Annotated in this window: 56 protein-coding genes and 2 tRNA genes (2 of these 58 cut by a window edge); 30 read left to right on the forward strand and 28 right to left on the reverse strand. The window is 69.2% G+C overall.

Annotated elements, in window-relative coordinates; all coding sequences use genetic code 11:
* The 3 genes from ACW7G5_RS05395 to ACW7G5_RS05405 all read right to left on the reverse strand — a co-directional run.
* A protein-coding gene (locus ACW7G5_RS05395; RefSeq protein WP_457002455.1) for a fimbria/pilus outer membrane usher protein crosses the window boundary here: on the reverse strand, positions 1-766 show its 5' portion. The gene continues 1,622 nt to the left of window position 1, outside the view; the window shows 766 of its 2,388 coding nt (coding positions 1-766); it begins with the start codon at positions 764-766; the stop codon falls past the left edge of the window.
* On the reverse strand, positions 726-1,409 hold the full coding sequence (locus ACW7G5_RS05400) for a fimbrial biogenesis chaperone (RefSeq protein ID WP_457002457.1): 684 nt from the start codon (positions 1,407-1,409) through the stop codon (positions 726-728). Before ACW7G5_RS05400 ends, ACW7G5_RS05395 begins: the two co-directional genes overlap by 41 nt.
* Before the next feature lie 65 nt (positions 1,410-1,474).
* Positions 1,475-1,975, reverse strand: coding sequence for a Csu type fimbrial protein (locus ACW7G5_RS05405; RefSeq protein ID WP_457002459.1), 501 nt, complete (start codon positions 1,973-1,975; stop codon positions 1,475-1,477).
* A gap of 216 nt (positions 1,976-2,191) precedes the next feature.
* Between ACW7G5_RS05405 and map the strand changes: the two genes are divergently transcribed.
* From map to dapE, 5 genes are read left to right on the forward strand one after another with little or no spacing between them, the layout of a single operon-like run.
* On the forward strand, positions 2,192-2,968 hold the full coding sequence (gene map / locus ACW7G5_RS05410; protein ID WP_457002461.1) for a type I methionyl aminopeptidase: 777 nt from the start codon (positions 2,192-2,194) through the stop codon (positions 2,966-2,968).
* Position 2,969: 1 nt separating this feature from the next.
* The gene (glnD, locus tag ACW7G5_RS05415; protein ID WP_457002463.1) at positions 2,970-5,633 is read left to right on the forward strand and encodes a [protein-PII] uridylyltransferase; all 2,664 of its coding nucleotides are present in this window, start codon (positions 2,970-2,972) and stop codon (positions 5,631-5,633) included.
* Complete coding sequence (dapD, locus tag ACW7G5_RS05420) at positions 5,630-6,712, forward strand: 2,3,4,5-tetrahydropyridine-2,6-dicarboxylate N-succinyltransferase (RefSeq protein ID WP_457002465.1); 1,083 nt, start codon at positions 5,630-5,632, stop codon at positions 6,710-6,712. Before glnD ends, dapD begins: the two co-directional genes overlap by 4 nt.
* Positions 6,713-6,727: 15 nt before the next feature.
* Positions 6,728-7,087: an arsenate reductase gene (locus ACW7G5_RS05425; RefSeq protein ID WP_457002467.1), complete on the forward strand. Its 360-nt coding sequence runs from the start codon at positions 6,728-6,730 to the stop codon at positions 7,085-7,087.
* Complete coding sequence (gene dapE / locus ACW7G5_RS05430) at positions 7,084-8,214, forward strand: succinyl-diaminopimelate desuccinylase (protein ID WP_457002468.1); 1,131 nt, start codon at positions 7,084-7,086, stop codon at positions 8,212-8,214. Before ACW7G5_RS05425 ends, dapE begins: the two co-directional genes overlap by 4 nt.
* A 78-nt stretch (positions 8,215-8,292) precedes the next feature.
* Here dapE and ACW7G5_RS05435 read toward each other — a convergent pair whose 3' ends face one another.
* The 6 genes from ACW7G5_RS05435 to ACW7G5_RS05460 form a co-directional block, all read right to left on the reverse strand.
* Positions 8,293-8,961: a hypothetical protein gene (locus tag ACW7G5_RS05435; protein WP_457002470.1), complete on the reverse strand. Its 669-nt coding sequence runs from the start codon at positions 8,959-8,961 to the stop codon at positions 8,293-8,295.
* Between the two features lie 72 nt (positions 8,962-9,033).
* Complete coding sequence (locus ACW7G5_RS05440; protein WP_457002472.1) at positions 9,034-11,409, reverse strand: penicillin acylase family protein; 2,376 nt, start codon at positions 11,407-11,409, stop codon at positions 9,034-9,036.
* 112 nt (positions 11,410-11,521) lie between these two features.
* On the reverse strand, positions 11,522-13,765 hold the full coding sequence (gene parC / locus ACW7G5_RS05445) for a DNA topoisomerase IV subunit A (protein WP_457002474.1): 2,244 nt from the start codon (positions 13,763-13,765) through the stop codon (positions 11,522-11,524).
* Positions 13,762-14,133, reverse strand: a complete 372-nt coding sequence (locus ACW7G5_RS05450) for a hypothetical protein (RefSeq protein ID WP_457002476.1) — start codon at positions 14,131-14,133, stop codon at positions 13,762-13,764. The genes parC and ACW7G5_RS05450 overlap by 4 nt, the downstream gene beginning before the upstream one ends.
* A 2-nt stretch (positions 14,134-14,135) precedes the next feature.
* Positions 14,136-14,312 (reverse strand): hypothetical protein, encoded by a 177-nt coding sequence (locus ACW7G5_RS05455; RefSeq protein ID WP_457002478.1) that lies wholly within the window; start codon positions 14,310-14,312, stop codon positions 14,136-14,138.
* A 34-nt stretch (positions 14,313-14,346) separates the two neighbouring features.
* Positions 14,347-15,429 carry a DNA topoisomerase IB gene (locus ACW7G5_RS05460; protein ID WP_457002480.1) on the reverse strand — a complete coding sequence of 361 codons (1,083 nt, stop codon included), beginning with the start codon at positions 15,427-15,429 and terminating at the stop codon, positions 14,347-14,349.
* Positions 15,430-15,588: 159 nt separating this feature from the next.
* On the opposite strand from ACW7G5_RS05460, the gene ACW7G5_RS05465 reads away from it, so the two are divergent.
* Both ACW7G5_RS05465 and ACW7G5_RS05470 read left to right on the forward strand, forming a co-directional pair.
* The gene (locus tag ACW7G5_RS05465) at positions 15,589-15,786 is read left to right on the forward strand and encodes a hypothetical protein (protein ID WP_457002482.1); all 198 of its coding nucleotides are present in this window, start codon (positions 15,589-15,591) and stop codon (positions 15,784-15,786) included.
* A gap of 62 nt (positions 15,787-15,848) precedes the next feature.
* The gene (locus tag ACW7G5_RS05470) at positions 15,849-16,778 is read left to right on the forward strand and encodes an NAD(P)/FAD-dependent oxidoreductase (RefSeq protein WP_457002484.1); all 930 of its coding nucleotides are present in this window, start codon (positions 15,849-15,851) and stop codon (positions 16,776-16,778) included.
* A 3-nt stretch (positions 16,779-16,781) separates the two neighbouring features.
* Here the strand turns inward: ACW7G5_RS05470 and ACW7G5_RS05475 are convergent.
* A tRNA-Leu gene (locus ACW7G5_RS05475) sits at positions 16,782-16,868 on the reverse strand.
* Between the two features lie 120 nt (positions 16,869-16,988).
* On the opposite strand from ACW7G5_RS05475, the gene rnr reads away from it, so the two are divergent.
* Both rnr and rlmB read left to right on the forward strand, forming a co-directional pair.
* On the forward strand, positions 16,989-19,526 hold the full coding sequence (gene rnr / locus ACW7G5_RS05480; protein ID WP_457002485.1) for a ribonuclease R: 2,538 nt from the start codon (positions 16,989-16,991) through the stop codon (positions 19,524-19,526).
* Between the two features lie 13 nt (positions 19,527-19,539).
* Positions 19,540-20,298 (forward strand): 23S rRNA (guanosine(2251)-2'-O)-methyltransferase RlmB, encoded by a 759-nt coding sequence (gene rlmB, locus ACW7G5_RS05485; protein ID WP_457002487.1) that lies wholly within the window; start codon positions 19,540-19,542, stop codon positions 20,296-20,298.
* 245 nt (positions 20,299-20,543) lie between these two features.
* Here rlmB and rnt read toward each other — a convergent pair whose 3' ends face one another.
* From rnt to ACW7G5_RS05540, 11 genes are all read right to left on the reverse strand, one after another.
* Complete coding sequence (gene rnt, locus ACW7G5_RS05490; RefSeq protein ID WP_457002890.1) at positions 20,544-21,170, reverse strand: ribonuclease T; 627 nt, start codon at positions 21,168-21,170, stop codon at positions 20,544-20,546.
* A gap of 105 nt (positions 21,171-21,275) precedes the next feature.
* Positions 21,276-22,118 (reverse strand): HvfC family RiPP maturation protein, encoded by an 843-nt coding sequence (locus ACW7G5_RS05495; RefSeq protein ID WP_457002489.1) that lies wholly within the window; start codon positions 22,116-22,118, stop codon positions 21,276-21,278.
* Positions 22,108-23,013: an HvfB family MNIO-type RiPP peptide maturase gene (locus ACW7G5_RS05500; RefSeq protein WP_457002491.1), complete on the reverse strand. Its 906-nt coding sequence runs from the start codon at positions 23,011-23,013 to the stop codon at positions 22,108-22,110. The genes ACW7G5_RS05495 and ACW7G5_RS05500 overlap by 11 nt, the downstream gene beginning before the upstream one ends.
* A gap of 3 nt (positions 23,014-23,016) precedes the next feature.
* Complete coding sequence (locus ACW7G5_RS05505) at positions 23,017-23,481, reverse strand: HvfA family oxazolone/thioamide-modified RiPP metallophore (RefSeq protein WP_457002493.1); 465 nt, start codon at positions 23,479-23,481, stop codon at positions 23,017-23,019.
* 95 nt (positions 23,482-23,576) lie between these two features.
* Complete coding sequence (gene phoU, locus ACW7G5_RS05510; RefSeq protein ID WP_457002494.1) at positions 23,577-24,281, reverse strand: phosphate signaling complex protein PhoU; 705 nt, start codon at positions 24,279-24,281, stop codon at positions 23,577-23,579.
* Positions 24,278-25,114 (reverse strand): phosphate ABC transporter ATP-binding protein PstB, encoded by an 837-nt coding sequence (pstB, locus tag ACW7G5_RS05515; RefSeq protein WP_457002496.1) that lies wholly within the window; start codon positions 25,112-25,114, stop codon positions 24,278-24,280. The genes phoU and pstB overlap by 4 nt, the downstream gene beginning before the upstream one ends.
* A gap of 33 nt (positions 25,115-25,147) precedes the next feature.
* Positions 25,148-26,029 carry a phosphate ABC transporter permease PstA gene (gene pstA, locus ACW7G5_RS05520; RefSeq protein WP_457002497.1) on the reverse strand — a complete coding sequence of 294 codons (882 nt, stop codon included), beginning with the start codon at positions 26,027-26,029 and terminating at the stop codon, positions 25,148-25,150.
* Positions 26,029-26,997 carry a phosphate ABC transporter permease subunit PstC gene (gene pstC, locus ACW7G5_RS05525; RefSeq protein WP_457002499.1) on the reverse strand — a complete coding sequence of 323 codons (969 nt, stop codon included), beginning with the start codon at positions 26,995-26,997 and terminating at the stop codon, positions 26,029-26,031. Before pstC ends, pstA begins: the two co-directional genes overlap by 1 nt.
* 53 nt (positions 26,998-27,050) lie before the next feature.
* Positions 27,051-28,106 carry a phosphate ABC transporter substrate-binding protein PstS gene (gene pstS, locus ACW7G5_RS05530; protein ID WP_457002501.1) on the reverse strand — a complete coding sequence of 352 codons (1,056 nt, stop codon included), beginning with the start codon at positions 28,104-28,106 and terminating at the stop codon, positions 27,051-27,053.
* A 306-nt stretch (positions 28,107-28,412) separates the two neighbouring features.
* On the reverse strand, positions 28,413-29,345 hold the full coding sequence (locus ACW7G5_RS05535) for a restriction endonuclease (protein ID WP_457002503.1): 933 nt from the start codon (positions 29,343-29,345) through the stop codon (positions 28,413-28,415).
* Positions 29,346-29,417: 72 nt separating this feature from the next.
* Entirely contained in the window at positions 29,418-29,693 is a 276-nt protein-coding gene (locus tag ACW7G5_RS05540) for a polyhydroxyalkanoic acid system family protein (protein ID WP_457002505.1), read from the reverse strand.
* A gap of 83 nt (positions 29,694-29,776) precedes the next feature.
* Between ACW7G5_RS05540 and ACW7G5_RS05545 the strand changes: the two genes are divergently transcribed.
* Positions 29,777-30,556 carry an FHA domain-containing protein gene (locus tag ACW7G5_RS05545; protein ID WP_457002506.1) on the forward strand — a complete coding sequence of 260 codons (780 nt, stop codon included), beginning with the start codon at positions 29,777-29,779 and terminating at the stop codon, positions 30,554-30,556.
* On the opposite strand, the gene ACW7G5_RS05550 is transcribed toward ACW7G5_RS05545, so the two are convergent.
* Positions 30,530-31,171, reverse strand: a complete 642-nt coding sequence (locus tag ACW7G5_RS05550; protein ID WP_457002892.1) for a protein-methionine-sulfoxide reductase heme-binding subunit MsrQ — start codon at positions 31,169-31,171, stop codon at positions 30,530-30,532. The genes ACW7G5_RS05545 and ACW7G5_RS05550 overlap by 27 nt on opposite strands.
* 44 nt (positions 31,172-31,215) lie before the next feature.
* A complete protein-coding gene (gene msrP / locus ACW7G5_RS05555) occupies positions 31,216-32,181 on the reverse strand; it encodes a protein-methionine-sulfoxide reductase catalytic subunit MsrP (protein WP_457002508.1) in 966 nt (321 codons plus the stop codon).
* Between the two features lie 106 nt (positions 32,182-32,287).
* Between msrP and serC the strand changes: the two genes are divergently transcribed.
* From serC to aroA, 3 genes are read left to right on the forward strand one after another with little or no spacing between them, the layout of a single operon-like run.
* Positions 32,288-33,394, forward strand: coding sequence for a 3-phosphoserine/phosphohydroxythreonine transaminase (gene serC / locus ACW7G5_RS05560; RefSeq protein ID WP_457002510.1), 1,107 nt, complete (start codon positions 32,288-32,290; stop codon positions 33,392-33,394).
* A complete protein-coding gene (gene pheA, locus ACW7G5_RS05565) occupies positions 33,387-34,508 on the forward strand; it encodes a prephenate dehydratase (RefSeq protein WP_457002511.1) in 1,122 nt (373 codons plus the stop codon). The genes serC and pheA overlap by 8 nt, the downstream gene beginning before the upstream one ends.
* 17 nt (positions 34,509-34,525) lie before the next feature.
* Complete coding sequence (aroA, locus tag ACW7G5_RS05570) at positions 34,526-35,839, forward strand: 3-phosphoshikimate 1-carboxyvinyltransferase (protein WP_457002513.1); 1,314 nt, start codon at positions 34,526-34,528, stop codon at positions 35,837-35,839.
* A gap of 6 nt (positions 35,840-35,845) precedes the next feature.
* On the opposite strand, the gene ACW7G5_RS05575 is transcribed toward aroA, so the two are convergent.
* Complete coding sequence (locus ACW7G5_RS05575; protein WP_457002515.1) at positions 35,846-36,439, reverse strand: energy transducer TonB; 594 nt, start codon at positions 36,437-36,439, stop codon at positions 35,846-35,848.
* Between the two features lie 91 nt (positions 36,440-36,530).
* On the reverse strand, positions 36,531-37,154 hold the full coding sequence (locus ACW7G5_RS05580; RefSeq protein WP_457002517.1) for an energy transducer TonB: 624 nt from the start codon (positions 37,152-37,154) through the stop codon (positions 36,531-36,533).
* Between the two features lie 105 nt (positions 37,155-37,259).
* Between ACW7G5_RS05580 and serS the strand changes: the two genes are divergently transcribed.
* The 14 genes from serS to ACW7G5_RS05650 all read left to right on the forward strand — a co-directional run bounded on the left by serS (position 37,260) and on the right by ACW7G5_RS05650 (position 47,811).
* On the forward strand, positions 37,260-38,600 hold the full coding sequence (gene serS / locus ACW7G5_RS05585) for a serine--tRNA ligase (protein WP_457002519.1): 1,341 nt from the start codon (positions 37,260-37,262) through the stop codon (positions 38,598-38,600).
* Positions 38,601-38,758: 158 nt separating this feature from the next.
* On the forward strand, positions 38,759-39,730 hold the full coding sequence (locus ACW7G5_RS05590) for a LysR substrate-binding domain-containing protein (RefSeq protein ID WP_457002521.1): 972 nt from the start codon (positions 38,759-38,761) through the stop codon (positions 39,728-39,730).
* 119 nt (positions 39,731-39,849) lie between these two features.
* Positions 39,850-39,937 (forward strand) — tRNA-Ser (locus ACW7G5_RS05595).
* 92 nt (positions 39,938-40,029) lie between these two features.
* A complete protein-coding gene (locus tag ACW7G5_RS05600; RefSeq protein WP_457002522.1) occupies positions 40,030-41,079 on the forward strand; it encodes a tyrosine-type recombinase/integrase in 1,050 nt (349 codons plus the stop codon).
* A 136-nt stretch (positions 41,080-41,215) separates the two neighbouring features.
* Positions 41,216-41,782, forward strand: a complete 567-nt coding sequence (locus tag ACW7G5_RS05605) for a hypothetical protein (protein WP_457002524.1) — start codon at positions 41,216-41,218, stop codon at positions 41,780-41,782.
* 119 nt (positions 41,783-41,901) lie between these two features.
* The gene (locus ACW7G5_RS05610) at positions 41,902-42,102 is read left to right on the forward strand and encodes a DNA-binding protein (protein WP_457002526.1); all 201 of its coding nucleotides are present in this window, start codon (positions 41,902-41,904) and stop codon (positions 42,100-42,102) included.
* Entirely contained in the window at positions 42,099-42,335 is a 237-nt protein-coding gene (locus ACW7G5_RS05615) for a hypothetical protein (RefSeq protein WP_457002528.1), read from the forward strand. Before ACW7G5_RS05610 ends, ACW7G5_RS05615 begins: the two co-directional genes overlap by 4 nt.
* 43 nt (positions 42,336-42,378) lie before the next feature.
* Positions 42,379-42,846 (forward strand): hypothetical protein, encoded by a 468-nt coding sequence (locus ACW7G5_RS05620; protein ID WP_457002530.1) that lies wholly within the window; start codon positions 42,379-42,381, stop codon positions 42,844-42,846.
* Complete coding sequence (locus ACW7G5_RS05625; RefSeq protein ID WP_457002532.1) at positions 42,843-44,384, forward strand: DNA primase family protein; 1,542 nt, start codon at positions 42,843-42,845, stop codon at positions 44,382-44,384. Before ACW7G5_RS05620 ends, ACW7G5_RS05625 begins: the two co-directional genes overlap by 4 nt.
* A gap of 261 nt (positions 44,385-44,645) precedes the next feature.
* Positions 44,646-45,074, forward strand: coding sequence for a hypothetical protein (locus tag ACW7G5_RS05630; RefSeq protein WP_457002534.1), 429 nt, complete (start codon positions 44,646-44,648; stop codon positions 45,072-45,074).
* A gap of 60 nt (positions 45,075-45,134) precedes the next feature.
* Complete coding sequence (locus ACW7G5_RS05635) at positions 45,135-46,136, forward strand: hypothetical protein (RefSeq protein ID WP_457002536.1); 1,002 nt, start codon at positions 45,135-45,137, stop codon at positions 46,134-46,136.
* A gap of 3 nt (positions 46,137-46,139) precedes the next feature.
* Positions 46,140-47,225: an HK97 family phage prohead protease gene (locus ACW7G5_RS05640; RefSeq protein WP_457002538.1), complete on the forward strand. Its 1,086-nt coding sequence runs from the start codon at positions 46,140-46,142 to the stop codon at positions 47,223-47,225.
* A complete protein-coding gene (locus tag ACW7G5_RS05645) occupies positions 47,222-47,602 on the forward strand; it encodes a hypothetical protein (RefSeq protein ID WP_457002540.1) in 381 nt (126 codons plus the stop codon). The genes ACW7G5_RS05640 and ACW7G5_RS05645 overlap by 4 nt, the downstream gene beginning before the upstream one ends.
* Positions 47,602-47,811: a hypothetical protein gene (locus ACW7G5_RS05650; protein WP_457002541.1), complete on the forward strand. Its 210-nt coding sequence runs from the start codon at positions 47,602-47,604 to the stop codon at positions 47,809-47,811. The genes ACW7G5_RS05645 and ACW7G5_RS05650 overlap by 1 nt, the downstream gene beginning before the upstream one ends.
* A gap of 194 nt (positions 47,812-48,005) precedes the next feature.
* On the opposite strand, the gene ACW7G5_RS05655 is transcribed toward ACW7G5_RS05650, so the two are convergent.
* On the reverse strand, positions 48,006-48,506 hold the full coding sequence (locus ACW7G5_RS05655) for a hypothetical protein (protein ID WP_457002543.1): 501 nt from the start codon (positions 48,504-48,506) through the stop codon (positions 48,006-48,008).
* 348 nt (positions 48,507-48,854) lie between these two features.
* Here ACW7G5_RS05655 and ACW7G5_RS05660 point away from each other — a divergent pair, with 348 nt between their 5' ends.
* Complete coding sequence (locus ACW7G5_RS05660; protein ID WP_457002545.1) at positions 48,855-49,505, forward strand: response regulator; 651 nt, start codon at positions 48,855-48,857, stop codon at positions 49,503-49,505.
* A 21-nt stretch (positions 49,506-49,526) separates the two neighbouring features.
* Here ACW7G5_RS05660 and rne read toward each other — a convergent pair whose 3' ends face one another.
* Positions 49,527-52,664, reverse strand: coding sequence for a ribonuclease E (gene rne, locus ACW7G5_RS05665; RefSeq protein WP_457002546.1), 3,138 nt, complete (start codon positions 52,662-52,664; stop codon positions 49,527-49,529).
* Positions 52,665-53,112: 448 nt separating this feature from the next.
* Between rne and ACW7G5_RS05670 the strand changes: the two genes are divergently transcribed.
* Positions 53,113-54,078 (forward strand): RluA family pseudouridine synthase, encoded by a 966-nt coding sequence (locus ACW7G5_RS05670; RefSeq protein WP_457002548.1) that lies wholly within the window; start codon positions 53,113-53,115, stop codon positions 54,076-54,078.
* A gap of 21 nt (positions 54,079-54,099) precedes the next feature.
* Here ACW7G5_RS05670 and ACW7G5_RS05675 read toward each other — a convergent pair whose 3' ends face one another.
* Positions 54,100-54,441, reverse strand: a complete 342-nt coding sequence (locus tag ACW7G5_RS05675; RefSeq protein WP_457002550.1) for a 4a-hydroxytetrahydrobiopterin dehydratase — start codon at positions 54,439-54,441, stop codon at positions 54,100-54,102.
* A gap of 107 nt (positions 54,442-54,548) precedes the next feature.
* Between ACW7G5_RS05675 and ACW7G5_RS05680 the strand changes: the two genes are divergently transcribed.
* Positions 54,549-54,935, forward strand: partial view of an NfuA family Fe-S biogenesis protein gene (locus ACW7G5_RS05680; RefSeq protein WP_457002552.1) — the 5' portion only. The gene runs 207 nt beyond the window's last position; the window shows 387 of its 594 coding nt (coding positions 1-387); it begins with the start codon at positions 54,549-54,551; the stop codon falls past the right edge of the window.

Raw genomic sequence — 54,935 nt, forward strand, 5'->3', positions numbered from 1 at the left:
TGACGCGGTAAGGCTGCAGGCCGTAGTTGCGGCCCACCTGGATACCGCCGATCCGCACCGGGCGCGTCCAGTCGAGGAAGCCTGTAAAGGTGTCGCCGAACGTCGCAGTGACGGCAGGTCCAGGGAACGAGAGCTCCCAGCTGGTGTCCAGTCGGATCGAATCGGTGTGCCACCCACGCCCGGGCTCGCTGTACCGGCGCGTGACCGCAGTATTGCTGAACACGCCACGACCCAGGCCGAACGCGCGCAGTTCGGTGGTGGCAGTTGCGTTGCTGCCGTAACTGCCGTCGCTGGCGTACAGGTCATAGTTGAGCAGCAGTCCCGGTGCCGATTCGGCTGCCATCGGCACCGGATCCGGATCGCGCCCCAAGCGTGTGACATCCAATGCCAGGAGGGGCAGCGGAACCTGGATGTCGACCTGCTGGCGAGCGGCATCGTAGGACACCTCCACGCCGGGCATGGCATCAAGCGGCGTCGGGAGGCGATCCGCCGGGCCGGGGTCGCGGAATCCCAGCTGTCGCAGCGTATCGGCTCCCGCATGGAGCCGCCCTCCACGAAGTTCAAACACCACCAGCTGCGGCAGGCGTGCGTGGTTCAGCCGGACCTCCAGGTGGACCTGCATTGGCGCCGGCGACCACATGCCCGCGCTCCCGGCGGGTGTGAGGGATGGAATCGCGGCGGCATTCTGGGCGTGGGCCAGCGGTGCGACCGCCAGCAGCAGGACGCTACCGGTCCAACGCCAGCGGGCGTCCAGCCGCTTCACCATTGATCCTTGCTTCAAACGCAACCGCAGGGTCTGCTGCGAGACCGTCAGGCAGCAGCCAGCGGCGCCATTGCCCAGGCAGCACATACCCCGACAGGCCGGGTGCGATCACGCGCCGGCTGCCGTCGGGCGCGACAAGCGCCAGGTCGGACACCTGTGCATGCCCGTTACCCGGATTGCGCAGTTCGATGTGCCGCCGGCCGTCCACGCTCGCCAGGCTTGCCTGCAGCATCGGGGCCGGGGCGACCGGCTCCTCGGGGGCGAGGAAGACCGGCATGGAATAGCGCAGCACGAAACGCAGCTCGGGACGCCCCTCGGTGGCCTCGTCGCGAGGCAGTGGAAGTTCGTCCACGACGACCCGGTAGCTGGTTTCGCGCGCGGGAGGCGGTCCGGTGCGGATCACGCGCACCAGCTGGTCACCGCCGGGCGGGAGCGTCAGCATCGGCGGGCTGATGGTCAGGTCGGCCGTTGGTTCCAGGATGTCCTCACCATCGGCCTGCGTCCAGCGAAAGACCCGGACCTGTGCGTGCAGGACTTCCGTACCCGTGTTTTCGAGCACGATGCCATCGGCACTGTGGCCTGCGGCGATCCTCACCGTCGTGGGGGACACCTGGAGGCCACTCGCGGCGACGACGCCTGGCACCATCAAGACAAATGCCAAGCAGACCGCCCCCCACGCCGGGCGGGACAGCGCGCTGTTTGGCACGATGATCAGTAGGTGATCGTCGCGGTCACGGTGTCGATGTAGCTGGCCGCCGGAAAGTTGGCGGACGGCGTCAGCCCGTAGACCTGGATGGGCTGCACCGCACCGGTCCCCGTGCCTGCCAAGGTGTCGGTACCGATGGTCTCGCCCCACACGGCGGTGCGCGCAGGATCCTGGTAGAGCTGGTAGGGCACGAGGTCGGCGCCGCTGCTCATGGCGCGCGCGCCAATGCCGGCACCACCGTCGTTCAGGCCCGCATCGAGCGCGATGTCGTAATCCGTGCCGGGAGTGCAGTTGACGTTCAGCTGGCCGGTGGCTTCGATGGCGGTGGCTGTCGAAGGCTGGGTGCCGAAGGCCACGTCGGTGGCCGCCGGCGTGTCGATGCTGCAGGTGCTGGTGATCGTGATCGTCACGTCGAACGTCGTGGACGCGCTCTGGGCATGCGCATTGGAGGCATGGGCTGCGCTGGCGATGACGGCGAGGCCCACGGCGAATTTCATCAGGTTCATTGCGTGTGTATCTCCGTAAAAAACAAGGTCATTCCATCGTGATGACCGCGGCGCATGGGTAGCGCGGCGGTCACATGTCAACAGGATGACCGTTAACGGGAGGCCGCATATGAATAGGTGGCCGGATCACGCTTTCGTGGGGGGGCGGGGGCTGAGAGGCGTCCTTGCTTGCGCGACCGGAGCCAGATCTGCGCCGAAATCGAAGATAATGTCAGGATGACCATCAAGCCCAAGACCCCAGACCAGATCGAGAAGATGCGCATCGCCGGCCACCTGGCCGCCGAGGTCCTGCAGATGATCGCCCCGCACGTGAAGCCGGGCGTCAGCACCGAGGAACTCGACCGCATCTGCCACGAGCACATCGTCAACGTGCAGCAGGGCACGCCGGCCAACGTCGGCTACCGCGGCTATCCCAAGGCCACCTGCATCTCCGTCAACAACGTCATCTGCCACGGCATCCCGAACGAAGCCAAGGTGCTGAAGGACGGCGACATCGTCAATATCGACGTCACCGTCATCAAGGACGGCTGGCACGGCGACACCAGCCGCATGTACTTCGCCGGCACGCCGTCGGTGATGGCCAAGCGCCTGGTCGAGGTGACTCGCGAGGCCATGTTCCGCGGCATCCGCGCGGTGAGGCCGGGCGCGACGCTCGGCGATGTCGGGCATGCGATCCAGACCTACGCCGAGGCCGAGCGCTTCAGCGTGGTGCGTGAATACTGCGGCCACGGCATCGGCCGCGTGTACCACGAGGAACCGCAGGTGCTGCACTACGGCCGCCCCGGCGAGGGTCTCGTGCTGGAGGAAGGCATGACCTTCACCATCGAGCCGATGATCAACGAGGGCGCGCGCCACACCCGCCTGCTGCCCGACGGCTGGACCGTGGTCACCAAGGACCGCAAGCTCTCGGCGCAGTGGGAGCACATGGTCGCGGTGACCGCCGATGGCGTCGACATCCTCACGCGCCTGCCCGGCGACGACAACGACTTCTGACATGGATACGGCCGCGCCAGCTGACGCCCCCGGGCGCATGGGCGGCGCCGGCGACGCGGGTTGGGCGCATGAGCGCCGCGACGCGCTGCTCGTGATCGACGACGCGCTGGCAGGGCGGTTCGATCGTGGTGCCGACGCCGTGCGCCTGGCCGCCGAGCGGGCGCGCACGGTCGACCTGATCGTCGCCGAAGCCTGGCGGCGCTGCGTGCCGGACGCGGTGGACGCCACCGACGCGCCCGGCATGGCGCTGTTCGCGGTCGGCGGCTACGGCCGCGGCGAGCTTTTCCCGCATTCCGACATCGACCTGCTGGTGCTGGTGGACGTGGAGCCCGACACCGACGCGGCCGGCGGCGCCGCGTTGTCGCGCTTCTTTGCGCTGCTCTGGGACTGCGGCCTCCCGGCGAGCCATTCGGTACGCACGCCCGAGCAGTGCACCGCGGCGGCGGCCGACATTTCCGTGATGACCGCACTGCTCGAGGCGCGGCCGGTCGTGGCCGGCGACGAAGCGCGTCTGGCGCTGGCGCGGGCGATCGCGCCCGACAGGGCCTGGCCCGCACGCGACTTCTTCGTGGCCAAGTCGGAGGAGAAGGACCGCCGGCACGCGCGCTTCGGCGACACCTCCGACAACCTCGAGCCGAACCTGAAGGAAGGCCCGGGCGGCTTGCGCGACCTGCAGACCCTGGGCTGGATGGCGCGCCGCGCCTTCGGCACCCACGAGCTCGAGCCGCTGGTGGCGCTGGGCCACGTCGGTGCCGACGAGGCCGCCGCGCTCGACCGCGAGCACCGCGCGCTGGCCCGGCTGCGCTACGGCCTGCACCTGGTCGCCGGCCGCGGCGAGGACCGCCTGCGGTTCGACCACCAGAAGCCGCTGGCCGCGCGCCTGGGCTTCGCCGACGACGCCCGCAACCTTGGCGTCGAGCAGATGATGCAGGGCTTCTACCGCAGCGCCGCGGTGGTGCGCCGCATCGGCGACCGGCTGCAGCAGCGCTTCGAGGAGCACTTCGACGGCGCCGCCGTGCCGGAGCCGGTCGACGCGGACTTCGAGCTGCGCCGCGGCTATCTCGCCGCGCGCGACCACGACTGGCCGCATGGCGACGTCGGCGAAGTGTTCGCGCTGTTTGCGGCCTGGGCGCGGCTGGGCGAACTGCGCGGGTTGCACACGCACACCGCGCGCGCCCTGGCCGAAGCGCTCGACGGGCTGCCCGCGCATACCGCCGCCGCGCCGGCGCATCGCGACGCGTTCATGGAGCTGCTGCGCGGGCCGTCGCCGGTGCGCACGCTCGAGCGCATGGCGCGCCTCGGGGTGCTGGGGCGCTGGATCCCGGCCTTCGCGCAGGTGTCGGGGCGGATGCAGTTCGATCTCTTCCACGTCTATACCGTCGACCAGCACACGCTGGCGGTGCTGCGCAACCTGGCCGCGTTCGCGACCGGCGTGCCCGACGAGCGCTTTTCGCAGGCGCACGCGGTGTATCCGACGCTGCACAAGCCCGAGCTGCTGCTCTTGGCCGGCCTGTTCCACGACATCGCCAAGGGTCGCGGCGGCGACCATTCCGAACTGGGCGCGGTGGATGCGCGCGCCTTCTGCCAGGCCCATGGCCTGGACGAGCCCGACACCGCCCTGGTGGAGTGGCTGGTGCTGCGCCACCTGCTGATGTCGGTGACTGCGCAGAAGCAGGACATCGCCGATCCGGCGGTGATCCATCGCTTCGCCGGCGAGGTCGCCGATCGCGAGCGCCTCGACTACCTGTACCTGCTGACCTGTGCCGACATCGCCGGCACCTCGCCCAAGCTGTGGAATGCGTGGAAGGACCGGCTGCTGGCCGACCTGCGCAACGCCACCCGTCTTGCCCTGCGCCGGGGCCTGGAGCATCCGGTCGCGGCCGCCGAGCGCATCGCAGGGACCCGTGCCGCGGCGGCGTCGCTGCTGGCCGAAAAGGGCATCGACCCGATGGATGCGGACGCGCTGCTCGGGCGCTTCCCGGCCAACAGCTTCCTGCGCGCGCGGGCCGAGCAGATCGCGTGGCAGGCGCTGGCCCTGCACGGGTCCGCGGTGGACGGCGAGGTGGCTGGACGGCCGGTGGTGAAGGCAAGGCGGGTGGCCGCCGGCAGCCCGGCGATGGAGGTCTTCGTGCACGACGCGGACCGCGATGGCCTGTTCGCGGCGATCGTGGTCACGCTCGACCGGCTGGGCCTGGCGATCCAGCAGGCGCGAGCGATCGACGGGCCGGGCGGCGGGGTGTTCGACAGTTTCCAGGTGCTGCCGGAAGACGCGCGCGCCGACTGCGAGCCGAGGATGGTCGCGCGCAAGCTGGCCGCGGTGCTGGCGGGGCCGCTCGACCGGGTGCGTCCGGCGCAGCGCACGCTGCCGCGGCACCTGCGCCACTTCCGCATCGTGCCGCAGGTTGAATTCGCGCCCAGCGCCGACGGCTCGGCCACCGTGCTGAGCCTGGTGTGCACCGACCGGCCGGGGCTGCTGGCCGACGTCGCGCACGTGCTGCGCAGCCAGGACCTGCGCGTGCACGACGCGCGCATCGCGACCTTCGGTGCCCGCGCCGAGGACGTGTTCCGGGTGACCGGCGAAGACAAGCAACCGCTGGACGAGGCGGCGTGCGCGCGACTGCGCAGCGCCCTGCTGGCAAGGATCGACGGAGAAGCAGGTAGATGAGCACGAAGAAGAAGCCCGCGGTGAAGAAGCCCGTGGCGAGTAAGGCGGCATCGACCGATGCAGGAAAGAAGGCTGCGGTGAAGAAGGCTGCAGCCAGGAAGGTTGCATCGACGAAGGTCGCACCGGAGAAGGCGGCGAAGAAGGTTTCCGTGAAGAAGGTCGCGGCGAAGAAGGTGCCGTCACGAAAGTCGGCTGCAGGCAAGGTCCCCGCGGCGGGTGCTCCGGCCGTCGCGCCGGGCAACGGGCCCGACCAGGAGCTCGCCTTCATGATCGACAGCGCCTGGCACCGGCGGTCGACCCTGACGCCCGAAGAGATCGAAGGCTCCACGCGACCGCTGATCGAGCGTGCGATCGAAGGGCTGGAGGAAGGCCGCCTGCGCGTGGCCGAGCCCGACGGCGCCGGCGGATGGACGGTCAACGAATGGCTGAAGAAGGCGGTCCTGCTGTACTTCCGCGTGCAGGACATGGAGGCCGGCGAACAGTACCCGGCGCCTTACTGGGACAAGATCCCGATGCGCTTCGAGGACTTCGACGAGGCAGCCTTCCGCAAGCTCGGTGCGCGCGTGCTGCCCGGCGCGATCGCGCGCCGCGGCACGTACATCGGTCGCGACGTGGTGCTGATGCCCTCGTTCGTCAACATCGGCGCGCACATCGGCACCGGCACCATGGTCGATACCTGGGCGACCGTGGGTTCCTGCGCCCAGGTGGGCAAGCATTGCCACATTTCCGGCGGCGCCGGCATCGGCGGCGTGCTGGAGCCGCTGCAGGCCTCGCCGACGATCATCGAGGACCATTGCTTCATCGGCGCGCGCTCGGAGGTGGTGGAGGGCGTGATCGTCGGCCACCACAGCGTGATCGGGATGGGCGTGTTCCTCGGCCAGTCCACGCGCATCTACAACCGCATGACCGGCGAGACCAGCTACGGCGTGGTGCCGCCGGGCAGCGTGGTGGTGGCGGGTTCGCTGCCGGCCGCCGACGGCACGCACTCGCTGTACTGCGCGGTGATCGTGAAGCAGGTGGACGCGAAGACCCGCGCCAAGACCTCGGTCAACGAACTGCTGCGCGGCCACGCGCTCTGAGCCGGGAGGGCGATGATGACGACGCTGTATGGACTGAAGAACTGCGACACCTGCAGGAAGGCGCGGAAGTGGCTGGACCGCTTCGGTGTCGCGCATCGGTTCGTCGACTACCGCGACGAGAAGCCCGAGCCGGAGACCCTGGTCGAGTGGGCCGGCAAGCTGGGCGGTTTCGAGGCCATGGTCAACAAGTCCTCGACGACCTGGCGCCAGCTGCCGGACAACCGCAAGGCGGCCGGCTCGGACGCCGAGTGGAAGCTGCTCCTGCGCGAGTATCCGCAGCTGGTCCGTCGGCCGGTGGTGGTCACCGATGATGGCGTCGCAAGCCAGGGCTTCAGCGACAACGGCTTCAAGAAGCGCTTCGGTACCGGCGAATGAGCGAGGTGCTGGCGCTGGCCCGCGAGCTGATGGCGCGGCCTTCTGTGACGCCCGACGATGCCGGCTGCCAGCCATTGGTCGCGGGGCGCCTGGAGCGCGCCGGCTTCACCTGCGAGTCGCTTCGCTACGGTGAGGTCGACAACCTCTGGGCCAGCCACGGCAGTGGCGATCCGGTGCTGGTGCTGCTGGGCCACACCGACGTGGTGCCGCCGGGCCCGCGCGAGGCCTGGGACAGCGATCCCTTCGTTCCCGAAGTCCGCGACGGCGTGCTTTACGGGCGCGGTGCCGCCGACATGAAGGGCAGCGTGGCCGCGTTCGTGATCGCCCTGGAGCAGTACGTGGCCGCGAACCCGGACCACGCGGGCACGGTCGCATTGCTGCTGACCTCGGACGAGGAAGGCGATGCCATCGACGGCGTGCGCCGCGTGGCCGACGAGTTCCGAAGGCGCGGCCAGCGCATCGACTGGTGCATCACCGGCGAACCTTCATCGACGCATCGCCTGGGCGACCTGCTGCGCGTCGGCCGCCGCGGCTCGCTGTCGGCCGCGCTCACCGTGCACGGGGTGCAAGGGCATGTCGCCTATCCGGACAAGGCGCGCAATCCCGTGCACGACGCCCTGCCGGCGCTGGCCGAGCTGGTGGCCCGGCGCTGGGACGATGGCCACGGGACTTTCCCGCCGACCAGCCTGCAGGTCAGCAACATCGCCGCGGGCACGGGAGCGACCAACGTCATCCCCGGCAGCCTGCACGTGGACTTCAACCTCCGCTACAACCCGAATTGGGACGCGCCGCGGCTGGAGTCGGAAATCGAGTCGATGCTCGCGCGCCACGGCCTGGACTTCGGGATTCGCTGGCACCGCAGCGGCGAGCCCTTCTTCACGCCGGAGGGGCCGCTGCGCGCCGCCGCCCGCGACGTGCTCGGCCGCGTGGCCGGGGCGCCACCGGAAGAGAGCACCGGCGGCGGTACGTCCGACGCGCGCTTCATCGCGCCGCTGGGCGCGCAGTGCATCGAGGTGGGGCCGGTGAACGCCAGCATCCACAAGGTCGACGAGAACGTCTCCGTCGCCGACCTGGAGGCGCTGCCGGAGCTCTACCTGGCACTGATCGAGCGGCTCCTCCCGCGCTGACCCGCGCGCCGGCCTGCCGCAGCTGCGGTGGCCGGCGCCGTGGGGCGCGTGGACCCGCGCCGTGGTAAACGGGATGGGCTAGCGCTGGCCGTTGCCGTTGTTGCCCTGGCCCTGGCCGTTGCCGTTGCCTTTGTTCCCGTTGTTCCCGTTGTTGCCGCCGTTGCCCCTGCCGGGCTTGGGCCCATTCCCGGGATTGCCGCGGCCGTGCTCGTTGCGCTGGCCATTGCCGCGCACGTCCTTTCCGTCGCGGGCGTGGCCCGGTCCGGAGCGTGACCAGTCGACGCGGACCGGGCGGTCGACCACGATCGACTGCCCCCACCGGCCGTAGGTGTCGACCTGTCCGCGCTTGAGCGCGTGGAAGGCCGCGGAACCGGGCTTGATGCCCATGCGCTTGGCGACGGCGCCCCAGCCCTGGCCGGGGTTGCGCTCGTATTCGCGGACCACGTTGCCGCAGGGCACGCCCAGGGCGTGCGCGATGGCGCATGCGTAGTAGACATCGCCGGGCGCCCAGCCGCGGGCCTCGAGCAGGTCGACCAGCAGCGGGCGCGGCGCGCCGTAATGGCCGGTCATCTCGTCGAGGAAGGGGTCGCGGTGGTGGCGGCCGTACTCGTTGATCTCGCCCAGGCGCGAATCGACCCAGACATCACCGGTCCGGGTGTTGTAGCCGATGGTCTGTGCGGACGCACTCGCGGCCAGGCCAAGGCCGAGGGTGAGGGCGAGGATGCGGAGTCCGTTGTGCGTGGCCATGGATGCTGCTCCTGTATGGGGACCTGGCCGGATTGTGGGCGTTCGCTATGAACCTGCGGTGATGTCGCGGCGTCAGCGCGCCTCCAGGACCAGCGTGTGGGCGGCGGGGCCCGGAAGGAATGGCGAGGGGCGGCCCTGCACCCAGTCGTCATGGCCGGCGCCCCAGAACGGCGACAGCGGGTGGCCACTCTGGCCGCCCGGCATGTGCACGATGCCGTCGGCTTCGCGTCCCGGCGACACCACCATGCGCTGGGACGCACCGAACGCCGGGCCCTGCACCAGCGGCATGCCGGTGTCGCCGCGGAGCTTGTCGGGCGGCATGCAGAGCATGCGCTTGCCCAGCAGCGGGATGGCGCCGGCCAGCGGATGGCAGATCGCCGCGGTGTTGCGCTCGCCCCAGGTGCGCTCCGCAAGCGGCCCCCGGGCTTCGAGCTGGTCGCGGACGTCGCGCGCGGCATCCTCGAACAGCGCCTGCCAGCTGTCGTAGCGGCGGGGCAACAGGTGCGCCGGCCGGGTGGACACCAGGGGCCATGCGACGCCTTCCAGCTGCGGCAGCGCGGGCATCGCGAAATCCTCGCCCAGGGCCGCGCGTGCGGGCGCCATCAGGCCATCGGCGATCCGGTCGTGCACCGCGTTGCGCCAGGCGCGGACCAGGCGGTAGCCCGTGGAGTCCGGAGTGGCGCGACCCTGCCAGTCGCCGGCGGCGTCGGCGAGCGCACGCAGCGCGGGCGCGTCCGCATCCGCGCTGCCGGCGCTCGACTGCAGCAGGTCGCGCCAGCGCTGCAGGAACAGCGCGCGGTCATCGAGCTGGATCGCGAGCAGGGCGCGTTCGTCGAAGCGTTCGCTGGCGAACAGGGCGTCGCGGATCTGCCTGGCGCGCGCGCCGTTCACGTAGCCGCCGTCGCCGAAGGCCGTGATCCAGGGCGCGCCCACGACCCGGTTGTTCGCCGTCCAGACGCGGTCGACGGTGGGCGTGGCGACGTGGGGCGCGCGCCTGCCGCCGATGCTCCACGGTGCGCATGCGCCGCCATCCGCCACCAGGTCGGTGGCCGGGCAGGCCGCGTCGCGCTGCGGCAGCGGCCCGAGCAGCCGCCAGGCGATCCGGCCGCGGTGGTCGCCGATCACCAGGTTCTGCGCCGGCAAGGCGATGTCGCGTGCCAGCAACAGCGCGCGGTCCAGGTCCCCGGCCCAGGCCAGCGAGGTCAGCCCGAGGTTGAGCGCGCCCGGCTGGTGCGCCACCCAGCGCAGGGCCAGGGCGTCGCCGCCCTCGAGGCGGTGCAGCAGGGGGCCCCAGGGGACCTCGTCGATCCCGAGGTCGACCGCGTCGCCGCCGGCGATCTCGATGCGTTCCACGAAGTGCTCGACGGGCGCGCAGTCGTCGCCGCTGGCGCCACTGCCGTCGCGCTCGCCGCAGGGCGTCACCCGCGCCCAGTCCAGGGTGTCGGCATAACTGTTGGTGAAGCCCCAGGCGACGCGGCCGTTGCTGCCCACCACCACCGCCGGCAAGCCTGGCAGGGTGAAGCCGGAGACGTCCACCCGGCCATCGGGAGCGCGCGCATCGGGCCAGCGCAGGCGCGCGCGGAACCAGATCCCGGGCGCGCGCAGGCCCAGGTGCATGTCGTCGGCGACGATGGCGCGGCCGTCGGCGGTGAAGCGTCCCGATACGGCGAAGTTGTTGCTGCCGGGCGCGGGCGGACGCGGAGAGTCCAGCGGCCCGGCGGCATCGGGCAGGGGCAGCCGACGCAGGTCGACGGCATCGGACGTGGGCAGCACGGCATCGCCGGTGGCCGGGCCCAGGAGCGGCGCATCCCAGCTCGAGCCCGCGTGGGTGAGCAGCGTGAACAGCGCCGGTGGCAGGTGTGGCCGCAGCGTCCAGAGCGCGAACTCCCGCTGGTTGGCGGCGTCCTGCAGGTCGAAGTACATCGCGTAGCCGGCCAGGGCCGTGTCGGCGGGCGTCCAGGGCTCGGGCTGCCGGCGCAGCAGCAGGTAGGGCCAGGGCCGCGCGCGGAGATCGGCAAGGCCGGCGTTGACGCCGGCGGCGTAGGCGTCCAGCAGCGGCCGCTGGCTGCCGGCGATCGCGTCGAGGTCGGCGTCCACGCGCGCGCGCATCCGGTGCACGCGATGCCGGCGGTCGGCGTCCAGCGCGACCGCGCCGAACAGCGCGGACAGCTCGCCGGCGGCGGTGCGCCGCATCAGGTCCATCTCGAAGTAGCGCTCCTGCGCGTGCAGGTAGCCGAGCGCCCGGACGGCGTCGGCCTCGCTCGTGGCATCGATGGTGGCGACGCCGATGGCATCGCGGCTGATCGTCACTGGCGCCGACAGGCCGGGGAGGGCCACGGTGCCGTCGAGCGCCGGCAGGCTGGCGCGCAGCGCCCACCAGCCGGCCAGCGCCGCGAGCGCGGCCAGCAGGACGAACACCAGCACGATGCGCAATGACCAGCGAAGCATGGCGTTTCCCCCTGGGGCCTGCCGCATTGTAGAGCGGTCCATGCCACCGCCAACGTGGCCGCCGCAGGCCAGTGGCGGTGCGCTGTGCGCGCCGCTGGAGCCGCCGGGTCTATCAGTCGACCGCCAGCCCGTCGACCTTCTGCCAGCCGCGGGGCAGCAGCCCGCCGCGGCTGCCGCGGGCGCCCAGATAGGTCTCCAGGTCGCGGTACGACAGCGACATCGTGCGCGCGCCGGACCTGACCGAAAGCGTGCCGCCCTGCGGCACCGCGGCGATCGCCACCACGCGCTCGGTGCCGCGCTTGGCCTTGGGGATCTCGATGATCTTGTTGCCCTTGCCGCGTTCGAGCTCGGGCAGCTCCGAGACCGGGAACGCCAGCAGGTGCCCGGCGCTGGTGACCGCCACGATGCGGTCGGTCTCGATGCCGGCGACCGGCGACGGCGGCAGCACGTGCGCGCCCTCGGGCACGCTGAGCATGGCCTTGCCCGCCTTCTGCCGGCCCACCAGGTTCTCGAAGCGGGTGACGAAGCCGTAGCCGGCCGAGGAGGCAAGCGCCAGGCGGGCGCCGGCGTCGCCAGTGGCCATGGCCACGAACGTGGCGCCGGCCGCGGGCGAGAAGCGCCCGGTGAGTGGCTCGCCGTTGCCGCGTGCCGACGGAAGGCCGTGGGCCAGGGTGGAATAGGCGCGGCCGGTGGAATCCAGGAATGCGACCTGCTGCGTGCTGCGCCCGCGCAGCGCGGCCAGCAGCGCGTCGCCTTCGCGGTACGACATCGTGGACGCGTCCACGTCATGGCCCTTGGCGGCGCGCACCCAGCCCTTCTGGCTGACCACCACCGTCACCGGCTCGCTGGCCACCAGGTCGGTCTCGGCCAGGGCCTGCGCCGCGCCACGCGCGACCAGCGGCGAACGGCGCTCATCGCCGAACTTCTTCGCGTCGGCCAGCAGCTCGTCCTTGACCAGCTTGCGCAGCTTCGACTTGCTGCCCAGGGTCGCCATCAGCCGGTCGCGCTCGGCGTCGAGCTCGTCCTGCTCGCCGCGGATCTTCATTTCCTCGAGGCGCGCCAACTGCCGCAGGCGGGTCTCGAGGATGTAGTCGACCTGGTCGTCGCTGAGCTCGAAGCGCGCCTGCAGCACTGCGCGCGGTTCGTCCTCGGTGCGGATGATGCGGATCACCTCGTCGAGGTTGAGGAAGGCCACCAGCAGGCCCTCCAGCAGGTGCAGGCGGCGCTCGACCTTGTCCAGGCGGTGCTGCAGGCGGCGGGTGACCGTGTCGCTGCGGAACGACAGCCACTCCAGCAGCAGCATGCGCAGGTCCTTGACCTGCGGCCGACCGTCCAGGCCGATGATGTTGAGGTTGACCCGGTAGCTCTTCTCGAGGTCCGTGGTCACGAACAGGTGGCCCATCAGCTGGTCCACGTCGATCCGGTTGGAGCGCGGGATCAGCACCACGCGCACCGGGTTGGCGTGGTCGGACTCGTCGCGGATGTCCTCAAGCCAGGGCAGCTTCTTGGCGCGCATCTGCGCTGCGATCTGCTCGATCACCTTGCCCGGGCTGACCTGGTAGGGCAGCGCGGTGATCACGATGTTCTGGCCTTCCTTCATGAAGGTGGCGCGGGCGCGGACGCTGCCGTGGCCGGTCTCGTACATCGCGCGCAGGTCGGCGGCGGGGGTGATGATCTCGGCGGCGGTGGGATAGTCCGGGCCGCGCACGTGCTCGCAGAGATCGGCGACGGTGGCCTCGGGGTCGTCAAGCAGGCGCACGCAGGCGCTGACCACCTCGTTCAAGTTGTGCGGCGGCACGTCGGTGGCCATGCCCACGGCGATGCCGGTGGTGCCGTTCAGCAGCAGGTTCGGCAGCCGGGCCGGCAGCCAGCTCGGCTCGTCCAGCGTGCCGTCGAAGTTCGGCACCCAGTCGACGGTGCCGTGCGCGAGCTCGCCAAGCAGGGCTTCCGCGATCGGAGTGAGCTTTGATTCCGTGTAGCGCATCGCCGCGAACGACTTCGGGTCGTCGGTGGAGCCGAAGTTGCCCTGGCCCTCGATCAGCGGATAGCGATAGCTGAAGGGCTGGGCCATCAGCACCAGGGCTTCGTAGCAGGCGCTGTCGCCGTGCGGGTGGAACTTGCCGATCACGTCGCCGACCGTGCGCGCGGACTTCTTCGGCTTCGAGGTCGCGCTGAGCCCGAGCTCGCTCATCGCGTAGACGATCCGCCGCTGCACCGGCTTCAGCCCGTCGCCGATGAAGGGCAGGGCGCGGTCGAGCACCACGTACATCGAATAGTCGAGGTAGGCGCGCTCGGCGTACTCGCGCAAGGGGATCTGTTCGAAACCGTGGAAGACGGGGCGGACCGGGTCGTTCATCTGGACTGCTGTGGCGATCGGGGACCCGCAATTCTACAAGGACGGCGCGATGCTCCCGCCCGGCGGCAGTGCTCAGTGCGTCCTGCGTGATGGTCCTCGGGCAGCGACTGCAGCAGGGCAGCGATCCGGCCCGCGGGGCCGGGCGTGGCCGAGGCCATCGCCACCAGCTCGCGGAAATCGGACTGCCAGCGGGCGAAGTTGTCATTGGCGAACACCACCGGCCAGCCGCGGTCGTTGAAGCGTTCGCGCAGCTTATGGATGTTGCGGGCGGCGCGCAGCGCGGCGGGGGCGATGACGTCCGCTTCCGGGAAGTCGAACAGCCCGACCATGTCCACGACCAGGAGGGCGGGCGGTACCGGCGTGGCCATCCTCAGTCGCGGGCTTTGGCCGGCACGAAGGGCGAGGTCGGGTCGCTGGCGGGGAAGGTTTCTTCCAACGCCTCGTCCTGGTTTTCGCTCTCCCTGTCCTTGCGGCGCGCGCGGTCCTGCGGCGTCTCGGGTTCGTGCCGGTCATGGTCCTGGGGCAGGTCTTTGCGGTCGCGGCTCATGGTTGCCTCGTGGTGATGGGTGATAGCCGCTTCTTTAGCCTTGGCGACGTTGTTTCCGCGTGACTGGTTGCCGGGCCTGCGCCCGGTGGGCTCGGGCCAGGAATCGCAGCGCGGCGGTTTCCCACTGGCGCGCCCCGCGTGCACGCAATGCGGCGCGCGCCAGGCTGCCGTCCTGCCAGCCGTCGAATACGCAGGGGTCGATATAGGAGCTGCGGCAGACCGCCGGCGTGTTGCCCAGCGTCTGCGCGACCTCGACCACCACCTGCTGCTGCAGCCGCGCCAGGGCGGCTTCGCTGGCGTCGTCGGGCGGGGGCGTGGCCGCGAGCAGCCGGAACGCGGCCAGGGTCGCGCCCCAGGTGCGGAAATCCTTGGCGGTGAACGGTGCGCCCATTTTTTCGCGCAGATAGGCGTTGACCATGCTGGAGTCCACCGGCTGCGAACCGCCGTCGTCGCCGCTGTACTGGAACAGGTGCTGGCCCGGCAGCTGGTGCAGGGTGCGCACCATGCGCGCAAGCCGCCGGTCGTCCAGCTCGACCTCGAGTTGTTTGCCGCCCTTGCCCTTGAACTGCAGCCGCAGCGCACCCCGCTGGAAGCGGGCGTGGCGGCTGCGCAACGTGGTGAGGCCAAAGGACCCGTTGTCGCGCGCGTAGCCGGCGTTGCCTACGCGCAGCAGTGTTTCGGAAAGAATCCGCACCACGACCGCCAGCACTTTTTCGCGCGGGAATCCTGGCAGCGCCAGGTCGCTGCGCAGTGATCGCCGCAAGCGCGGCAGCGCCTTGGCGAAGTCGGGCAACCGCTCGAACTTGCCGGTATCGCGGAAGCTTCGCCAGTGGGCGTGGTAGCGGTACTGCTTCCTGCCGCGAGCGTCGCGCCCGGTGGCCTGGAGGTGCCCGCGCGGGGAAGCGCAGATCCAGACATCCTGGTAGGCGGGCGGGATCGCCAGCGCGCGGATGCGGTCGAGGGTCGCGGCGTCCCTGATCGCGCGTCCATCCGGATCGAGGTAGCGGAAGCCGCGCCCGCAGCGCAAGCGGCGGATGCCGGGTGCGCAGTCGCTGACATGGCGCAGCCCGGCTTCCGCGGCTTCGGCTGCGTCCGCTGCTGCGGACAGTGGCTGCATGTCGGCGGGGTCCGTGGTGCGTGTCGTGGCCATGCGTGAAAACTACGGTCAGCCGGTGATTGGGCGATGAACCTGCCCGGGGCCGTGCGGCCTCACGCCTCCTTCCCGCGTCGGCGCGCACCGTCTGCCAACCCATCCTGCAGAACGACGGAGACCGACATGACCCGCGACAGCACCCCCGAGGACAAGCGCCACGACACCGGTAAGCCCGAGCGGGAGGAGCGCTCCTACGCGCACGGAAGCGGCGATCGCAACGCCTGGTCGCCCACCGGTGACAAGGGCCGCATGCCCCGCCATGAAGGCGGCACCCAGCGCGACGCGCCACCCGAGCCATCGGGCGGCGCTGGCGATGATTGAGTGCCGCTGCGTGCGGCAGGGAACGTACGGACTGCGCCTGGCATGAACGCCGGAAAGCAGGCGTGATCGACGTGATCGTGGTGGGTGGTGGGCCCGCGGGGCTGACCGCGGCCACCTACCTGCACCGCTTCCACCGCTCCTGCCTGGTGCTGGATGCCGGCGAGAGCCGTGCGCGCTGGATCCCGGAGAGCAACAACTGCCCGGGCTTCCCGCATGGAGTGTCAGGGAACGAGCTGCTGCGGCGCATGCGTGAACAGGCGGGCGAAGTCGGCCTGCTGACCGAACAGGCCATGGTGGACGGCATCGCGCCGCTGGATGCCGGCTTCCAGGTCACCGCCGACCGGCGCCGCTGGCGTGCGCGCAAGGTGATTCTCGCCACCGGCGTGACCGACCGTCTGCCCGACGGCTCTTGGGTGGCAGCAGCGATCGCTTCCGGCGCGCTGCGCCTGTGTTCGGTCTGCGATGCCTACGAGGCCAGCGACCTGGTGATCGGGGTCCATGGTCCGGCCGACGCGGTTGGCAGCCACGCGCTGTTCCTGCTGGGGTATTCGGACTCGGTCCGCGTGCTGCCAACCGACGGCGGCGATGGCGGCGACGCCGGACGCAAATCGCGCGAGGCCGGCGCCGAGTGGCTCCCGGGCGGCGGGCGCCTGGCCTTCGATGGCGAAAAATGCAGCTACGTCCCGCCGGAGGGCGCGCCGATCACGCTGGACACCGTCTATGCGTATCTGGGTTCCGATACCAGCGCGGGCATCGCCGCCGCGGCAGGTGCCGTGCTGACGGCGGAGGGCGGGATCATCGTGGATGCCGACCAGCAGACGAGGCTGGCGGGCCTGTACGCGATCGGTGACGTCGTCAGCGGCCTCAACCAGATCTCGGTGGCCGTGGGGCACGCGGCGATCGCGGCCACCCACGCGCACAACGCACTGCCGTTCGTGCGTCGCGAAAAACAAAAAACCCCGCTTTCGCGGGGTTTCCTGTCATCAACCTAATGATGGTGCCCAGAAGAGGACTCGAACCTCCACGGAGTTGCCCCCGCTAGCACCTGAAGCTAGTGCGTCTACCAATTCCGCCACCTGGGCAGGTGGGCGCGTATGGTGCAGCGCGGCGACGATCCTGTCAACGGTCGACATGCGAATCGATGCACACGGATGCAAAACCATGGGCACGGGACGTCCACGGCGCCCGCGTACAATTGCCCGATGACAAATATTGCAGACAAGGGCGGCAGCGGCCGCGACAGGACGCCTTCCAAGGCGACGACTGGCGGGGGCGCGCCGTCCAAAGGCGCGAAAGCTGCCGCCACCCCGCCCGGGAAGGGCTCGGCGCCAGCGCGCGCCGCCAAGAAAAAGCCGGCGGCACAGCCGGGCTGGATGCCCGATCCGGGCCTGCTGCGCGCGATGAAGCCGCGTGGCCCGGAGGCGCCAGTCGCACCTGCGGCTCCGACGCCGGCGCCGGAGCGCGCGAAGGAAGGCAGCCGCAAGCGCGGCGGCTTTGACGACCCGCAGGCGGCGCGCGAGGCGGGACGCTACGAGAACCCCATTGCCAGCCGCGAAGCGATCCTGCAGGTGCTGTCCGATGCCGACGGCCCGATGGACGCCGAGGCCCTCCAAGTGTCCCTGGGCCTGACCGAGCCGGAGCGCGCGGAAGCGCTGGACAAGCGCCTGGCGGCGATGCTGCGCGACGGCCAGGTGCTGAAGAACCGCCGCCGCGGCTTCGTGCCCGCGGCGCGGGCCGACCTTGTCCCCGGCACGGTGATCGCCAACCCGGAAGGCTTCGGCTTCCTGCGCCCGGAAAGCGGGGTGGGCGACGACCTGTTCCTGCCGCCCTTCGAGATGCGCAAGGTGATGCACGGCGATCGCGTGCTCGGCAGCGTCACCGGCGTCGACCGCCGCGGCCGCCGCGAAGGCGTGATCGTGGAGGTGCTGGAGCGCCGCGTCAGCCGGCTCATCGGGCGCTACGCGCTCGAGTCCGGGATCAGCTTCGTGGTGCCCGACGACCGCCGTATCCAGCGCAACATCCAGATTCCCGCCGACGCACGATTGGACGCGCGCGACGGCCAACTTGTGGTCTGCGAAATCGTCGCGCCGCCGGACAACCACCGGCCGCCGATCGGGCGCGTGCTGGCGATCCTGGGCGACAAGTTGACCGCGTCGATCGCGGTCGAAGCCGCGATCCACGGCCATGACATCCCGCACGAATTCCCGCCCGAGGTGCTCGACGCCGCGGCCGAGGTGCCGGTCGACGTCGACGCCGCCCAAGCCAACGGTCGCCTGGACCTGCGCAAGCTGGCGCTGGTCACCATCGATGGCGAGGACGCCAAGGACTTCGACGACGCGGTGTACTGCGAACCCAACCGCGACGGATTCCGCGTGATCGTCGCGATCGCCGACGTTTCGCATTACGTGCGCCCCGGGGAGCCGCTCGACGACGAGGCGCAGAAGCGCGCGACCTCGGTGTACTTCCCCGGCTTCGTGGTGCCGATGCTGCCGGAGACCCTGTCCAATGGCATCTGCTCGCTGAAGCCGCGCGAAGACCGCCTCTGCTTCGCCTGCGACATGCAGGTCGACCGCCGCGGCAACATGGTCTCGTATTCCTTCCATGAAGCGGTGATGCATTCGCACGCGCGCCTGACCTACAACCAGGTCTGGAACGCCGTCGGCGACGGCATCCCGGATGCCGACCGCGACGCTGCGCAGGCCTTCATCGGCCCACAGATGGAGCAGGTCAGGCATCTGCACCAGCTGTACAAGGTGTTCGAGAAGGCCCGCAAGCAGCGCGGCGCGATCGACTTCGAGACCTCCGAGGTGCGCTTCGTGCTCGGGCCGCAGGGCGAAGTCACCCAGGCCGGCATGATCCAGCGCAACGACGCCCACAAGCTGATCGAGGAGTGCATGATCGCGGCGAACGTGGCGGCCGCGCACGCGCTGCTCGCGTCCGGCATCCCGGCGCCGTTCCGCGACCACGACCGCCCGCCGGAAGGAAAGTACGCCGACCTGCTGGAGTTCCTGAAGGAGTTCCAGCTGCGCCTGCCGACCTGGCAGAAGGTGCATCCGAAGGACTACCGCAAGCTGCTGGAAACAGTGCGTGAGCGTCCCGACGCCGCGCTGCTGGAATCGGTGCTGCTGCGCAGCCAGTCGCTGGCGGTGTATTCGCCGGACAACATCGGCCACTTCGGCCTGGCGCTGGAGGCCTACGCGCACTTCACGTCGCCCATCCGCCGCTACGCCGACCTGCTGGTGCACCGTGCGATCAAGCATTCGCTCGTTGGCGGCAGTGCCGCGCAGTACAGGTACACGGCGCACGAAATGGCGACGCTCTCGCTGCAGTGCTCGGAGCGCTCGCGCCGCGCCGACGAGGCCCAGCGCGAGGTCGACGAACGCTATCGCGCGGCGTGGATGGAAGAGCACGTAGGCCGGGAATTCGACGGCGTGGTCAGCGGGGTCACCAGCTTCGGCCTGTTCGTGGAGCTGACCGAATCCAAGGTCAACGGCCTGGTACACGTGACCCAGCTGCCGAATGACTTCTACAACTTCGACCCGATCCGCAAGACGCTGACCGGCCAGCGCTCCGAGCGCGAGTACCGGCTTGGCGACGCGGTGCGCATCGTCGTGCTCAAGGCGAGCGTGGAAGAGTTGAAGATCGACTTCCGCCTGGTGGAGGAGGGCGTCCAGCAGGGCGGTCCGGTGCCACCCGCCCCGCGCGGGCAGCCGGCGAAGCGGACCAAGAAAAAGTACTGAGGACGAAAGCCCGATGGGCAACAAGCAGAACCAGTGGATCGTCGGCATCAACGCCGTCGCATCGGCCGTGGAACACGATGCCGACAACGTGCGTGAAGTCCTCCTCGAGGCCGGCGCGAAAAATCCGCGTATCGGCACGATCGAAGAAGAGGCCCGTCGCCGGGGTATCGAAGTGCGTCGCGTCGCGCAGAATGCGCTGGACGGGGTCGCCGGCGGCCTGCGCCACCAGGGTGCGGTCGCGCGCTACGCCGCGGCGAAGACCTTCGACGAGGACGACCTGCCAGGGCTGGTCGAGGCCGCCGAAGGCCGCGCCTTGCTGCTGGTGCTCGACGGGGTGCAGGATCCGCACAACCTCGGCGCCTGCCTGCGCAGCGCCGCAGCCGCGGGCGTCACCGCGGTGGTCATCCCCAGGGACAAGGCGGTGCAGGTCAACGCCACCGTGCGCAAGACGTCCGCAGGCGCCGCCGACAGCATCGCGGTGGTGCGCGTGACCAACCTGTCCCGAACCCTGCGCGAGCTGCAGAAGCAGGGCGTGTGGATCTACGGCCTGGCCGGTGACGCGGGCGCGTCGCTCTACGGCATCGACCTGCGCGGCAACGTCGCCCTGGTGCTGGGCGGCGAGGGAGAGGGACTGCGTCGGCTCACCCGCGAACACTGCGACGAGCTGGTCGCGCTGCCGATGCCGGGCGCGACCGATGCCGGCGTCGACAGCCTGAACGTGTCCGTGGCCGCGGGCGTGTGCCTGTTCGAGGCCGTGCGTCAGCGGCTCTGACCGGCGCTGCTCGGTTCGTGTCGAAGAGCTTTTTGCCACGGATTTACGCGGATTGGCTGAGGCCAGCATCCGCTCCACGCCTTGGCCGGCTTTCTGATGCAGAAAGGCTCCCGGCAACAATCTGCCTTGGCTAAATCCGCGTAATCCGCGCAAATCCGTGGCTGAAAAAGCTCTTGCTCTATCTGTGTAAATCCGCCCTTATCCGCGTAAATCCGTGGCAAGGCTTTTCGCAGCCATAGCTGCTCCTACATGGCGTCGGGCGGGGGCTGATTGGCGGGCGGGGTGGCATGGCGGCCCCAGCCGTTGGCGATCGTGCAGAACAGCTGCGCGGTGCGTTCGGTGTCGTAGACGGCCGAGTGCGCTTCGTCGCTGTTCCATTCCATGCCCGCGGCCTGCACCGCGCGCGCTAGCACCGTCTGCCCGTAGGCCAGGCCGGCCATGGTCACGGTGTCGAACACGCTGAAGGGGTGGAAGGGATTGCGCTTGTGCTCGCTGCGCGCCACCGCGGCGTTGACGAAGTTGAGGTCGAAGTGGGCGTTGTGACCGACCAGGATCGCGCGCTGGCAGCCGTGCTTGCGCACCGCGGTGCGCACCGCGGCGAAGACGTGGTCCAGCGCGTCGCGCTCCTGCTTGGCGAAGCGGAACGGATGGTCGAGGTCGATGCCGGTGATCTGCAGCGACTTCGGATCGATGTCGGTGCCCGGTGCCGGGACGACGTGCGCGCTGGCGCCTTCGCCCAGGACGTAGCGGCCCTGGTCGTCGAGGTCGATCGGCATCACCGCGATCTCGAGCAGCGCGTGGCGGTTCCAGTCGAAGCCGCCGGTCTCGACGTCGACCACCACGGGCAGGTAGCCCCGGAAGCGGGTCGACATGGGGGCGATGGCGGGGGCGGCCGCGGAGGGCTGGGGCGGTGGCGTGGGCAGGGTGGTCACCGGCGCTAGTCTATCCGAGTGCGGGCAGCCGGCCCGGTGGCGGGTTCAGCTGCGCACGCCGGCGACGATGCCCTCGCCATGCCAGCGCACGAGCATCGCGCAGCCCTGGTCGATGAAGGCGGCGTCCGCGGGGCTGCCGGCTTCTGCCGCCAGCGCCTCCAGTTGGGCGCGGCCGTCCAGCCCGGGTGCCTCGTCCAGGCGCTGCAGCAGCCGCCAGGCCAGCGGGCTGGGCGCGTGGAAACGCACGCGGCCGTCGGCGCCGCGATGGAGCAGCAGCAGGGTCGGCTCGGGCGGCGGTTCGACCGGCAGCATGTCGGGCCCGATGCGGTGTACCGGCCAGGCGTAGGCCAGCGGCCACGCGAGCGGTGAAAGCAGGGGGCGCCCGGCCAGCAGCGCGGCCGCGACGTCGGTTCCGGGTGCATCAAGCCGGTCATGGGCGATCCCGTCCACGCGTGCCTCGCTGATCTGCAGGGCCAGCTCGATCCATTCGTAGTGCGCCAGCTCCGGCAGCCAGGGCTCGCGCCCGCCGCCGGTTTCAAGGTAGCGCAGGAATTCCCGCGGCAGCTCGGGGAACAGCGGGGTGCGACAGCCGTGGTCGCGGTAGAAGTCGCGGACCAGGGCGGGCCAGGCGTCACCGCGGATGCGGCGGATCACCGGGAAATTGCCCGCCAGCAGTCGCGAGACGTTGTTGAAGAACAGGTCGCGATAGACCTGCATCCTGCGCGCGTCGATGCCGGGCGGCGCTGGATGACGGTCGGGATCGCGGATGTGGGCGGTGAAGGCGTCCTGCTGCGCGCGCAGCGCGTCGTTGGCGGCGAGGCCGCCCGGGCCCGTCACCGCTGCGGCGGCGGTGCCCGCCCCGCCGGGAGCGCTGTGGTCAGGCCACACGACGGACCGCCGGTAGAGCGGCAAGGCGCCCACGCACGATGTCGAGTTCGCCCAGCAGCTCGTCGAACGGCGGGAAGTCGAAGTCGCGCTCGAGCAGCGTGGGCCGCGGACCGAACAGGGTATAGGCCTCAGACAGCAGCGCCCAGACCGGGTCGGCCACCGCCGCGCCATGCGTATCGATCTTGAGCCCGGGCGCTTCATCGCGATGGCCGGCGACGTGGACACAGGCGATCCGCTCGCCCGGCAGTCCGCGCAGGAAGGCGAACGCGTCGTAGCCATGGTTGGTGGCGTTGACCACGATGTTGTTCACATCCAGCAGCAGATCGCAGTCGGCTTCGGCAAGCACGGCGTTGACGAACTCGAGCTCGGTCAGTGGCCGTGTTCCGGCATCCAGGGGAATGCTTGCGTAGTACGAGATGTTCTCCACCGCGATGCGCCGGCCGAGGATGTCTTGGGCACGGCGGATGCGCGCGGCCACGTGCCGCACCGCTTCGTCGCTGAAGGGCAGGGGCAGCAGATCGTAGAGCTGGCCAAGGCTGTCGCCGCAGGCGCTGAGGTGCTCGCTGTAGAGCGGCGCACGATGCGCATCCAGGAAATGGCGCAGCTGGTGCAGAAAGGGCTCGTCCAGCGGCGCGGGGCCGCCGAGCGACAGCGACAGGCCGTGGCATGCGAGCGGATGGCGCGAAGCGAGCTCGGCGAAGGCCTCGCCCGGCGCGCCGCCGACGCCGATCCAGTTCTCGGGCGCGGCTTCGAGGAAATCGAAGCTGCCCGGCGGCGCGGCGCGCAGCTCGGGCAGCAGGGCGCGGCGCAGGCCGAGGCCGACGGCGCGCGGGTGCAGCGGGACGTCCATGGCCGGCGGGTGCGCGGCGGGTGGCCGCGCATCCGGATCAGCCATGGCTCAGGCCACGCCGCCGCAGGCGCCGGAGCCGCCGCACTTGCCTTCGCCGCACTTGCCCTCCTGCGCGGCCTTGTCGGTATCGGCGTCCGCGTCGGACCCGGCCTTCTTCGCTGCGTGGTGGGCGTCGTGCTCGGCCTTGTCGACGAAGCCGTCGCCGTTGCCGTCCATCGCGCTGAAATAGGACGCGTCCTTTTCGGGATGGCTGGCGGCGAACTCCTCGGCGGAGATGCGGCCGTCGCCGTCGCTGTCGGCGTGGGACATGCCGCAACGGCCTTCGCCGGCCTTGGCATCGGTCTTGGCATCGGTGGCGGCTTCAGTGGCGGCCGCGTCCTGGCTGGCTGCGGTGCCGGATACCATGTAGCCGCTGGCGAGCGGGGTCATCGCGAATGCGGCGCCGGAAAGCGCGAGGCCGCCAAGCGTGGCGGCTACCGCAAGGGCGACGGGCTTTGCAGGGGACTTCGACATGCTGGCGTTCTCCTGTTCCGCGGCGGGAGGCCGCAGGAGCGCCAAGTATGCCGCAGCGCGCACGGTGCAGTGCAGCAGCGGTGCGGGTGCCGGATTCAGGCCTGGGTGTTGGTGTCGTCGGCCTTTTCGCGCGGCGGCAGGTTGTCGTCGCCATAGGCCACGAACCAGATGTTCTCGGCGATATTGGTGGCGTGGTCGCCGATGCGCTCGAGGTTCTTGGCCATGAACAGCAGGTGGGTGCAGCCGGTGATCGCGCGCGCGTCTTCCATCATGTAGGTCAGGAGTTCGCGGAACAGGCGGGTGTATTCGGCGTCGAGCGCGGCGTCGGTGTCGCGGACCACCTGCGCCGCCTCGGGATCGTGGGTGCGGTAGGCCTCGAGCACCCTGCGCACCTGGCGCACGGCCAGCGCGCCGAGGTGGGCCAGCCCACCGGCGACTGGCAGCGCCGGCGCCTGGTTGAGCGCGATCGAGCGCTTGGCGATGTTGGCCGCGTAGTCGCCGATGCGTTCGATGTCGGAGACGATGCGCAGGGCCGCCAGCACTTCGCGCAGGTCGCGCGCCAGCGGGCCGCGCAGCGAGAGCTTCATGACGTCCTGGCTGACCACGCGCTCGATGTCGTCGATGGTTTCGTCGTTGGCGACGATATGGCCGGCCGCGCGGTCGTCGCGGCGCTCGACCACGTCGAGCGCGGCCTCGAGCTGCGCCACTGACAGCTCGCCCATGCGCAGGATCTCGCCGATCAGGCGCTCGCGCTCTTCGTCGTGGCTGCGAACGATATGGTCGTGGGGCTGGTTGTTCATCCGAATCGTCCGGTGATGTAGTCCTCGGTCTGGCGCTTCGAGGGATTGGAGAAAATGGTCTCGGTGCTGTCGTGTTCGACCAGGTCACCAAGGTACATGAAGGCCGTGTAGTCCGAGACCCGCGCGGCCTGCTGCATGTTGTGGGTCACGATGACGATGGTGTAGTCGAGCTTCAGCTCCTCGATCAGCTGCTCGATGCGGCTGGTCGAGATCGGGTCCAGCGCCGAGGTCGGCTCGTCGAGCAGCAGCACCTCCGGGCGCAGGGCGACGGCACGGGCGATGCACAAGCGCTGCTGCTGGCCGCCGGACAGGCCGAGCGCACTCTGCCCGAGCTTGTCCTTGACCTCGTCCCAGAGCGCACCCTGGCGCAGCGCGGATTCCACGCGATCGTCCATGTCCGCCTTCGATACCTTCTCGTGGTGGCGGATCGCGTAGGCGATGTTCTCGTAGATGGTCATCGGGAACGGCACCGGCTTCTGGAACACCATGCCGACCTTCGAGCGCAGGCGGTTCATCGCATACTTCGGCGACAGGATGTCCTCGCCGTCGAGCAGGATGCTGCCGGTGGCCACCTGGCCCGGGTACAGCGCGTAGATGCGGTTGAACACGCGCAGGAGCGTCGACTTGCCGCAGCCCGACGGTCCGATCAGCGCGGTCACGCGCTTCTCCGGGACGTCCATCGCCACGCCCTTGATCGCGTGGAACTTGCCGTAGTGGAAATCGAGGTCGCGGACCGACAGCTTGACCGGCGCCGGCGGTGCAGCGGCACGACGCGGGGTCGTGGTGGACAGCGTGGCGCGTCCGTGCTCGGCGGGGGCGTGGTTGGCATTCATCGGCAGGATCCGGAAAAGGTCGAAGTCATGGAATCAATCATTGGTGATGCGGTTCCGCGCCAGCACCGCGCGCGCGCCGAGGCTGATCAGGAGCACGAAGGCGGTGAGCACCAGCGCGCCGGCCCAGGCCAGGTCCTGCCAGCTTTCGTAGGGGCTGCCGGCGAACTGGTACATCACCACCGGCACGCTGGCCATCGGCTGCATGATGTTGCTGTTCCAGTACAGGTTGCCGAAGGCGGTGAACAGCAGCGGCGCGGTCTCGCCGCTGATCCGGGCCAGGGCCAGCAGGATGCCGGTGACGATGCCAGCCGACGCGCTGCGGTACAGCACCTGCACGGTCACCTTCCACTGCGGCACGCCAAGCGACAGCGCAGCCTCGCGCATCTGCGTCGGCACCAGCCGCAGCATCTCGTCGGTGGTGCGCAGGACCACCGGCAGCACGATGAAGGCCAGCGCCACCGAACCCGCCAGCGCCGAGAAGCCGCCGCCGCCGTACATCACCAGCAGGGTGTAGACGAACAGGCCGAGCACGATCGAGGGCGCCGACAGCAGGATGTCGTTGACGAAGCGCACGACCGTGGCCGTGCGGCTGTTGGCGCCGTACTCGGCAAGCCAGGTGCCTGCGGCCACGCCGAGCGGCGCGCCGATCAGGATCGCCAGCCCGCACATCACCGCCGAGCCGAACAGCGCGTTGCGCAGGCCGCCCTCGGCCATCGGCGGCGGGGTGTCGCGGGTGAACAGGCTGACGTTGATGCCGCTGATGCCCTTGGACACCAGGGTCCACAGGATCCAGGCCAGGAACACCAGGCCGATCACCGCCGCCACGCACGACAGCGAAAGCGTGACCGCGTTGATGATGCGGCGGCGGATGTACAGCTGCCGCGCGCCGCGCGCGACGGGGCTTGCGGCGGCCATCAGTTGCCCTCCTTGCGTGCCAGCCGCGCCAGCATCAGCCGCGCCAGCGACAGCACCACGAAGGTGACGATGAACAGTACGAAGCCCAGCAGCAGCAGCGCGGAACGGTAGGTGTCGGTGGCCTCGCCGAAGTCGTTGGCGATCAGCGCGGCGATGGTGGTGCCGGGCTCGAGCAGCGACGGCGTCAGGCGCACGCTGTTGCCGACCACGAAGGCGACGGCCATGGTTTCGCCCAGCGCACGGCCCAGGCCGAGGAAGATGCCGCCGATCACCGCGGAGCGCGTATAGGGAAGGACGATGTCCCAGCACACTTCCCAGCGCGTGGAGCCGAGCGCGTACGCCGACTCCTTGAGCCGCGTGGGCACGGTCAGGAACACCTCGCGCATCACCGAGGTGATGAAGGGCACCACCATGATCGCCAGCACCAGGCCGGCGGTGAGGATGCCGATGCCCAGCGGCGGGCCGCGGAACAGCATGCCCAGGCCCGGCACGTTGCCCAGGTGCTCGTTGAGCCAGGGCGTGACGTGCGTGGTCATCACCGGCACCAGCACGAACAGGCCCCACATGCCGTAGATGATCGAGGGGATGCCGGCCAGCAGTTCGATCGCCGCGCTCACAGGCCCGCGCAGCCAGCGCGGCGCGACCTCGGTCAGGAACACCGCGATGCCGAAGCTGATCGGCACCGCGAGCAGCATCGCGATGATGGCCGTGACCACGGTGCCGTAGATCGGCGCCAGCGCACCGTAGCGGTTCTCGACCGGGTTCCACTCCGCCGAGAGGAAGAACGACAGGCCCTGCGACTGCAGGGCCTCGCGGCCGCCCCAGAGCATCGACAGCGCGGCGCTGGCCAGCGCCAGCAGCACGAAGACCACGGTGCCGACGAGGGCGTAGCGGAACCAGCGGTCTGCGCGCGCGTCGCGCAGGTCGCGTTGGCCGGAGGTGTTGGCGGGCAGGGTGGAAGCGTTCATCGGCGTCCCGGAGCTGTGGGGTGCCCGCCGCGGCTGCGGCGGGCGCGGAGGCCTCAGTTGAACTCGGCGGCCCAGTACGCCTCGACCTGTGCCACGAGTTCCGCCGGCAAGGGCACGTAGTGGAGCTCGCTGGCCTGCACCTGGCCGGATTCGAAGGCCCACTTGAAGAAGTCACGCGCCGCCTGGCTGCGCGCAGGATCCGCCGGCTGCCTGGGCATCAGCATGAAGTTGGTGGCGGTGATCGGCCACGCGTCCGCGCCCGGGGCATCGGTGATCACCAGGTTGAAGTCACTGGCCGAAGCCCAGTCGGCGGTGCGCGCCGCGGCGGCGAAGCTTTCCGCGCTGGGCTCGACGAAGTTGCCGGCCGCGTTCTGCATCGATGCGTAGGGCATGGTGTTCTGCAGCGCGTAGGCAAGCTCGACATAGCCGATCGCGCCCTTGATCTGCTGCACGTACGAAGCCACGCCTTCATTGCCCTTGCCGCCGACGCCCAGCGGCCAGGCGACCGAGGTGCCTTCGCCGACCTGCTGCTGCCACTCGGGGCTGACCTTGGACAGGTAGTTGGTGAAGTTGAAGCTGGTGCCCGAGCCGTCGGAGCGGTGGACGATGCTGATCTTCGCGTCCGGCAGGGCCAGGCCCGGGTTGACCGCGGCGATTTCCGCGGCGTTCCAGTTCGCGACCTTGCCCAGGAAGATGTCGGCAAGCAGCGGGCCGGTGAGCTTCAGCTCGCCCGGCGCGAGGCCGTCGACGTTGACCACGGGCACCACGCCGCCGATCGCCGAGGGGAACTGGACCAGGTCGGCCTCGACCAGCTCTTCGGTGGACAGTGGCTTGTCGCTGGAGCCGAAGTCGACGGTGCCCTGCTTGACCTGGGCGATGCCGCCGCCGGAGCCGATGGACTGGTAGTTGACCTGCTTGCCGGTGGCGGCGTTGTAGTCGGCGGACCACTTCGACACCAGTGGGTAGATGAATGAGGCGCCGGCACCCGACACCTGGTTGGCGCCGCCGTTGCCGACGGCCGCGGGTTCGCTGCCGGACGGCTGGCAGGCGGCGGCGAGCAGGGCCGTGGCGAGCGCAATGGAGGCGAGACGCAGCTTGGAAGGAGTCATGGCGGGGATTCCGTTGTGGGCAGGCGCCGTGTTCGGCGTACGCACATTGGATGATGTTTTTGTGACATCTTCATGACGGCTGCCCCGCAACCTGAACGCCATCGTCGGGCGCAGTAAAAAAAGCCGGGCCCATCGGGCCCGGCAAGCAGCGCAAGTATCTGGAGAGGAGGAGGGGCTCGGCGGCCGGCTACATCGCGCAGTGGCGACGCGACCAGGACGCGGCCTGGGCACCATTCCAGCGCCGGGCGGTGACCCGATGATGTCGAAGCGGTGACGGTCCGGTGACAACCGGGCCGGGAGACGGCCTCAGTAGCTGCGGCACTGCCGGAAGCGGACGGCGCGGCCGCTGTCGTGTGGCGGCGTGAGCTGGATCCGCGACGAGGCCAGCGCCGGATAACGCTCCACCAGCGGGCAGATGGCCACGAAAGGGTCGTCTTCGTTGCCGGAGACGAAGACTTCGAGCGTGGAGCTGCTGGTCCAGAAGGCCCTGGATATTCCGGGCAGCGTCGCGATGGTGGTGGCCAGCTGCCGGCGCTCCGCCTGGAGCGCAGCGGCATCCGGCTCGGCCGTCGGGGTGGCCCCTTCCGCGGCCGCCGGATCGGCGGGTGCATCCGCAGGGACGACTGCGCCGGGAGTCGCGACGCTAGCGGGTAGCCCTGGCGCGGGTAGCAGGCTGAAGACCGCCACGCCTGCGATCAGGGCCAGCAGCCAGCCTGCCAGGCTGCGCGCGCGCGCGCGCTTGGCGGATGCCTTTTCGATCGGAGCAAGTGTCGGCGCCGGCACCAGCGGCCGGAGTTCGGGCCACAGGGTCGCGCCGTCCATCAGCTCGACCGCCTGGCCGTGCGCAGTCCGGCGGGCGTCGTCGTCGATACGCCCCTGCGTGACCAGCAGTCCGCCCACGGCACCGGCCAGGCCCATGGCCGCGGTCAGCTCGTTGACGGCGGCGCGCCCGAGCACGAATGCGCTGCCGTGCTTGGTCGACAGCAGCCAGTGCTCGCCGTTGCGGACCAGGGTGTGGTCACTCTCGCCGGACGGAGCTTCGCGGTCCACCAGGCGGTGGTATCCGCGGCGTGACAGGGCTTCGAGCACGATGCGGATGAATTCGCGCCATGACATCGCCGAGAGCGCGGTGATCCCGGCGGCGGTTTCGTCACGGCGGCGCAGCGGGCCATGCGCCAGCCAGGTGGCGGCCGCGCCGATCGCAAGCACGACGACGATTGCAAGCGCCCATTTCAACATGTGTTCCGCCCCTGTCCCTGGAACGCCAAGGATAGACGCACCCGCGCCTGGTTGGCGGCCGGCGTGCCGCGCTCAGCCGAAGTGCTTGCCGAGCACGCGGCGGATTTCCGACTCGATCGGGCCCTGCATCGCCGCGAACAGGAAGCCGAGCTGCGCGGTGACCCGGACTTCGCCCGGATGCAGCGCGATGGCGCCGTCCACGCCCGCGCGGCTGAAGCCGAGCACGTCGCCCTGCCACCGGCAGTCCACCCCGAAGCGCTCGACGAGCTTGTCGGCGACCTGCTGCACGGCGTCGCGCGCGCTCGCCATGGACAGCTGGTGCGGGTGGTGGATGTCGATGTCGGCCATGACGTACTCCGTGTGCTTGGGCCGACATTCTGGATGCGACGGCGGCTCGATCCAAGCGTGGCGCGTGATAGATTCCACCGCGCATGGACACTCTCAGGCTGCGCTTCGATCCCACCGGCGACGACTACCCGTTGACCGTCGGCGTGCACGGCATCGGGCGAGCCGGTGGCGACGCCACGCTCGGCCCGGTGCAGGACGCCGCCATCGTGAACTTCTGCGTCGACCGCCGCGGCGTCTGGCTCACCGTCCCCGAAGGCACGCGCGGCGTGCACGTCAACGGCCGCCCGGTGCAGCGCATGGCGATGCTGCGCGTGGGCGACGCGGTGTTCGTGGACGGCATCGGCATGCGCCTGGTCGCACCGCAGCCGCCGCGGCAGCCGGACGGCGGTTTCGGCGACAGCACCGGCGAGGCTGGCGACGTGCGCATCGTGCTGCGCGGGGTCGGCGGCCATTACCACGGGCGCAGCTTCACGCTTGAGCGCCCGCGCCTGGTCGGACGGGCACCCGAGGCAGACATCCGCATCGACGAAGCCGCGTTTTCCGAGCGCCATGCCCGCCTGGAGATGCTGCGGGGCGAAGTGGTGCTGCGCGACCTTGGTTCGGCCGAGGGCAGCCAGGTCAACGGTGAGCCGGTGCGCGACGCGATGCTGCGCCCGGGCGACCAGGTGGTGTTCGACGCCCACCATCGCTTCGTGCTCGAGGCGCCGTCCGGTGCGCGAGGGGATTCCAGGGCCGAGCTGGCTCCCGCCGAGGCGCCGGTGGCGGGCGAGCGCGGCGGGGCCATGCATTTGCCATGGTTGCTGGTCACGGCCGTGGTGCTGGCGGGACTGCTGGCGCTACTGCTGCTGTTCGGTACCGGCTGAAGCCCGGGCCCGCGACGGCGACGCGCTGCGCCGGCGCCGCCAGGCAAACCGCCATCCCAGCAAGGTGGCGAGGATCGCCGCATACAGCAGCGGTTCGCGGACATCGGATTTCACCACCCACCAGAAATGCAGCACCGCAAGCGTCGCGATCACGTAGACCAGGCGATGCAGCCGTCCCCAGTTCCTGCCCAGCCGCCGCATCCAACCGCGGGTCGAGGTCAGTGCAAGGGGCACCAGCAGCAGCCAGGCCGCGAAGCCCACCGTGATGTAGGGCCGCTTGACGATTTCCACCAGTACCTGCGCCCACCAGCCACGCAGGTCGAGCACCAGATAAGCACTGAAGTGCAGGCTGGCGTAGGCGAAGGCGTACAGCCCCAGCATGCGCCGGAAGCGCATCGGCAGCGGCTGCTGCAGGAGCTGGCGCAGTGGCGTCACTGCCAGTGTGGCGAGCAGCAGGCGCAGCGCCCACAGCCCGAGCTCGTGTTCGATCGCGGCCACCGGATCGGCACCGAGTGCGTCGATGTTCGCGCCGCTGCCGACCTGCCAGGCCTGCCAGCCGAGCAGCGCCAGCGGCGTCAGCGCGAGCGCGTGGACGCCGGCCTTGGCCGCGACCAGGCCACGGCCGCTGCGCGGAGCATTCCGCGCTCCAGTCGGCGCGTTCAATACCAGCGTGCCAGGTCCATGCCCTGGTACAGCGAAGCGACCTGCTCGGCGTAGCCGTTGAAGGGGCGCGTGGCGATGCGGTCGGCGAACAGCCGGTTGCCGTCGCCGGCGATCCGGCGTTCGCTCGCCTGGCTCCAGCGCGGGTGGTCGACGGCCGGATTGACGTTGGCGAAGAAGCCGTACTCACGCGGCTGCATATCGTTCCATGCGGTGTCGGGAGCCTTGCGGGTGAACTTGATCGCGACGATCGACTTGATGCCCTTGAAGCCGTACTTCCATGGCACCACCAGGCGCAGCGGTGCACCGTTCTGCTGCGGCAATGGCTTGCCGTACATGCCCGTGGCCAGCAGCGCGAGCGGATGCATGGCCTCGTCGATGCGCAGGCCCTCGCGGTAGGGCCAGTCGATGATCGGCGCGCGCACGCCCGGCATCTGCCGCGGGTCGGCGAGGCTGGTGAAAGCGACGTACTTCGCGTCCGAGGTCGGCTCGAAGCGTTTGAGCACTTCGCCCAGCGGCACGCCGAGCCAGGGGATGACCATCGACCAGCCCTCGACGCAGCGCATGCGGTAGGTGCGCTCTTCCGGCACCAGGCCCTTGAGCAGGGTCTCCAGCGGCACCGTGCCCGGGCGGGCGCATTCGCCAGAGACCGCCACCGACCACGGCGAGGTCACCAGCGTCTTGGCCGCGCGCGACGGGTCGGCCTTGCCGCTGCCGAACTCGTAGAAGTTGTTGTAGCCCGTGGCGTCTTCGTAGCGGGTCAGTGGCTCGTCGGTGTTGAAGCCGGTGCGCGCGCCGGCGGCACGCGGCACGTCGACCGGTGGCGGCGGCTCGGCGCCGCGGCAGCCGGCCGCGAGCAGGGCGGGCGAGAGTGCAAGCATCTGCAGCAGGCGGCGCCGGTCGCGGTAGACGGCCTCGTCGGTGAGTGGTTCGCCAGGAAGTCGCAAATGCCGGAAGCGGGACATGTCCGCATCCTTGCCGGGGGAGGGCCCATCCTAACGCCGGTCCGGTGATGCTGCGGTGCTGCATTGCGGCATACTTGATCTTCCATTCGTACCGTGAGGTCCAGCCATGTCGCGCGCCTACAACTTCAGTCCCGGTCCCGCCATGCTGCCGGAGCCGGTGCTGCTCCAGGCTCGGGACACGATGCTCGAATACGGCGACGCCGGCGCCTCGATCGTCGAAATCAGCCATCGCGGGCCTGAATTCATCGAGATCGCGGCCCGCGCCGAGGCCGACCTGCGCGAGCTGATCGGCATTCCGGACGACTACGCGGTGCTGTTCCTCCCGGGCGGCGCCACGGCGCAGCAGGCGCTGCTGCCGCTGAACTTCGCCGCCCCCGGGCAGCGCGCCGACTATGTGCTCACCGGCCACTGGGGCGCGATCGCCACCCGCCAGGCCGCGCCCTATGTCGATCTGAACGTGGCCGCGAGCAGCGAGGCCGACGGCTACCGCAGCATCCCGCCGGCCGGGGACTGGCGCCTGTCGGAAGACGCGGCCTATGTGCACGTCACCGCCAACGAGACCATCCACGGCGTCGAATTCCGGCCGCCGGTGCCGGGAGGCCACGCCTATCCGGATACCGGCAACGTGCCGCTGTTCGCGGACTTCAGCTCCAGCATTGCGTCCGAGCCGATCGACGTGTCGCGCTTCGGGGCGATCTATGCCGGCGCGCAGAAGAACCTCGGCCCGGTCGGCATCGGCGTGGTGATCGTGCGCCGTGAACTGCTGGAACGTGCCGGCCAGCCGCGCGCCGACATCTTCAACTACCGGTTGCAGTTGGCCGCGGATTCCATGCTCAACACGCCGCCGACCTGGAACTGGTACGTCGCCGGCCTGACTTTCCGCTGGATGCTCGAACAGGGCGGGGTGGAGGAGTTCGCACGCCGCAGCGAGGAGAAGGCGAAGCTGCTGTACGCGGCCATCGATGGCTCCGGCGGCTGGTACCGCAACGAAGTCGAGCCGGCCGTGCGCTCGCGCATGAACGTGCCGTTCTTCCTGCCTGACCCCGCGCTCGACGAGGCCTTCCTTGTCGAAGCGCGCGAGGCCGGCCTGATCGGCCTGAAGGGGCATCGCGTGGTCGGCGGCATGCGCGCATCCATCTACAACCCGATGCCACTGGCGGGCGTGCACGCGCTGGTCGATCACATGATGGATTTCCAGCGTCGACATGGCTAGGAACGACGACGAAGGCGCTGCCGGCGGGGCAGCGGCGAAGCCCGACCTCGCCGCGGTGCGTGCCCAGATCGACGGCATCGACCGTGAGATCCAGGCGCTGATCGCGGAACGCGCGCTGTTCGCGCGCCAGGTCGGCCGCGCCAAGGGCAGGCTGGCCGCCGCCATCGACTATTACCGGCCCGAACGCGAGGCGCAGGTGCTGCGGCGCGTCGTCGACCGCAACGACGGCCCGCTGGCCGACGACGTGTTGCTGCGCCTGTTCCGCGAAATCATGTCCGCCTGCCTTGCGCAGCAGGAGCCGCTGAAGATCGGCTATCTCGGCCCCGAGGGCACGTTCTCGCAGCAGGCGGTGCAGAAGCACTTCGGGCACTCGGCGCTGGGCCTGCCGCTGGCCAGCGTCGAAGAGGTGTTCGACGAGGTTGCTTCAGGCGCCGCGGACTTTGGCGTGGTACCGGTGGAGAACTCGGGGCAGGGCACGATCCAGTCGACGCTCGACATGTTCCTGACCTCGCCGCTGATGATCTGCGGCGAGGTCGAACTGCGCATCCACCAGTACCTGATGTCGCGCACGGGGCGGATCGAGGATGTCGAACGGATCTATTCCCACGGACTGTCGCTGGCGCAAAGCAAGAACTGGCTGCGGCAGCACCTGCCTCTGGCGGAGAAATTCCCGGTGTCCAGCAACGCCGAGGGTGCGCGGCGCGCGCGCAACGCCGACGACGCGGCGGCGATCGCCGGCGAAAGCGCAGGCAAGGTCTACGGACTCAAGACGGTCGCCGGTCCGATCGAGGACCGCAGCGACAACACCACGCGTTTCCTCGTGGTCGGGCGCGCCGCGTTCCCGTCGTCGGGACACGACCGCACGTCGCTGATGGTGTCGATCCGCGACCAGCCGGGCGCCCTGTACAAGATCCTCGAGCCGCTGGCGCGGCACGGCGTCAGCATGAACCGCATCGAGTCGCGACCCTCCCACGGCGCGCTTTGGGAGTACGCGTTCTTCATCGACGTCGGTGGACACGTCGAGGAGTCGCCGCTGAGGGATGCGCTGGCCGAGATCGACGCATTCGCCGGCGACGTGCGGGTGCTGGGCTCGTACCCGGTCGCAGTGCCATGAGCGGTGGCGGAGTGGCGATGCCCGGGAACCAGCCGGGCTGGGTGGCCTCGCGCGGCAGGGCGCTGTCGGGCGAATTCGCCATGCCGGGCGACAAGTCGATTTCGCATCGCGCGGTGATGTTCGGCGCGCTGGCCGATGGCAGCTCACGCATCGACGGTTTCCTGGAGGGCGAGGACACGCGCGCCACCGCTGCGATCTTCAGCGCGATGGGCGTGCGCATCGAGACGCCGTCGCCGGCGTGCCGCGTGGTGCACGGGGTCGGCATCGACGGCCTGCAGGCGCCCGCCGGCGCGCTGGACTGCGGCAACTCCGGCACCGCGATGCGCCTGCTGGCCGGATTGCTGGCGGGCCAGCGCTTCGACACGGTGCTTTCGGGTGACGCCTCACTGTCACTCCGCCCCATGCAGCGGGTGGTGGCGCCGCTGCAGGCGATGGGCGCGGTGATCGTCTCCGTCGACGGCGAGCGGCCGCCGCTGCGCATCTCCGGCGGCATGCCGCTGCACGCGATCGCATACGAGCCGCCGGTGGCCAGCGCCCAGGTGAAGTCCGCGGTGCTGCTTGCCGGCCTCTATGCCGATGGCGAGACCACCGTCCGCGAGCCGCGGCCAACGCGCGACTACACGGAGCGCATGCTGGCCGCGTTCGGATGGCCGGTGCAGGCATCGGCCGGCGCGGTGCGGCTGAGCGGTGGGCATCGCCTGAGTGCGCGCGCGATCGACGTGCCCGGCGACTTCTCGTCCGCGGCGTTTTTCATCGTCGCCGCAACCCTGGTGCCGGGCTCGTCGCTGCTGCTGCGCTCGGTGGGGGTGGATCCCAGGCGCACCGGCCTGCTCGATGCGCTGCGCATGATGGGCGCCGACATCCGCGAGACTGATCGGCGCGCCGGTGCCTGCGGTCCGGTCGCGGACATCGCGGTGCGCCATGCGACGCTGCAGGGCATCGACCTGCCCGAGGCACTGGTCGCGGACATGATCGACGAGTTCCCGGTGTTCGCGGTGGCTGCGGCCTGCGCGCGCGGCACCACGCGCATACGCGGTGCCGCCGAGCTCAGGGTCAAGGAATCAGACCGCATCCATGCCATGGCCATCGGCCTGCAGGCGCTGGGCATCCGCGTGCGCGAGCTGCCCGACGGCATGGAGATCCAAGGCGGGTCGCTTGTCGGCGGTCGCGTGGACAGCGTCGGTGACCATCGCATCGCGATGTCGTTCGCCGTGGCGGCTCAGATGGCCGCGGGCGACGTCGTGATCGGTGACGTCGCCAACGTCGCGACATCCTTTCCCGGTTTCGAGGCGATGGTGCAGGCCGCGGGTTTCGGCCTGCACCAGTGCTGATGGCGCCTAGTCGTCGTCGCGGCGGAAGGTCACCGGGACTTCGACGGTGCTCGAAACGGGTTCCCCACCGCTGATCGCCGGCTGGAACGTCCACTCCCTCACCGCTTCGATCGCGGCCAGGTCGAGATCACGTGATCCGCTGCGGCTCACGATCGTCACGTCCCCCGGCCGGCCGTCGGTACCGACCACGGCGCTCACCAGGACCGTGCCCTGCGCGCGGTCGCGGTAGGCCGCGGGCGGGTACACGGGCTGGACGCGGGTCAGCGGTTCCGCGACCCGGTCAGGAGTGGCTGCGGGTGCGGCGGGTCGGGGCTTCTCCCGCGCCTGGCGACGGGCATCGTCCGCCGCGCGTTCGCGCTCGGCCGCGGCGTCCTGGCCATCACCGATCTCCACAGCCGGTGGAGGCAGCGTTTCGGGCGCAGTGGTGACGCCGGCGCGCTGGCTGTAGATGAACCACCCGAACGCGAGCAGGGCCAGGAGCAGCACGATCCAGAGCAGCGGTGCGGCGGTCCTGCGCTCCGGCTCGACGGCGGGCGGCGGTTGGGGCGTCGGTGGGGGTGGGGGCGGGGGTGTGTTCGGATTCCGGTTCGGATCAGCCATGGACGGCTCCTCGTCTGCCTGCGCAGGTGCAGCAGCTGGAGGAAGCGTTCCACAAGCCAGGTCGCGGCCGTGTGTGCACGTCGCCGCGCGGTCAGCGCCCGCTGTCGAAGCTGATCGGGACGGTCACGGTGCCCGCGGTGGGGCTGCCGTCGCGCATCGCCGGGCGGAAGCGCCAGCGCCGGGCCACACGCTGGGCCGCGCGGTCGAGGTCCCGGGAGCCGCTGCTCGATGCGACTTCGACCTGGGCGGGGACGCCGCGGGCATCCACATGGATGCGCAGCAGCACCTCGCCGGATTCGCCGCGGCGCAGGGCACGCGCGGGATAGGTCGGTCCGGGTGAGCTGATCGGCACCGGTGAGCTGGCCGACAACTCGACCGGCTGCACATCCGGTGCGGCGGGGCCCGGGGCGGGACCTGCGGCCATGGGCGGGGTCCCGGGCGCTGCAGGCTCTTCCAGCCGGGCGCCGGATGAGGGCATTTCCGGGATGTCCGCACCCATCGAAGTGCCCGACTGGGGCGGGGTGGGAAGGGGCTGGAACACCTGCGCGGATGCCCCAGGGGGCTGCACGTCGGCGCGATACGGGTCGCTGTCGCCGCGTTGCACGAACCAGAGCACGAGGAACATGGCGAGGCCAGCGGCGATGCCGGCACCCACGAGCCACCAGCCGCGGCCGGAGGGAAGGGGCAGGGGACTGCGTGACGGGGTGGCTGGCATGTGTGGCCCTGTGATCGCGGATGCCCGATTCTGCCACGGCCCCGCGGAGCAGATGCCCTCGCGACGCGCGATAATCCCCGGTCCGCCACTTCATGAAGCGACGCGATGCTTGATTCCAATCTTCTGCGCCAGGACCCTGCCGCGCTCGCCCTGCGCCTGCGCGAGGCCCGCGGCTTCGAGCTCGACGCCGGCGCCCTCGAAGCCCTCGAATCAGGGCGTAAGACGCTGCAGATGCGCACGCAGGAGCTCCAGAACCTGCGCAATACGCGCAGCAAGGAGATCGGCATGCTGATGGGGTCGGTTGCGCGCCTCAAGGCTGCCGGTGAGCTCGAACAGGCCGAGGCCAGCATCGCGAAAGCGGAAGGGATCAAGGCCGAGGTGTCCGGCTTCGGCGATGAACTGAAGGCTTCAGAGGTCGAGCTGGAACGCATCCGCGTCGAGCTGGATGCCATTGCCATGGGTATCCCCAACCTCCCCGACGCGAGCGTGCCCGCCGGCAGCGACGAATCCGGCAACGTCGAACAGCACCGCTGGGGCACGCCGCGCGTGTTCGATTTCGAAGTCCGCGACCACGTCGATCTTGGCGCCCGCCACGGCTGGCTCGACGCCGACGCGGCCGCCCGCCTGTCCGGTGCGCGCTTCACCGTGCTGCGCGGCCAGCTCGCGCGCCTGCACCGCGCGCTGGCCCAGTTCATGATCGACCTGCACGTCGACGAACACGGCTATGGCGAAACCAGTGTCCCGGTACTGGTCAACGCCGAGGCTATGCGCGGTACCGGGCAGTTGCCGAAGTTCGAAGACGATCTGTTCGCGACCATCGTTGGCGAGGGCGAGGCGGCTTCGAAACGCTATCTGATCCCCACCGCCGAGGTGCCGCTGACCAACCTGGTCGCCGACACGATCGTGGACGCCGCGGCGCTGCCACTGCGCATGGCCGCGCACTCGATGTGCTTCCGCGCAGAGGCCGGTGCCTACGGTCGCGATACCCGCGGCATGATCCGCCAGCACCAGTTCGAGAAGGTCGAGCTGGTTTCGGTCACCCGCCCCGACGACAGCGATGCCGAACACGAACGCATGACGCGCTGCGCGGAAGTGGTGCTCGAGCGCCTCGGCCTGCCTTATCGCCGCATGCTGCTGTGTTCGGGTGACATGGGCTTTGCCGCGCGCAAGACCTATGACCTCGAGGTCTGGCTGCCGTCGCAGGACACCTGGCGTGAGATTTCTTCGTGCTCCAACTGTGGCGACTTCCAGGCCCGCCGCATGCTGGCACGCTGGCGCAGCGATGCCGGCGGCAAGCCGGAGCCGGTGCATACGCTCAACGGTTCCGGCGTGGCCGTTGGGCGCGCGCTGGTGGCGGTAATGGAGAACGGCCAGCAGGCCGACGGGTCGATCACGGTGCCCGAGGTGCTGCGCCCCTACATGGGCGGCGTGGACGCGATTTACTGAGCTCCGGCGCGGCTGGAGCCGCGCCTCCACGCCGCGGCGCTGGCGACTGCATCCCGGATCGTTCCGTGTTTCGGTTCGATGGCTGGTCCATCGGCATTCGTTGCATATATGGGACGACTATGCTGAAATATCGGCAATTGTCCCGGCGAGGTGCGGTCATGCAGGATCTGAACGATCTTTATTATTTCGCCATGGTCGTCGACCACGGCGGGTTTGCCGCGGCGGAGCGCGCGCTGGGGATTCCCAAGTCGCGGCTGTCGCGGCGCATCAGCCAGCTTGAAACCGAACTCGGCGTCCGCCTGCTGCAGCGCTCCACGCGCCGCTTCGCGGTGACCGACGTCGGCCAGAGCGTCTATCGCCACACCCAGTCGATGCTGGCCGAAGCCACCGCTGCGCGCGAGGTCGTCGACCGCCTGAGCGCCGAGCCGCGCGGCATCGTCCGCGCCAGCGTGCCCGTGAGCCTGGCGCAGCAGCAGCTGCCGAAGCTGCTGCCCGAGTTCCTCGCGCGCTACCCGCAGGTGCGCGTGCAGATGCACGTCAACAATCGTCGCGTCGACGTCATCAACGAGGGCTTCGACGTCGCCATCCGCGTGCGCAACAAGCTTGACGACGACGGCAGCCTGGTGATGCGCAGCTTCGGCCAGATCCAGGAGTTGCTGGTCGCAAGCCCGACCTACCTGGATCGTGCCGGCCGACCGGCCTCGCCGGAAGAGCTCAACGACCACACCACCATGACCATGAGCGAGGACGAGGTCCGCCAGCGCTGGGAGCTCCAGGGCGTCGATGGCGAAGTGCGGCGCATCGACCTCAAGCCGCGAATCGCGGGTGGCGATTTCCCGATGCTGATGTCGCTGGCCCGCCAGGGCCTGGGCATCACCATGCTTCCGGAAACGCTGTGTGCCGAGGCGGTCCGCAACGGCGAGCTGGAAGTGGTGCTGCCCGAGTGGCGCCTGCCGCAGGGCATCGCGCACCTGGTGTTCGCATCACGCCGCGGCCTGCTGCCGGCGGTGCGAGTGTTCATCGATTTCCTGGCCGAAAAGTTGCCACCGCTGATCGAGGCGTCGCGCCTGGACTGCGAGAGCTGTAGCGGACGACACGCCGGCTCGGGCGCATCGGCTGCCGCGGCCTGATCGGACGGACAGTTGAGGGACGGGCGCCTGCGTCATGTCGTGCGACAATCTCTGCGCGTCATCACCAGGCATCGGATACAGCGGCTTGATGCTGTAGGAAAATGCCGCCAGCGCGTTACGGAAGAGTGGCCGAGCGGTTGAAGGCACCGGTCTTGAAAACCGGCAATGGGCAACCATTCGTGGGTTCGAATCCCACCTCTTCCGCCACCTAACCCGCATAAACACTAGGTTTGCACGCTTGCAATCCGGTTTCAGGTGTCCCATGATCGGCCCCGTTGGGACAATTTGGGACAGCGGACATGGCGACATTCGAGAAGCGGGTAGGGAAGTCCGGCAAGGTGACGTGGCGTGCCCGCGTCCGCCGCCTAGATGGCCCGCAGCTGGCCAAGAGCTTCCCCCGGAAGCAAGACGCCGAGACCTGGGCACGCCGGATTGAGTCCCAGCTCGACGCCGGCGAGGCCGTCCCCTCCGCTGAGGCCCGCAAGCGCACCCTTGGCGACGCCATCGACCGCTACCTGACGGTGACTCTCCCGCAGGCCACGCACCGCAAGAACGCCTCCGAACAGACCCGACTCCTGACCTGGTGGAAGAATCGCCTTGGGGACCGTCCGCTGGTGGCCATCACTCCCGGCGCCATCGCCGAGGTCCGCGACGAGCTGACGCAGCCTGACCCGGTGACGGGAAAGGTCCTGAGCGGCGCCACGATCAATCGCCGGATCACGGCCCTGTCTGCCTGCCTGCGCGTTGCCGTGAAGGAATACGGGTGGCTCACAAAGAACCCCGTCCCGAACGTGACCCGCCTCGCCGATAGCAAGGGCAGGGAGCGGTTCCTGTCCGGCCCCGAGCGCGACGCCCTCCTGGTGGCTTGTGCGGCCTCCGAGTGCGCGGCGTTGGCTCCGCTGGTATCGCTGGCGCTGGCGACCGGGGCGCGCAAGGGCGAGCTTCTGGGGCTGCTGTGGGCCGACGTAGACCTGGAGCGCCGGGTAGTCCGGTTCCGGGACACAAAGAACGGCGAATCCCGCACCGTGCCGCTGGCGCAGTCTGCCGTGGCCGTGCTGAAGGAATGGGGCAAGGCCCGGCTCAAGGTCGGCACCGTGTTCCCCGCGCAGCCCGGAACGATCCAGAAAGCTTGGGAGGCAGCGCGCGCCGAGGCCAAGCTCGAAGACTTCCGCTTCCACGACCTGCGGCATAGCGCGGCCAGCTACCTGGCCATGTCCGGCGCGAGCCTGATGGACATTGCCGCGATCCTCGGCCACAAGACCTTGGCGATGGTGAAGCGGTACAGCCACCTGAGCGAGCAGCACACCACCGCAGCGGTCGACCGAATGGCCGAGCGGTTCCTCGGCTGAAGCGGCCGCACCGGGTGCTACAAACACCCGGACGGCCTTCCACAACCGTTCAACCCGCACCTAGCCCGACGGGGCGAAGAGCCGGAACCCTACCGGCCTGGTGCGGGACTTCTTAGGGGCGCGGAGGGTGCGCAGGATGACCGCCAAGCGGACAACGAAGGAAGCCCCTGCGAAGGCGGGGGCGAAGCGGAGTGCCGCAAGCGCAAAGTTGGCGCAAGATCGAGAGCATTTCCGTGGCTATATGAGAGCCTACGAAGCGTTCAAGGACGCGATGGCAACGGACGAATATGACCCGGCGCTAGAGGCGTTTGAGCGGGCGATGGAGCGCGTCTCCCGAGAGATGCCAGACGAAGCAAGAGCCATCGAGGCTGCTTTCGCAGCCACTAATGAGATGTGGGACCGCGCAACCGCCGCTCTCATCGACGCGAACTACCACGAGTGCGAGCGCCGGGCGATTGCACCGGAACTGACCCGCTCCAAGGACAAAAGTAGGCAGGGCAAGGCCAGGTGGAAGGGTGCGCCAAGCCAGCTAGCGAAAAGTGAGATTCGCAAAGAGTGGGATCGCTGGCAGCGCCGAGAGGTCAGCTACAAGAGCGATGCAGAGTTCGGCAGGAAGATGCATGGGCTCCATGGCGGCTACGAAAGTGATCGATCAATCGCTCAGCTCTCCGCGAGGTGGCGTATGGAAGCCAAGTCTAAGTAGCCCGTCGATTACTTTGAGCTAGCACAATGTCATTGTGCTAGCTCTCTGCCCAACATCGGGCGCGCCTGTCACTAAATGGGCACCGACCCCGCCAACCCGCGCGGGGACGGAGCAACAATATGACACGCAACCTGAGGTCCGTACCGGCGTTTATTGCCGAAACTGGATTTACCCCGGGACAGGTCCGCTGGTGGATCTTCAACGCGAAGCAGAACGGCCTGACCAAAGTCGGGGCCATCGTCCGCATCGGCCGCCGCGTATACATCGACACTGCCGCCTTCGACCGCTGGATTGATTCTCAGCGCGAGGTGGCCGCTTGACCGCCGCCGACTACGTGGCCGCCCTGGCGCGCTTGTACGGCATGGATTCGGACGCCCTGCGACGCAACCTTCCAGACCTTGGCGATGGCCTCCACGCACAACTTGTGGCGCTCCACGACGCCCCGAGTCAATCGGCCTGCGAACACCTTGCGTCCAACCTCGAAGGCGCCCGGCGCTACGTCCTGCGGCTGGCGGAAGCGATCCGCACGGAGGTGGCGCGTGGGGATGCCTGAAAACAGAAGCGCCCCGACCGGGCAGGGTCGAGGCGCAGGGGTGTTGCACAACAATTTCTACGTCCAGAGTGCCACGGCCGAACCGCTCTTGCAACGCCTGGAGGGCGTCCAGAAATCCGGCAACGGCTGGCGGGCCATGTGCCCTGCCTGTGGTGGCCGTAGTCGCAAGCTGAGCGTGGCAGAGCGTGAGAGCGCCGTGCTGCTGTACTGCTTTGGCGGATGCAAGGCCATTGAAGTACTGGAGTCGGTCGGGCTGGCCTGGCCGGACATCATGCCGCCCCGGCACTGGCCGGAGTCACCGGAGGAACGCCGTCAGGCGCGCCGTGCGATCCGTGAAGCGGGCTGGGCGTCGGCGCTGGCGGTGATCGCCACGGAAGCCACGGTCGCATTGATCGCGGCCCGGCAGGTGGCGACGTGGAAGATCTTGTCGGAAGACGACGACGCCCGGCTGGCGTTGGCGGTCCAACGTATCGACCACGCGGCCGCCGTGCTCGTGGAGGCGCGCCGATGAGCCTGGAGCAAAGAGCAGCGGCAGAGCTGGCCGCGAAGACGGTCACGCGCGACCCGTGTGCGCACCTGGGGGATGCGGATCGACTGATGAGCCACGCCGGTGACCTGCCGTTGCCAACGGCCAGCGGCAAGCCGTGGAGCGGTGCGCAAGATCCATGCACACACGTCGCCAACGCGCAGCGGATCGGCTACCACTTCGGGGAACAGCTGCTGTTCGCCGAGGGCATCGGCTGGCACGTCTGGGGCGCGCCGTGGCGACACGACGACCTTGGCGCGCTGAAAATCGTTCAAGGGCTTGGGCGGCTGGTCGCGCAGGAAGCGGCGGGCATGGCGGCATGGGTGGGCGCAGCGGCCGATAGCGATGAGATGAAGCGCCGGCAGGCCGTCATGGATGCCAGGTTCAAATGGGCGCGAACCTGCGAGTCGAAACAGACCATCGAGGCCAGCATGGCGCTGGCTGCGCCGTTGATCGCGTGCAAGGCGGAAGACCTCGACGCGAACCCGATGCTGTTGGGCCTGCCTTCGGGCGTGCTCGAACTGGACACAGGCAAGCACCGCGAGCATCGGCACAGCGACCTGATAACGAAGGTCGCGGGCGCTGCCTTCAATCCCCGGGCCACCTGCCCGACGTGGGAGCGGTTCATCACCGAGATCATGGGCGACGACCGGCAGTTGATCGACTTCCTGCAGCGCTTGTCCGGTTATGCCTTGTGCGGGCATCGCGGCGAACACCTGCTGCCGATCCTGTGGGGCGCAGGGGCCAACGGCAAGTCAACGTTCCTCGGGGCGCTTCAGCATGTGCTGGGGGACTACGCGAACAGCGCTGCGCCGGGGCTGCTGATTCAGCGCAGCGGCAGCGAACACCCAACCGGACTGGCTGACCTGCAGGGGCGGCGGATGGTGGTGGTCAGTGAAACAGGCGAGGCGGGCCGATTGAATGAGGAACAGGTCAAGGCGTTGACCGGCGGCGACACGATCACCGCGCGGCGGATGCGGCAGGACTTTTTCACGTTCAAGCCGACGCACCTGCTGATGCTGCAGACCAATCACCGGCCCAAGGTCACCGGGAACGATGAAGGCATCTGGCGACGCCTGCGACTGATCCCGTTCGCCGTCACGGTGCCCCCAGACCAGCGCGACACCCTGTTGCCGGACAAGCTCAAGGATGAGGCCAGCGGCATCCTGGCATGGGCGCTACGAGGCTTGCAGGCGTACCAGCGCGGCGGGATGCCGACCCCGGACAAGGTGAAGGCGGCCACCAGCGAATACCGCGATGCGTCCGACCAGATCGGAGGATTCTTGGACGAGGCTACCAATCCCGGCGAGCACTACAGCGTCGGAGCCGGTGAGCTGTACCGCTGCTATTCGCGATGGTGCGACGACAACGGCGACCGGCCACGCAACCAGCGTGAGTTCGGCATGCGCTTGTCCGAGCGTGGCTTTGAACGGTTCAGAGCAAGCGGCGTGCACCGATGGCGCGGGATGCAGCTGGTCGCGGATTCGGTGACTGATTACGTGCGGGCGCACAACGGTGAGTAGGGGTGCCCCAAGTGCCCCAAGTGCCCCAAGTTTCGGCATAAGCACTAGGAGAATATTTTTCCGTGGGGTTATACCCAAACAAGGGGCACTTCAGGCACTTGGGGCACTGGCTGGAAGCTCGCTTTGCGTGGGTTCGCGTCAGTTCAATGATGACCGCGATGCCCGGCAGCGGGGGGGGCTAGTTGCGAATGGGTCGCATCGCCTCGGACACCGCCCACCTGACCTCTCTACGCACGTCCACAATTCAGCGGATGTGGTCCCGTGACCGCTGTCCCCGTCCCGGAGGCTGCATCGGCGCTTGGCGTCCGTGTCGGAACGGTTCGCCGCTGGATAAGGGAGGGTGCGCCGGTGGTGCGTACAGGACGCCGTGGGCGGGGCTGTGCGGCGCTGGTGGACCCCGAGGCGGTGCAGGCATGGAGACAGGCTGGCGACCGTGAGACGGCGGTCCTGGAAGTTGCTGCAGCACTGCCGGACGTACTCGCCAACGCTGCAGTTGAGGCATGGCAGCAAGCGCAAGGGATCGATAAGCGGCAGCTGGCCGGCGTCATGGCGGCGGGCTGGTATCTGAGTGCGACGGCGGCCCTTGATCACCTGCGCGCGAAACACCCGGCTGTCCCCGAGATCGTCGCGATACCGGAGCAAATCGAGCGCCTGCGGAAAATCGCAGGAAACCGATTGATTTTATCGTGATGTGAAACAGTGTTCCCGACTCGCCGAGATGGCGACTAATCCCAACTGAAGGAATCCACCATGGACCCGATCCAATACGCATACATCGCCCGAGCACAATCCGCTTTGGGCATGCTCGCCAACGAGGCACTGCCGGACCACAACCGCCAAGCAAAGGCATTCACCGACCTTGCCTGGATCACCGTCCGCGCCGGTCACGCGAATGTCGGCGACGCGCTTCGAGCGAGCAACAACCCGCTGGTGGTGAAGGCTGCAGCACACTCGCTCGGCGGAGACGATCTTTGGGAGGGGGGCGCTGCCGCACTGGCGGCCAATTATCTGGCCAGCATCGCCGAAGGTTCAATCCTGGACTCGATCAAGCGATACGCCCGAGTCATCCCCGAGCGGATGCATCGCATCATGGTCGCGTGGGATGCCGTGGGCGATGTGATCGCCGAAGGAGACCCCAAGCCGGTGCGGCACCTGGCACTGTCATCCGAAGATGCGCCGCCGTTGAAAGCCTGCGCCATCGTGGTCGTTACCGATGAGCTGGCGAATGCTACGGGCCGGGAAGGTCGGGCGCTGTTCGAGAGGGAGCTGGCTGCTGCAGTCACGCGGGCGAGCAATCGAAGCATCTTGGGCGCCCTGGTCAACTCCAACACCACGGGCGTTGCTGGCACCGGAGACCCGCTTACGGATCTTCGCGCCGGCCTTCGCGCTTCGCGGCCTTCCAATGGGTATGTGGTCGCAGCGCCTGCGGCCGATGTCGCAGACCTGGCAACGCGAGCCGAAGCAGTGGGCGGCATGGGAGTTCGTGGCGGCACGTTCCGGCCTGGAATCGAAGTGGTCGCCGTTGACGACATTTCCGGCATGACCATCATTCCCGCCAGCCGCATTGCAGTGTGGGATGGCGGGCTGCAGGTGCGGGCTGCAGGCCATGCGTCGATCGACATGCGCGATACGCCCGAGTCACCGGCGCAGCTGACCTCCATGTTCCATACCAACTCGCTAGCTCTGCTGACCGAGCGGAGTTGGAGGCTGGCCCAGGGGACCGACATCGTAGTCGTCGGCGGGGAGTCCTAAGGCATGGAGCGCAGGCACGAGACATTCCTGCGCGTGAAGCAAGCGGAATCCAGCGACGGCGAGCGCTGGATTACCGCATGGGCTACCACGCGAGATGAGGACCTTGTCGGGGACATCGTTTCCCCTACCGGGGCGCAGTACGAATTACCGATTCCGCTCCTAGCTTTCCACAAAGCAGACTCCCCGGTAGGCGTGGTAACCGAAGCGCACGTGTCGGCTAGCGGCATCCGTGTCCGGGCCAAGCTGACTCGGGGCGTGGCCTTGGCCGATGAGATGTGGGAGCTGCTGAAGGACGGAGCCATCGGCGCAGTCTCCATTGGCTTCAAGGCGCTCAAGTCCAAGCCGCTTAAGTCGGGCGGCCTGTTGTTTGAGGCCTGGCGCTGGCTTGAGTTGAGTTTGACGCCGATTCCATGCAACACCAACGCGCGGATCATCCATGTTGGCAAGGGCATCGCATATGCCGATGAGCAGCGCCCCGCGGGCATCCGGGTCATGCCCCCGACCGAAACCGTAGCCAAGCGGGCCACCCCACAAATGGCCGAGGCCAAGGCGGCGGAGCTGGGCGACGACTACTGGAAGCAGATGGAGCGTGGCGGCGAGGCCGCGCTCGCTCTCCTACCTCCGGACGTGGCGAAGCTGGCGAACCCGGCGGACATCGGTCGAGGCCACGATCGCAATTACCGCATCCGCGATCACGTCGGGCGTGAGCTGGCCGTGGTGAAAGGCTGCGGCAAGGTCATTCTCGCCGGCCAGCCCCACAAGCAAAAGGCGGCACCGGAAGGGCTGACCAGGACGCAAGCGGCGCAGGTCCGAAAGATGCTGGAAGAGGTGGTATCCCACGAGGGCCTTGTGCAGTTCGCAGGGGGGATCGGGGAATGCATCCGGGATGCGGTGCAGCCCGTGAAGGAACGGCTTGAACAGCTGGAATCGTCCGCGCTGCATGACGGCGGCTTCTTCACCCAAGACAAGAGCTATGAGCGCGGCGCGCTGGTCACGCATGACGGCTCGACGTACCTAGCCATGTCGGAGACAAGCTCCCATCCGGGAACCTGCCACAGCTGGCGTTTGATCGGGAGGAAGGGGCGATGAGCGACTGGCACAAATGCACCGAGGCAGAGCGCGAGCTGATCGAGAGCTGCGGCCCGGATGAGGTGTGCATCCTGTTTGGCGAGCATGGGGTGCACAAGCTGCGCCGCGCGACCTGGGGCGTCATCTACGGCGAGGCGTGCGCGCAGGCGCTGGAAGCTGCCATGGCGGCCGCAGGCGTCGAGCACAGCATCGCGCGCACGGACGCTGGCGGATGGTCTCTGAAGTCAACCGGCGCGGGCACGCTGCTGTATGCCGACGGTGAGAACTTCTGGGATTGGAACCTGAGCGAGTCCACGGTAACGGTCCGGGTCCGCATGGATGACGGCAAGGAGGTCGCAGGCGTTGCCCCGATCAATCCGCCCGGTGCGCTGCACTGATGTGGGCCGATGGACTGCCACCGCCACCGCGTGAGGTCTACGCCCTGTTGGAAGAGGCGACGGCACAAGGCTACTGGCTCAAGTGGGCGCGCTACGCCTACCACGCCAGCCAGGACGGTGGGCGCTACAAGGTCACGCGAGCGCGCGACACGGTGCCTCTCTTGGTCACGGACGACCTGGAGGCTGTCCGGGCCTTCCTGCGGGCATGACAGGGCGGGGCCATCCGGTGAGCTGGGGCAATGGGCGAGGTGGCAGGCCGTGGCGAAGGCTGCGCGATGCCGTCTTCACCCGTGAGCCGCTGTGCCGCCGAGTCGAAAGAGAACGCTCGCAGGAAGGGGCGGCACCGCAAGGATTGGTGGAAGGAAAGCCCCTGACCTAGTCAGGGGCTGGCGTGCTGCCGGTCCTAGGTCCAGTCACCCATCTCTAGAAGGACGTCGCGCCCGGTGGCGTGTGGCCGCACCAGTCGCCAGTTCAGGAAAATTCCATACTCGATCGACGGAATGCGATCCTGCACCGAGAGGTCAGCCAAGTTGATGTAGGCGGCTTCTTCGAAGCCCGAGACCATCTTCTGCGCTACGAGAAATGACCCTGCGTCGCACACGATCAACGCTCCAAGGCTCTCGCGGTGGTTGCCGACCTTCGGAACTGTAGGAACCTCGATTTCCCCGATGGGCCCCAGGTGTAAGCCAACGTTGCTTGCCAAGGCATGCGCGGCAGCGTCTTGAACGTGAAGGTGCCGCTCTCCGGAAAGCCATATCCATGTGGAGTAGCTGGGGCGCTCCCGCCGCAGCATCAGCGAGAGCCTGATGTCGGCGCCGTTTGGCGAGAGATGCCAAAAGAACCCCGGCGGAAGATCGTTGATCGGCTGGCTTTTCATTAACGCCGGATTGAAGCGGTGCGTCATGCTCTCCCCCTGTCTGGTTATGGGACAATTTTGGGACAACGCCCACTATAACCCCCAGTATTCAGCAACAAGACTTCTGCCCCAAGCCATTGATTGAATTGCTGTGTGTTGTTGGCTATGTTGTTGATTGTGGTAGGGATTCGCACTTGAAAACCGGCAATGGGAAACCATTCGTGGGTTCGAATCCCACCTCTTCCGCCATATGGCGAGCGTTTCACGCCATTTCCTTGCGCGGCGTGTGCCACATCACGTTGTGGCCGGTACTGCGTCCCGCTCCTGCTTGCGACACCTCGCCACCGGCGCTAGCCTCGTGGCAGGGGTTCATGAAACGTAGCGAAGGGGACAAGGATGACCATCAGGGTCTACGTGGTGGATGACCACGCACTGGTACGCGCCGGGATGCGCATGATTCTGTCGGCAGAGGCCGACATCGAAGTGGTGGGCGAAGCCGAATGCGGCGAGGACGCCCTGCCGCAGATCCGGGCGCTGAAGCCCGACATCGTGCTTTGTGACCTGCACCTGCCCGGCGTCAGCGGGCTGGAGGTCACCGAGCGCATCGTCCGCGGCGAATACGGCCCCAGGGTGATCGTGGTGTCGGTGCTCGAGGACGGGCCGATGCCCAAGCGGATGATCGCCGCGGGGGCCGCGGGTTACGTCGGCAAGGGCGGGGATGCACAGGAATTGCTGCGCGCTGTCCGCGAGGTCGCGGCAGGGCGAAGGTTCCTGGCGAGCAAGGTGGCGCAGTCACTGGCCCTGTCGGGCCTCGATGCTTCGGAATCACCGTTCGATGCGCTGTCGCCGCGGGAAACCGAGGTTGCGATGCTCCTGATCCAGGGCATGCGCCAGGAAGAAATCGCGCGCCGCCTCAGCCTCAGCGCCAAGACCATCAACACCCACAAGACGCGGCTGTTCGAGAAGCTGCGGGTGCACGACAGCATTGCGCTTGCGCGCCTGGCCAGCCAGTACGGCATGGCCGACCCCGCGCACGCCATCGTCTAGCGTACGCGGGGGTGGCTTCGGTCAGGCGCCGGTGGGCGCCTGGTCGTCTTTTCCGCGCGGCGCGGGGTTCACCGCATCCTGCGGCTCGTCCTGCGCGTCGGCTTGCGCCGCCTGGGACTCGTCGCCGGCGTCCGCATCCGCCACGGCTTCGGCAGCGGCATCCGCAGGCGCTACGGCTTCGGCCGGCGCCACTGCTTCGGCCACGGGTTCGGCGAGCGCGGCGGCTTCGGCTGCTGCAGGCGTGGCCGACACGGCTGCGGCGGGCGTGGGTTCGAGGCCGTCAAAGAGGCCGCGCGGCTGTGACGTTGCAGCCGGCACGGTCCCGATCGGCGTCGCCGCAGGGGCCTCGGCCGTAGGCGCATCGGCCGCGGGCGCATCCGCCGCCGCCTCGACCACGGGCGTCTCGTTCGCAGGCGCTGCCACGTCCGGATCCCGGGCCGGGCTTGCGTCCGCGCTGGCCTGCGGCGTCTGCTCCACGACCGTCGCTGCGACCGCCGTGGCGGCCACGGCTGCCGGAGTGGCGGCGATTGCCGGAGTATCCGAGGCAACAGGAGCAGCCGAAGCGACCGGGGTCGCCTCCGCCGCCGGCGATTGGCGCTGGACGGGCTTCGCCGCCGACGCATCGTCGACGAAGTCGAATTCCGGCTGCGAACTGCGTGCAACCGGGACGTCAGAAGCATCCTCGCCCGTTGCGATGTCGTCGCTGTTGGCGTTGTCACCGCTGCCCTCTTCACCCGCGCCGCGACGGCGACGGCGGCCACCGCGACGTCCGCGGCGGCGCTTCTGCGCGGCCTGCCCGGAGTCGTCGTCGGAGTCGCCGGGTGTTGCATCGGCATTGACGGCATTGCCGTTGTCCGCGGCGTCCGCGACCGGCAGCTCATCGCTGGGCGAAGCCGCGGGCGCGCGGTTGCGTCGGGGGGTGTCGCCCTGCGTGCCGGAGTCGGCGGCCGGGGACTGCGAAGCCGTCGACTCGCTCGCGGCCGCGGCTGTCACCCCGGTCGCCGCCGGAGCCACCACCGCTGCCTTGTCGGCAGCGTCCTGCGCGAGCTTGTCGCCCGCAGCCGGGACCTGCACGTCTTCGTTGCGACGCCTGCGGCCCTGGGTACCGCGCTCGCCTTCCGGCCGCTCGGCGCGCTTCTCGCGTGCCGGCTTCTCGCGCTGCTGCTTCTGCGCCGCGGCTGTCTGGTTGTCCAGGGTGTCATTGCCGTCCTGGCTGCTCTGGGCCGTAGCCTTCTGCTGCCTGCCCGCGCCCTGACCGCCGTTGCCACGACGGCCATCGCGGCGACCACCGCCCTTGCCGCCGCGTCCGTCGCGTTCTGCGTCACGCCCTCCGTCACGCTCCTGCCGCGGACCACGTTCGCCGCGGCGTTGGCCGCCGGACTTGTCTGCGGCCGGCTTGCGCGCATCGGCCTCGGGCTGGCCCACGAACAAGGCCTTCAGCCAGCCGACGATGCCGCCGCTGGCGGCGATCGCCGGCAGCGGGGCAGCCGCGGCGGGCGTGGGTGCCGGAGCGGGTGCCGGCGCCGCCTCGGGCGCCGGGCGCGGCTCGCGCACCGGTGCCGGGCGCGAATGCTGGACCTTGGTGACCGCGGCCGCGGGCACGTTGAGGTTGGCCTTGGTCAGCGCGATGGTCGCCACCTTGCGCGGCGTGCCGCGACGGTAGCTCGGCTTCGCGGACTCGTCGTCAAGCTCGTTGGTACGCAGGCGGGTGACTTCGTAATGCGGCGTATGCAGCTGCTCGTCGGCGACGATCACGATCGGCGCGTCGTGGCGCTTCTCGATCTCGCGCAGGGCGCTGCGCTTTTCGTTGAGCAGGTAGTTGGCGATTTCCACCGGGGCCTGCACCAGGACCTGCCCGGTGTTGTCCTTCATCGCATGTTCTTCGGCCAGGCGGATGATCGCCAGCGCCAGCGATTCGACGCTGCGCATGCGGCCATGGCCCTCGCAGCGCGGGCACACGATCTGGCTGGATTCGCCCAGGCTCGGGCGCAGGCGCTGCCGGCTCATTTCAAGCAAGCCGAAGCGCGAGATGCGGCCCAGCTGCACGCGCGCGCGGTCGTACTTGAGCGCGCCCTGCAGGCGGTTCTCGACCTCGCGCTGGTGCTTGTTGGACGACATGTCGATGAAGTCGATCACCACCAGGCCACCCAGGTCGCGCAGGCGCAGCTGGCGCGCCACCTCTTCGGCGGCCTCGAGGTTGGTGTGGAACGCGGTCTCCTCGATGTCGCCGCCCTTGGTGGCGCGCGCCGAGTTCACGTCGACCGCGGTCAGGGCCTCGGTCTGGTCGATCACCAGTGCGCCGCCGGAGGGCAGGCGGATGGTGCGCTCGTAGGCGTTCTCGATCTGCGATTCGATCTGGTAGCGATTGAACAGCGGGACGTCGTCGGTGTAGTGCTTGAGCTTGCGCAGGTTGTGCGGCATCACCAGCTCGACGAATTCCTTCGCCTCTTCGTACATCTCCGGCGTGTCGACCAGGATCTCGCCGACGTCGGCGCGCATGTAGTCGCGCAGCGCGCGGATGATGAGGCGCGACTCCTGGTAGATCAGGAACGGCGCGGGCTTGGACAGCGCGGCCTCGGCCACCGCCTTCCAGATCGACAGCAGGTAGTCGAGGTCCCACTGCAGCTCTTCGGCGTCGCGGCCGACGCCGGCGGTGCGGATGATCACGCCCATGTCGTCGGGGATCGCCAGCGCGTCCATCGCCTTCTTGAGCTCGGCGCGGTCGTCGCCCTCGATGCGGCGCGAGACGCCGCCGGCGGTCGGCGAGTTCGGCATCAGCACCATGTAGCGGCCGGCCAGCGAGATGAAGGTGGTCAGGGCGGCGCCCTTGTTGCCGCGCTCGTCCTTGTCGACCTGGACCACCACTTCCTGGCCTTCGCGCAGGAGCTCCTTGATGCCGGCCTTGTTGTGGTCGACGCCGGAGGCGAAGTAGTCGCGGGAGATTTCCTTCAGCGGCAGGAAGCCGTGGCGCTCGCCGCCGTACTCGATGAAGGCGGCTTCAAGCGAGGGCTCGATGCGGGTGATGCGGCCCTTGTAGATGTTGGACTTTTTCTGTTCCTGGGAGGGTTGCTCGATGTCGATGTCGTACAGGTTCTGTCCATCGACGATTGCGACGCGCAGTTCCTCTGCCTGCGTCGCGTTGATCAGCATGCGCTTCATTGTTGCGTTCCTTACGCGCTCTCGCACGCGGAACGCCGGGGCGTTTCGCCTGGATCTGACCTGCCGCCGGCGCGCGAGCGCCTGGCGACTCTGGTTGCTTCCAGCGCTGCACACCACGGCGGGCCGCGGGAGCGCTTGTTCCATAATGCTTTTTTTGGGCCGGCGGCTGCGCAGGAGCCCCCCCTTGGGGGCAGGTCTGCGCGCCGCGCGGGACATGTTCAGCGCCGGTGCGTGCACCGGGCGATCACAGGAGCTGCCGTCCAGCCGCTAACATGGCTGCCCCGGGGGCAGTGGTCGCGCTCTGGAGGGACTCGCGGAAGGCCGGCTTTTGACCGGGGAACTTCCAGCGAAATCAGGACCTTATCTCGCCCGGCGAGTGTAGCAGAAAAGAATTCAGGCAAGACGCCCCGCGAAGGGCGGCTTCCAGCAGCCCGCAGGGAATCCACGCATGTCCGATCCAGGCAAGACCCCAGCAACCGGCGGCGTACGCCAGGTCCGCATTTCCGAGGATCGCGACGGCCAGCGCCTCGACAATTTCCTCCTCGCCTACCTCAAGGGTGCGCCGCGCTCACTGGTCTACAAGATCGTGCGCAGCGGCCAGGTGCGGGTGAACGGGGGGCGCGTGCGCGCCGACCGGCGCCTGGAGGGTGGGGACGAGGTCCGCATCCCGCCGGTCCGGATCGAGGATCCGGCGGACAAGGGCAGCCCGTCGCCCGGTCTGCTCGAGGCCGTGGCCGGCAGCGTCGTGTTCGAGGACGCGCGCCTGCTGGCGATCAACAAGCCCTCCGGCATCGCCAGCCATGGCGGTAGCGGGATCAGCTTCGGCGTCATCGAGACCCTGCGCGCCCTGCGTCCCAACCAGGAGCTTGAGCTGGTCCACAGGCTGGATCGCGACACGTCGGGGCTGATGGTGGTGGCCAAGAAGCGCTCGGCGATGTCGGAGCTGCAGGCGCTGATGCGCGAGGGCACCGGCACCGGGCTGCGCAAGCGCTACCTGGCCCTGCTGCTGGGGCGGATGCCGGATGGCGTGATGAGCGTCGATGCGCCGCTGCACGTCGGCCTGCGCCAGGGCGGCGAGCGCCATGTCCAGGTCGATCCCGCCGGCAAGCCGTCGCTCAGCCACTTCCGCGTGCTCGAGCGCCGCGGCGGACAGTCGTACTGCGAGGTGCGCATCGAAACCGGCCGCACCCACCAGATCCGCGCCCACGCCCGCCACATCGGCCATGCGGTGGCCGGCGACGACAAGTACGGCGACGCCGAGGCCAACCGCCGCCTGCGCGACAAGGTCGGCCTGCGCCGGCTGTTCCTGCACGCCGCATCCCTGGAGTTTTCGCTCGACGCAGGGCAGGCGCCCTATGTGCTCAGCGCGCCGCTGGCGCCCGACCTGGTCGAGGCGCTGGATCGCCTGGGCTGAACCCGTGGCCCCGGTCGTGGTTCAGGCGGCGAGTTCGTCGGTGCGCGCGGCGCAGATGAAGTCGTTCTCGCTCAGGCCGTCGACGTCATGGGTCGACCAGCGCACCTCGCAGCGGTCGTAGTGCACGCCGAGGTCGGGGTGGTGGTCTTCGCGGTTGGCCATGTGTGCCAGCGCATTCACGAAGGACATGGTGTGCCGGTAGTCGGGGAAGCGGAAGGTCCGCACCAGTGCCTTGCCTTCCTCGGCCAGGGTCCATTCGGGCACTTCGGACATGAATTCGCGGATTCGGGCCTCGGCCAGGCGGTGATCCGGGCCACGGCGTGGAGTGCAGTGGGCGCGGGCAAGAGAGGTGTGGTCGGACATGGTCGGCTCCTGGACAGGCGGCCCGGGCTGCTGAACGACCGATGTCGATCGGCACGTCGCCAGCCGGCATCGCCGGCAAACCCGGGCAGGGCGGCTAGAATACCCGCATGATCCAGATCTCAGACTCCGCGCAGACCCATTTCCGCAAGCTCATCGAACGCGAGGCCGTGCCCGGCATGGGCGTGCGCCTGGGCGCGATGCGCCCGGGTACGCCGCAGGCCGACGTGCGCCTGGAGTTCGCCGCGCCCGATGAGCTGCGCGGTGACGAATGGGCGGTGGACTGCACCGGCTTCACCCTCTGGCTCGACGCCGAGAGCGTGCCTTTCCTGGAAGGCGCCGAAATCGACTACACCACCCTTGCCACCGGCGGCCAGCTGCAGATCCGCGCGCCGCGCATCAAGGGCGTGAAGCCGGAGGACGAAGCCTCGCTGGTCGAGCGCGTGCGCTGGACGATCGAACACGTGGTCAATCCCCAGCTGGCGTCGCACGGTGGC

This window comes from Luteimonas sp. A501, assembly GCF_054052085.1.

Bases quoted from the DNA above. Each gene is read 5' to 3' on its own strand.
- ACW7G5_RS05400 (WP_457002457.1), bottom strand. From the start codon at position 1,409: ATGGTGCCAGGCGTCGTCGCCGCGAGTGGCCTCCAGGTGTCCCCCACG.
- ACW7G5_RS05405 (WP_457002459.1), bottom strand. From the start codon at position 1,975: ATGAACCTGATGAAATTCGCCGTGGGCCTCGCCGTCATCGCCAGCGCA.
- map (WP_457002461.1), top strand. From the start codon at position 2,192: ATGACCATCAAGCCCAAGACCCCAGACCAGATCGAGAAGATGCGCATC.
- glnD (WP_457002463.1), top strand. From the start codon at position 2,970: ATGGATACGGCCGCGCCAGCTGACGCCCCCGGGCGCATGGGCGGCGCC.
- dapD (WP_457002465.1), top strand. From the start codon at position 5,630: ATGAGCACGAAGAAGAAGCCCGCGGTGAAGAAGCCCGTGGCGAGTAAG.
- ACW7G5_RS05425 (WP_457002467.1), top strand. From the start codon at position 6,728: ATGACGACGCTGTATGGACTGAAGAACTGCGACACCTGCAGGAAGGCG.
- dapE (WP_457002468.1), top strand. From the start codon at position 7,084: ATGAGCGAGGTGCTGGCGCTGGCCCGCGAGCTGATGGCGCGGCCTTCT.
- ACW7G5_RS05435 (WP_457002470.1), bottom strand. From the start codon at position 8,961: ATGGCCACGCACAACGGACTCCGCATCCTCGCCCTCACCCTCGGCCTT.
- ACW7G5_RS05440 (WP_457002472.1), bottom strand. From the start codon at position 11,409: ATGCTTCGCTGGTCATTGCGCATCGTGCTGGTGTTCGTCCTGCTGGCC.
- parC (WP_457002474.1), bottom strand. From the start codon at position 13,765: ATGAACGACCCGGTCCGCCCCGTCTTCCACGGTTTCGAACAGATCCCC.
- ACW7G5_RS05450 (WP_457002476.1), bottom strand. From the start codon at position 14,133: ATGGCCACGCCGGTACCGCCCGCCCTCCTGGTCGTGGACATGGTCGGG.
- ACW7G5_RS05455 (WP_457002478.1), bottom strand. From the start codon at position 14,312: ATGAGCCGCGACCGCAAAGACCTGCCCCAGGACCATGACCGGCACGAA.
- ACW7G5_RS05460 (WP_457002480.1), bottom strand. From the start codon at position 15,429: ATGCAGCCACTGTCCGCAGCAGCGGACGCAGCCGAAGCCGCGGAAGCC.
- ACW7G5_RS05465 (WP_457002482.1), top strand. From the start codon at position 15,589: ATGACCCGCGACAGCACCCCCGAGGACAAGCGCCACGACACCGGTAAG.
- rnr (WP_457002485.1), top strand. From the start codon at position 16,989: ATGACAAATATTGCAGACAAGGGCGGCAGCGGCCGCGACAGGACGCCT.
- rlmB (WP_457002487.1), top strand. From the start codon at position 19,540: ATGGGCAACAAGCAGAACCAGTGGATCGTCGGCATCAACGCCGTCGCA.
- rnt (WP_457002890.1), bottom strand. From the start codon at position 21,170: ATGTCGACCCGCTTCCGGGGCTACCTGCCCGTGGTGGTCGACGTCGAG.
- ACW7G5_RS05500 (WP_457002491.1), bottom strand. From the start codon at position 23,013: ATGGCTGATCCGGATGCGCGGCCACCCGCCGCGCACCCGCCGGCCATG.
- ACW7G5_RS05505 (WP_457002493.1), bottom strand. From the start codon at position 23,481: ATGTCGAAGTCCCCTGCAAAGCCCGTCGCCCTTGCGGTAGCCGCCACG.
- phoU (WP_457002494.1), bottom strand. From the start codon at position 24,281: ATGAACAACCAGCCCCACGACCATATCGTTCGCAGCCACGACGAAGAG.
- pstB (WP_457002496.1), bottom strand. From the start codon at position 25,114: ATGAATGCCAACCACGCCCCCGCCGAGCACGGACGCGCCACGCTGTCC.
- pstA (WP_457002497.1), bottom strand. From the start codon at position 26,029: ATGGCCGCCGCAAGCCCCGTCGCGCGCGGCGCGCGGCAGCTGTACATC.
- pstC (WP_457002499.1), bottom strand. From the start codon at position 26,997: ATGAACGCTTCCACCCTGCCCGCCAACACCTCCGGCCAACGCGACCTG.
- pstS (WP_457002501.1), bottom strand. From the start codon at position 28,106: ATGACTCCTTCCAAGCTGCGTCTCGCCTCCATTGCGCTCGCCACGGCC.
- ACW7G5_RS05535 (WP_457002503.1), bottom strand. From the start codon at position 29,345: ATGTTGAAATGGGCGCTTGCAATCGTCGTCGTGCTTGCGATCGGCGCG.
- ACW7G5_RS05540 (WP_457002505.1), bottom strand. From the start codon at position 29,693: ATGGCCGACATCGACATCCACCACCCGCACCAGCTGTCCATGGCGAGC.
- ACW7G5_RS05545 (WP_457002506.1), top strand. From the start codon at position 29,777: ATGGACACTCTCAGGCTGCGCTTCGATCCCACCGGCGACGACTACCCG.
- msrP (WP_457002508.1), bottom strand. From the start codon at position 32,181: ATGTCCCGCTTCCGGCATTTGCGACTTCCTGGCGAACCACTCACCGAC.
- serC (WP_457002510.1), top strand. From the start codon at position 32,288: ATGTCGCGCGCCTACAACTTCAGTCCCGGTCCCGCCATGCTGCCGGAG.
- pheA (WP_457002511.1), top strand. From the start codon at position 33,387: ATGGCTAGGAACGACGACGAAGGCGCTGCCGGCGGGGCAGCGGCGAAG.
- aroA (WP_457002513.1), top strand. From the start codon at position 34,526: ATGCCCGGGAACCAGCCGGGCTGGGTGGCCTCGCGCGGCAGGGCGCTG.
- ACW7G5_RS05575 (WP_457002515.1), bottom strand. From the start codon at position 36,439: ATGGCTGATCCGAACCGGAATCCGAACACACCCCCGCCCCCACCCCCA.
- ACW7G5_RS05580 (WP_457002517.1), bottom strand. From the start codon at position 37,154: ATGCCAGCCACCCCGTCACGCAGTCCCCTGCCCCTTCCCTCCGGCCGC.
- serS (WP_457002519.1), top strand. From the start codon at position 37,260: ATGCTTGATTCCAATCTTCTGCGCCAGGACCCTGCCGCGCTCGCCCTG.
- ACW7G5_RS05590 (WP_457002521.1), top strand. From the start codon at position 38,759: ATGCAGGATCTGAACGATCTTTATTATTTCGCCATGGTCGTCGACCAC.
- ACW7G5_RS05600 (WP_457002522.1), top strand. From the start codon at position 40,030: ATGGCGACATTCGAGAAGCGGGTAGGGAAGTCCGGCAAGGTGACGTGG.
- ACW7G5_RS05605 (WP_457002524.1), top strand. From the start codon at position 41,216: ATGACCGCCAAGCGGACAACGAAGGAAGCCCCTGCGAAGGCGGGGGCG.
- ACW7G5_RS05610 (WP_457002526.1), top strand. From the start codon at position 41,902: ATGACACGCAACCTGAGGTCCGTACCGGCGTTTATTGCCGAAACTGGA.
- ACW7G5_RS05625 (WP_457002532.1), top strand. From the start codon at position 42,843: ATGAGCCTGGAGCAAAGAGCAGCGGCAGAGCTGGCCGCGAAGACGGTC.
- ACW7G5_RS05635 (WP_457002536.1), top strand. From the start codon at position 45,135: ATGGACCCGATCCAATACGCATACATCGCCCGAGCACAATCCGCTTTG.
- ACW7G5_RS05640 (WP_457002538.1), top strand. From the start codon at position 46,140: ATGGAGCGCAGGCACGAGACATTCCTGCGCGTGAAGCAAGCGGAATCC.
- ACW7G5_RS05645 (WP_457002540.1), top strand. From the start codon at position 47,222: ATGAGCGACTGGCACAAATGCACCGAGGCAGAGCGCGAGCTGATCGAG.
- ACW7G5_RS05650 (WP_457002541.1), top strand. From the start codon at position 47,602: ATGTGGGCCGATGGACTGCCACCGCCACCGCGTGAGGTCTACGCCCTG.
- ACW7G5_RS05655 (WP_457002543.1), bottom strand. From the start codon at position 48,506: ATGACGCACCGCTTCAATCCGGCGTTAATGAAAAGCCAGCCGATCAAC.
- ACW7G5_RS05660 (WP_457002545.1), top strand. From the start codon at position 48,855: ATGACCATCAGGGTCTACGTGGTGGATGACCACGCACTGGTACGCGCC.
- rne (WP_457002546.1), bottom strand. From the start codon at position 52,664: ATGAAGCGCATGCTGATCAACGCGACGCAGGCAGAGGAACTGCGCGTC.
- ACW7G5_RS05670 (WP_457002548.1), top strand. From the start codon at position 53,113: ATGTCCGATCCAGGCAAGACCCCAGCAACCGGCGGCGTACGCCAGGTC.
- ACW7G5_RS05675 (WP_457002550.1), bottom strand. From the start codon at position 54,441: ATGTCCGACCACACCTCTCTTGCCCGCGCCCACTGCACTCCACGCCGT.